This is a genomic window from Streptomyces sp. NPDC096311 (assembly GCF_044763085.1).
Classification (GTDB): Bacteria; Actinomycetota; Actinomycetes; order Streptomycetales; family Streptomycetaceae; genus Streptomyces.
The window spans coordinates 1-54964 of sequence record NZ_JBIWFN010000036.1; the positions used below are offsets into that span (position 1 = coordinate 1).

The 54964-nt window shown below is 70.2% G+C and carries 54 protein-coding genes and 4 pseudogenes (1 of these 58 cut by a window edge); 31 read left to right on the top strand and 27 right to left on the bottom strand.

Features of this window, described 5'->3' with window-relative positions; translation table 11 throughout:
- Window positions 1-242: pseudogene (locus ACIRA5_RS49975) on the top strand (transposase); the annotation flags it as partial.
- Window positions 243-520: 278 nt separating this feature from the next.
- Here ACIRA5_RS49975 and ACIRA5_RS49980 read toward each other — a convergent pair.
- Together ACIRA5_RS49980 and ACIRA5_RS49985 are read right to left on the bottom strand one after the other, a co-directional pair.
- Window positions 521-757, bottom strand: coding sequence for a hypothetical protein (locus ACIRA5_RS49980; RefSeq protein ID WP_403704311.1), 237 nt, complete (start codon window positions 755-757; stop codon window positions 521-523).
- A 44-nt stretch (window positions 758-801) separates the two neighbouring features.
- Entirely contained in the window at window positions 802-1941 is a 1140-nt protein-coding gene (locus ACIRA5_RS49985) for an anion permease (protein ID WP_403704314.1), read from the bottom strand.
- An 845-nt stretch (window positions 1942-2786) separates the two neighbouring features.
- On the opposite strand from ACIRA5_RS49985, the gene ACIRA5_RS49990 reads away from it, so the two are divergent.
- From ACIRA5_RS49990 to ACIRA5_RS50005, 4 genes are all read left to right on the top strand, one after another.
- Complete coding sequence (locus tag ACIRA5_RS49990; RefSeq protein WP_403704317.1) at window positions 2787-2987, top strand: hypothetical protein; 201 nt, start codon at window positions 2787-2789, stop codon at window positions 2985-2987.
- A gap of 31 nt (window positions 2988-3018) precedes the next feature.
- The gene (locus ACIRA5_RS49995) at window positions 3019-4104 is read left to right on the top strand and encodes an S-(hydroxymethyl)mycothiol dehydrogenase (RefSeq protein WP_403704320.1); all 1086 of its coding nucleotides are present in this window, start codon (window positions 3019-3021) and stop codon (window positions 4102-4104) included.
- The gene (locus ACIRA5_RS50000; RefSeq protein WP_352045196.1) at window positions 4104-4733 is read left to right on the top strand and encodes an MBL fold metallo-hydrolase; all 630 of its coding nucleotides are present in this window, start codon (window positions 4104-4106) and stop codon (window positions 4731-4733) included. The genes ACIRA5_RS49995 and ACIRA5_RS50000 overlap by 1 nt, the downstream gene beginning before the upstream one ends.
- A gap of 122 nt (window positions 4734-4855) precedes the next feature.
- Entirely contained in the window at window positions 4856-5770 is a 915-nt protein-coding gene (locus ACIRA5_RS50005; RefSeq protein ID WP_403704323.1) for an SDR family oxidoreductase, read from the top strand.
- Between the two features lie 2 nt (window positions 5771-5772).
- Here ACIRA5_RS50005 and ACIRA5_RS50010 read toward each other — a convergent pair whose 3' ends face one another.
- Window positions 5773-6309: a hypothetical protein gene (locus ACIRA5_RS50010; RefSeq protein ID WP_403704326.1), complete on the bottom strand. Its 537-nt coding sequence runs from the start codon at window positions 6307-6309 to the stop codon at window positions 5773-5775.
- A gap of 18 nt (window positions 6310-6327) precedes the next feature.
- On the opposite strand from ACIRA5_RS50010, the gene ACIRA5_RS50015 reads away from it, so the two are divergent.
- Window positions 6328-7104, top strand: a complete 777-nt coding sequence (locus ACIRA5_RS50015) for an SDR family NAD(P)-dependent oxidoreductase (protein ID WP_403704329.1) — start codon at window positions 6328-6330, stop codon at window positions 7102-7104.
- Here the strand turns inward: ACIRA5_RS50015 and ACIRA5_RS50020 are convergent.
- A complete protein-coding gene (locus ACIRA5_RS50020) occupies window positions 7070-8488 on the bottom strand; it encodes a pyridoxal phosphate-dependent decarboxylase family protein (RefSeq protein WP_403704332.1) in 1419 nt (472 codons plus the stop codon). The two genes, ACIRA5_RS50015 and ACIRA5_RS50020, sit on opposite strands and share 35 nt — an antisense overlap.
- 181 nt (window positions 8489-8669) lie before the next feature.
- On the opposite strand from ACIRA5_RS50020, the gene ACIRA5_RS50025 reads away from it, so the two are divergent.
- Window positions 8670-9365, top strand: coding sequence for a L,D-transpeptidase family protein (locus tag ACIRA5_RS50025; RefSeq protein WP_403704335.1), 696 nt, complete (start codon window positions 8670-8672; stop codon window positions 9363-9365).
- A gap of 25 nt (window positions 9366-9390) precedes the next feature.
- Here ACIRA5_RS50025 and ACIRA5_RS50030 read toward each other — a convergent pair whose 3' ends face one another.
- Complete coding sequence (locus tag ACIRA5_RS50030; RefSeq protein ID WP_403704338.1) at window positions 9391-10593, bottom strand: Gfo/Idh/MocA family protein; 1203 nt, start codon at window positions 10591-10593, stop codon at window positions 9391-9393.
- Between the two features lie 184 nt (window positions 10594-10777).
- Here ACIRA5_RS50030 and ACIRA5_RS50035 point away from each other — a divergent pair, with 184 nt between their 5' ends.
- Window positions 10778-11950, top strand: coding sequence for an ROK family protein (locus ACIRA5_RS50035; RefSeq protein WP_403704341.1), 1173 nt, complete (start codon window positions 10778-10780; stop codon window positions 11948-11950).
- A gap of 103 nt (window positions 11951-12053) precedes the next feature.
- Complete coding sequence (locus tag ACIRA5_RS50040; protein WP_060896602.1) at window positions 12054-12242, top strand: hypothetical protein; 189 nt, start codon at window positions 12054-12056, stop codon at window positions 12240-12242.
- Between the two features lie 88 nt (window positions 12243-12330).
- Here ACIRA5_RS50040 and ACIRA5_RS50045 read toward each other — a convergent pair whose 3' ends face one another.
- Together ACIRA5_RS50045 and ACIRA5_RS50050 are read right to left on the bottom strand one after the other, a co-directional pair.
- Window positions 12331-13713, bottom strand: a complete 1383-nt coding sequence (locus tag ACIRA5_RS50045) for an alpha-lytic protease prodomain-containing protein (RefSeq protein WP_403704344.1) — start codon at window positions 13711-13713, stop codon at window positions 12331-12333.
- 115 nt (window positions 13714-13828) lie between these two features.
- Window positions 13829-14659, bottom strand: a complete 831-nt coding sequence (locus ACIRA5_RS50050; RefSeq protein WP_403704347.1) for an SAM-dependent methyltransferase — start codon at window positions 14657-14659, stop codon at window positions 13829-13831.
- Between the two features lie 137 nt (window positions 14660-14796).
- Between ACIRA5_RS50050 and ACIRA5_RS50055 the strand changes: the two genes are divergently transcribed.
- On the top strand, window positions 14797-15558 hold the full coding sequence (locus ACIRA5_RS50055; protein ID WP_403704350.1) for a type 1 glutamine amidotransferase domain-containing protein: 762 nt from the start codon (window positions 14797-14799) through the stop codon (window positions 15556-15558).
- Window positions 15559-15573: 15 nt separating this feature from the next.
- Here ACIRA5_RS50055 and ACIRA5_RS50060 read toward each other — a convergent pair whose 3' ends face one another.
- The gene (locus ACIRA5_RS50060; protein ID WP_403704353.1) at window positions 15574-16920 is read right to left on the bottom strand and encodes an NAD(P)/FAD-dependent oxidoreductase; all 1347 of its coding nucleotides are present in this window, start codon (window positions 16918-16920) and stop codon (window positions 15574-15576) included.
- A gap of 245 nt (window positions 16921-17165) precedes the next feature.
- On the opposite strand from ACIRA5_RS50060, the gene ACIRA5_RS50065 reads away from it, so the two are divergent.
- Window positions 17166-17804, top strand: coding sequence for an HAD family acid phosphatase (locus ACIRA5_RS50065; RefSeq protein ID WP_403704356.1), 639 nt, complete (start codon window positions 17166-17168; stop codon window positions 17802-17804).
- A 44-nt stretch (window positions 17805-17848) separates the two neighbouring features.
- Window positions 17849-18235, top strand: coding sequence for a PPOX class F420-dependent oxidoreductase (locus tag ACIRA5_RS50070; protein WP_403704359.1), 387 nt, complete (start codon window positions 17849-17851; stop codon window positions 18233-18235).
- A 194-nt stretch (window positions 18236-18429) separates the two neighbouring features.
- On the opposite strand, the gene ACIRA5_RS50075 is transcribed toward ACIRA5_RS50070, so the two are convergent.
- Window positions 18430-18708: a hypothetical protein gene (locus tag ACIRA5_RS50075; protein WP_403704362.1), complete on the bottom strand. Its 279-nt coding sequence runs from the start codon at window positions 18706-18708 to the stop codon at window positions 18430-18432.
- Between the two features lie 725 nt (window positions 18709-19433).
- Here ACIRA5_RS50075 and ACIRA5_RS50080 point away from each other — a divergent pair.
- From ACIRA5_RS50080 to ACIRA5_RS50090, 3 genes are all read left to right on the top strand, one after another.
- Window positions 19434-19958: a hypothetical protein gene (locus ACIRA5_RS50080; protein WP_403704365.1), complete on the top strand. Its 525-nt coding sequence runs from the start codon at window positions 19434-19436 to the stop codon at window positions 19956-19958.
- A 356-nt stretch (window positions 19959-20314) separates the two neighbouring features.
- On the top strand, window positions 20315-21295 hold the full coding sequence (locus ACIRA5_RS50085; protein WP_403704368.1) for a polysaccharide lyase family 1 protein: 981 nt from the start codon (window positions 20315-20317) through the stop codon (window positions 21293-21295).
- Window positions 21296-21331: 36 nt separating this feature from the next.
- Complete coding sequence (locus tag ACIRA5_RS50090) at window positions 21332-22138, top strand: pectate lyase (RefSeq protein WP_403704371.1); 807 nt, start codon at window positions 21332-21334, stop codon at window positions 22136-22138.
- Window positions 22139-22200: 62 nt separating this feature from the next.
- Here the strand turns inward: ACIRA5_RS50090 and ACIRA5_RS50095 are convergent, their stop codons facing one another.
- Entirely contained in the window at window positions 22201-22629 is a 429-nt protein-coding gene (locus ACIRA5_RS50095; protein ID WP_403704476.1) for a Zn-ribbon domain-containing OB-fold protein, read from the bottom strand.
- A gap of 132 nt (window positions 22630-22761) precedes the next feature.
- Entirely contained in the window at window positions 22762-23436 is a 675-nt protein-coding gene (locus ACIRA5_RS50100) for a TetR family transcriptional regulator (protein WP_403704478.1), read from the bottom strand.
- Between the two features lie 462 nt (window positions 23437-23898).
- Here ACIRA5_RS50100 and ACIRA5_RS50105 point away from each other — a divergent pair, with 462 nt between their 5' ends.
- A complete protein-coding gene (locus ACIRA5_RS50105; RefSeq protein WP_403704374.1) occupies window positions 23899-24840 on the top strand; it encodes an LAETG motif-containing sortase-dependent surface protein in 942 nt (313 codons plus the stop codon).
- A 244-nt stretch (window positions 24841-25084) separates the two neighbouring features.
- Window positions 25085-26341, top strand: a complete 1257-nt coding sequence (locus ACIRA5_RS50110; RefSeq protein ID WP_403704377.1) for a glucarate dehydratase family protein — start codon at window positions 25085-25087, stop codon at window positions 26339-26341.
- Window positions 26342-26371: 30 nt separating this feature from the next.
- Here ACIRA5_RS50110 and ACIRA5_RS50115 read toward each other — a convergent pair.
- Window positions 26372-26527: pseudogene (locus ACIRA5_RS50115) on the bottom strand (dehydrogenase); the annotation flags it as partial.
- Between ACIRA5_RS50115 and ACIRA5_RS50120 the strand changes: the two are divergent.
- A pseudogene (locus tag ACIRA5_RS50120) lies at window positions 26526-26927 on the top strand (LysR substrate-binding domain-containing protein); the annotation flags it as partial. The pseudogenes ACIRA5_RS50115 and ACIRA5_RS50120 sit on opposite strands and share 2 nt — an antisense overlap.
- 61 nt (window positions 26928-26988) lie before the next feature.
- Here the strand turns inward: ACIRA5_RS50120 and ACIRA5_RS50125 are convergent.
- Together ACIRA5_RS50125 and ACIRA5_RS50130 are read right to left on the bottom strand one after the other, a co-directional pair.
- Complete coding sequence (locus tag ACIRA5_RS50125; RefSeq protein ID WP_403704380.1) at window positions 26989-27558, bottom strand: GNAT family N-acetyltransferase; 570 nt, start codon at window positions 27556-27558, stop codon at window positions 26989-26991.
- 231 nt (window positions 27559-27789) lie between these two features.
- Window positions 27790-28782, bottom strand: a complete 993-nt coding sequence (locus ACIRA5_RS50130) for a phospholipase D-like domain-containing protein (protein WP_403704383.1) — start codon at window positions 28780-28782, stop codon at window positions 27790-27792.
- 410 nt (window positions 28783-29192) lie between these two features.
- Here ACIRA5_RS50130 and ACIRA5_RS50135 point away from each other — a divergent pair, with 410 nt between their 5' ends.
- The 4 genes and pseudogenes from ACIRA5_RS50135 (at window position 29193) to ACIRA5_RS50150 (ending at window position 35249) form a co-directional block, all read left to right on the top strand.
- The gene (locus ACIRA5_RS50135; RefSeq protein WP_403704386.1) at window positions 29193-29972 is read left to right on the top strand and encodes a hypothetical protein; all 780 of its coding nucleotides are present in this window, start codon (window positions 29193-29195) and stop codon (window positions 29970-29972) included.
- Window positions 29969-32194, top strand: a complete 2226-nt coding sequence (locus ACIRA5_RS50140) for a bifunctional serine/threonine-protein kinase/ABC transporter substrate-binding protein (RefSeq protein ID WP_403704389.1) — start codon at window positions 29969-29971, stop codon at window positions 32192-32194. Before ACIRA5_RS50135 ends, ACIRA5_RS50140 begins: the two co-directional genes overlap by 4 nt.
- A gap of 35 nt (window positions 32195-32229) precedes the next feature.
- Window positions 32230-33483 (top strand): annotated as a pseudogene (locus ACIRA5_RS50145) (bifunctional serine/threonine-protein kinase/ABC transporter substrate-binding protein); the annotation flags it as partial.
- A 920-nt stretch (window positions 33484-34403) separates the two neighbouring features.
- Window positions 34404-35249 carry an MIP/aquaporin family protein gene (locus ACIRA5_RS50150; RefSeq protein ID WP_403704392.1) on the top strand — a complete coding sequence of 282 codons (846 nt, stop codon included), beginning with the start codon at window positions 34404-34406 and terminating at the stop codon, window positions 35247-35249.
- 317 nt (window positions 35250-35566) lie between these two features.
- Here the strand turns inward: ACIRA5_RS50150 and ACIRA5_RS50155 are convergent, their stop codons facing one another.
- A complete protein-coding gene (locus tag ACIRA5_RS50155) occupies window positions 35567-37807 on the bottom strand; it encodes an MMPL family transporter (RefSeq protein ID WP_403704395.1) in 2241 nt (746 codons plus the stop codon).
- A gap of 204 nt (window positions 37808-38011) precedes the next feature.
- Here ACIRA5_RS50155 and ACIRA5_RS50160 point away from each other — a divergent pair, with 204 nt between their 5' ends.
- Window positions 38012-38671, top strand: coding sequence for a TetR/AcrR family transcriptional regulator (locus ACIRA5_RS50160; RefSeq protein ID WP_403704398.1), 660 nt, complete (start codon window positions 38012-38014; stop codon window positions 38669-38671).
- Between the two features lie 563 nt (window positions 38672-39234).
- Here the strand turns inward: ACIRA5_RS50160 and ACIRA5_RS50165 are convergent.
- The 7 genes from ACIRA5_RS50165 to ACIRA5_RS50195 all read right to left on the bottom strand — a co-directional run bounded on the left by ACIRA5_RS50165 (window position 39235) and on the right by ACIRA5_RS50195 (window position 43232).
- Window positions 39235-40047 carry an acyl carrier protein gene (locus tag ACIRA5_RS50165; RefSeq protein ID WP_403704401.1) on the bottom strand — a complete coding sequence of 271 codons (813 nt, stop codon included), beginning with the start codon at window positions 40045-40047 and terminating at the stop codon, window positions 39235-39237.
- 387 nt (window positions 40048-40434) lie between these two features.
- Complete coding sequence (locus ACIRA5_RS50170) at window positions 40435-40926, bottom strand: diacylglycerol/lipid kinase family protein (RefSeq protein ID WP_403704404.1); 492 nt, start codon at window positions 40924-40926, stop codon at window positions 40435-40437.
- Window positions 40927-41331: 405 nt separating this feature from the next.
- Complete coding sequence (locus ACIRA5_RS50175) at window positions 41332-41721, bottom strand: luciferase family protein (protein ID WP_403704407.1); 390 nt, start codon at window positions 41719-41721, stop codon at window positions 41332-41334.
- A gap of 166 nt (window positions 41722-41887) precedes the next feature.
- Entirely contained in the window at window positions 41888-41995 is a 108-nt protein-coding gene (locus tag ACIRA5_RS50180) for a hypothetical protein (protein WP_403704481.1), read from the bottom strand.
- 9 nt (window positions 41996-42004) lie between these two features.
- A complete protein-coding gene (locus ACIRA5_RS50185) occupies window positions 42005-42340 on the bottom strand; it encodes a hypothetical protein (protein ID WP_403704410.1) in 336 nt (111 codons plus the stop codon).
- Entirely contained in the window at window positions 42337-42534 is a 198-nt protein-coding gene (locus ACIRA5_RS50190; RefSeq protein WP_403704413.1) for a hypothetical protein, read from the bottom strand. Before ACIRA5_RS50190 ends, ACIRA5_RS50185 begins: the two co-directional genes overlap by 4 nt.
- Window positions 42535-42551: 17 nt before the next feature.
- Window positions 42552-43232 (bottom strand): DUF6445 family protein, encoded by a 681-nt coding sequence (locus ACIRA5_RS50195; protein ID WP_371642791.1) that lies wholly within the window; start codon window positions 43230-43232, stop codon window positions 42552-42554.
- A gap of 208 nt (window positions 43233-43440) precedes the next feature.
- Here ACIRA5_RS50195 and rpmF point away from each other — a divergent pair, with 208 nt between their 5' ends.
- The 3 genes from rpmF (at window position 43441) to ACIRA5_RS50210 (ending at window position 45036) form a co-directional block, all read left to right on the top strand.
- Window positions 43441-43611 carry a 50S ribosomal protein L32 gene (gene rpmF / locus ACIRA5_RS50200; RefSeq protein WP_403704417.1) on the top strand — a complete coding sequence of 57 codons (171 nt, stop codon included), beginning with the start codon at window positions 43441-43443 and terminating at the stop codon, window positions 43609-43611.
- 1 nt (window position 43612) lies between these two features.
- Window positions 43613-44575, top strand: a complete 963-nt coding sequence (locus ACIRA5_RS50205; protein WP_403704420.1) for an ATP-binding protein — start codon at window positions 43613-43615, stop codon at window positions 44573-44575.
- Window positions 44576-44643: 68 nt separating this feature from the next.
- Window positions 44644-45036 carry an SCO5389 family protein gene (locus tag ACIRA5_RS50210; protein WP_403704423.1) on the top strand — a complete coding sequence of 131 codons (393 nt, stop codon included), beginning with the start codon at window positions 44644-44646 and terminating at the stop codon, window positions 45034-45036.
- A gap of 24 nt (window positions 45037-45060) precedes the next feature.
- Here ACIRA5_RS50210 and ACIRA5_RS50215 read toward each other — a convergent pair whose 3' ends face one another.
- Complete coding sequence (locus ACIRA5_RS50215; protein WP_403704484.1) at window positions 45061-47478, bottom strand: SpoIIE family protein phosphatase; 2418 nt, start codon at window positions 47476-47478, stop codon at window positions 45061-45063.
- A 220-nt stretch (window positions 47479-47698) separates the two neighbouring features.
- Here ACIRA5_RS50215 and ACIRA5_RS50220 point away from each other — a divergent pair, with 220 nt between their 5' ends.
- Window positions 47699-48457, top strand: coding sequence for a peptidoglycan-binding protein (locus ACIRA5_RS50220; protein WP_403704425.1), 759 nt, complete (start codon window positions 47699-47701; stop codon window positions 48455-48457).
- A 90-nt stretch (window positions 48458-48547) separates the two neighbouring features.
- Here the strand turns inward: ACIRA5_RS50220 and ACIRA5_RS50225 are convergent, their stop codons facing one another.
- Complete coding sequence (locus ACIRA5_RS50225) at window positions 48548-49402, bottom strand: alpha/beta fold hydrolase (protein WP_403704428.1); 855 nt, start codon at window positions 49400-49402, stop codon at window positions 48548-48550.
- On the bottom strand, window positions 49399-50352 hold the full coding sequence (locus ACIRA5_RS50230) for an alpha/beta hydrolase (protein WP_403704430.1): 954 nt from the start codon (window positions 50350-50352) through the stop codon (window positions 49399-49401). Before ACIRA5_RS50230 ends, ACIRA5_RS50225 begins: the two co-directional genes overlap by 4 nt.
- 267 nt (window positions 50353-50619) lie before the next feature.
- Between ACIRA5_RS50230 and ACIRA5_RS50235 the strand changes: the two genes are divergently transcribed.
- Both ACIRA5_RS50235 and ACIRA5_RS50240 read left to right on the top strand, forming a co-directional pair.
- Entirely contained in the window at window positions 50620-51342 is a 723-nt protein-coding gene (locus tag ACIRA5_RS50235; protein WP_403704433.1) for a hypothetical protein, read from the top strand.
- A 284-nt stretch (window positions 51343-51626) separates the two neighbouring features.
- Window positions 51627-52133 carry a hypothetical protein gene (locus ACIRA5_RS50240; RefSeq protein WP_403704436.1) on the top strand — a complete coding sequence of 169 codons (507 nt, stop codon included), beginning with the start codon at window positions 51627-51629 and terminating at the stop codon, window positions 52131-52133.
- 213 nt (window positions 52134-52346) lie between these two features.
- Here the strand turns inward: ACIRA5_RS50240 and ACIRA5_RS50245 are convergent, their stop codons facing one another.
- Both ACIRA5_RS50245 and ACIRA5_RS50250 read right to left on the bottom strand, forming a co-directional pair.
- On the bottom strand, window positions 52347-53012 hold the full coding sequence (locus ACIRA5_RS50245; protein WP_403704439.1) for a nitroreductase: 666 nt from the start codon (window positions 53010-53012) through the stop codon (window positions 52347-52349).
- Window positions 53013-53332: 320 nt separating this feature from the next.
- Window positions 53333-54013, bottom strand: a complete 681-nt coding sequence (locus ACIRA5_RS50250) for a GntR family transcriptional regulator (RefSeq protein ID WP_403704442.1) — start codon at window positions 54011-54013, stop codon at window positions 53333-53335.
- Window positions 54014-54108: 95 nt separating this feature from the next.
- Here ACIRA5_RS50250 and ACIRA5_RS50255 point away from each other — a divergent pair, with 95 nt between their 5' ends.
- Both ACIRA5_RS50255 and ACIRA5_RS50260 read left to right on the top strand, forming a co-directional pair.
- On the top strand, window positions 54109-54645 hold the full coding sequence (locus ACIRA5_RS50255; RefSeq protein ID WP_403704445.1) for a YbhB/YbcL family Raf kinase inhibitor-like protein: 537 nt from the start codon (window positions 54109-54111) through the stop codon (window positions 54643-54645).
- Between the two features lie 43 nt (window positions 54646-54688).
- Window positions 54689-54964: the beginning of a hypothetical protein gene (locus tag ACIRA5_RS50260; protein ID WP_403704447.1), read on the top strand. It continues 603 nt past the right edge of the window; the window shows 276 of its 879 coding nt (coding positions 1-276); the start codon lies at window positions 54689-54691; the stop codon falls past the right edge of the window.

Genomic DNA, 54964 nt, shown 5'->3' on the forward strand with positions numbered 1-54964 from the left:
CCGCGCTCTGCGGTGCGGCCCCCGTCCCGGCCTCGAGCGGGAAGAGCAACCGGCACCGGCTCTCCCGCGGCGGCGACCGGGCGGCCAACGCGGCTTTATACCGCATCGCCCTCACCCGGATGGCCCGTGACCAGCGCACACGCGAGTACGTCGCCCGGCAGACCGACGCCGGCCGCACCAAGACAGAGATCATCCGACTCCTCAAGCGTGCCATCGCCCGTGAGATCTTCCGGCTGCTGACCGCCCCCGTCCGGGTCCCCGACGTCGCGGACCTGCGGCAGGCCCGGCAATCGAAGAACATCACGCTCACCGCCGTGGCGAACCACTTCGGCGTCTGGCCTGCCGTCATCTCCAACATCGAGCGCGGACTTCGCCGTGACGACGCCTTCGCCGACACCTACCGTGAGTGGCTCTTGAGCGCTTGACCGACCATAGGAGCATCAACGCCCCGGCTGTCTCCGGCAGTTCGGGTCAGCAGGCCAGGCCTCGGGCCTGGAAGGGGCCTCGGGTACGGCGGATGTCAGCCGCCGATGATCAGGGTGAGCCCGTAGACGGCGACCGCAAGGCACGCGACGAAGCACAGCACCGCTGCCACGGTGGCCGTCCGGGTGGCACCGCGGGAGCGTTCCCCGCCGTGGCCTCCGCCGTCGCCACGGGGCTGGGCGGCGACACCGAGGGAGAACAGCACGACGGTGAGCAGCGTGATCCCGAGGCTCACACCGAACACGCCGCCGAGGGCGGCCCAGTCGATGTCCATCGTGGTGCCTCCTTTCGCTGCCGGACGGGATGGTCGGCCGGCTCTCACGCCGCAGGCTGTTGCACGCGCTCGGCCGGCCGGGCGGGCAGTTCGTTGACGTTGTCCGGAGTCACGGGCCGGTGGCGCGACAGGGCCCAGAACCCGGCAGCCGCCGCGGCCGCGACGGCGGCCACCAGGGCCACGCCCGCGGTGCCGTGGCCGGCGGTCCAGGCCGCCGCGCCGCCTACGGCCGCCGCCGCGGGCAGCGTGAGCAGCCAGGACAGTGCGATGCGCCCGGCCACACCCCACCGCACCTGGGCCAGCCTGCGGCCCAGGCCCGCGCCCAGGATGCTGCCGGTGCACACCTGTGTGGTCGACAGGGGGAATCCCATGTGGGACGAGGCGAGAATCACGGCCGTCGCGCTGGTCTCGGCCGCGAAGCCCTGCGGCGCATCGATGTCGGTGAGCCCCTTGCCCATGGTGCGGATGATGCGCCACCCGCCCGTGTACGTGCCGAGCGCGATCGCCGTTCCGGAGATGAGTACCACCCACCAGGGCGGCGCGGAGTCGTGGGCGAGCATCCCGGTCGAGATGAGGGCCAGGGTGATGACCCCCATGGTCTTCTGCGCGTCGTTGGTGCCGTGGGCCAGCGCCACCAGCGACGCCGAACCGACCTGCCCCCGGCGGAATCCTCGCCGCGCCTGGTCGGGGGCCGTCTGCCGGGTGATGACGTACGCGAAGTAGGTCGCCAGCAGGGCCACGACCAAGGCGACGAGCGGCGAGACGACGGCGGGGATCAGGATCTTCTCGACGATCGCTCCGAACTGCACCGCGGATGCGCCGGCGCCCACCCACACCGCGCCGATCAGCCCGCCGAACAGCGCGTGCGACGAACTCGACGGCAGCCCGGCAAGCCAGGTCAGCAGGTTCCACAGGAGAGCGCCGACCAGCCCGGCGAAGATCATCACCAGGGAGACCTTGGCGTCGTCCACGATGCCGCCGGAGATGGTCCTGGCAACCTCCGTGGACAGGAACGCGCCCGCCAGATTCAGCGCTCCCGCGACGGTGACGGCCACGCGTGGTCTCAGGGCCCCGGTGGCGATCGACGTCGCCATCGAGTTGGCCGTGTCGTGGAACCCGTTGGTGAAGTCGAAGGCCAGGGCCGTCAGGACGACCACGACGAGGAGGAACGAGACGGTACCCACGGGGGGACCTCCGAAGACAGGACGGCCCCCACGTCCGCCGTGCCGCCCCCCGCCCGGACGTCTTCCACGCTAGGCGGCTCCTCCCAGGCCCGCGACCGGGGGCCCGGCCGGGGGCCCGGCTCACGTCGGCCCCGGCGCCGCTCACGCGGTCGCCGAAGGCCGGTCGCCGGGCGAAGCGCCGCCACCCTCCCGATCAGCGCGAGTTCGGCCGCCGCGCCGTGCGTCCGTCGCCGCCCAGCCGGATCCCCAGGGCACGGCCTCGACGAGGTGGGGCCGCCGGTCCTGGACGTCGTGGCCCACGGCGACCGGGCGTACCTCCCCATGTCCCACCCGTCCGAGCCGCGCGCGGCGACCGGCGGCTGCGCGGTCGTCCGTGAGGCCGGCCGACGTGGTGCTCGCCGTCGGCGCGACCCTCGACCCGGTGCCGCGCCTCCCCGGGGGGTGCCACCACGGGGCAGGATCTCGCGGACGTCGTGCTCGTCGAGCCCTCCCCGCGCGGCACATCCGCCCAGCACGTCGCCGAGCCGCTCGTCCATGTCCGGGACCGCCCGTCCTGATCCCGTGAACCGCCCTCGTCCTCGCCCTGCCCGGCTCAGGAGCACAGGGTGAGCCCCCGCCTCGCGGAGGCCCGCTGTCCGGTGGCCGTCGTCGGCCGGGGGCCAGGCGGGACTGTCGGTCGGTTTCTGCCTGCGCGAGCGCGGTATCGCACACGTCGTCGTCGAGGCGCACCGCGTCGGGCACGCGTGGCGCGAGCGCCGCTGGGACTCGTTCTGCCCGGTCACCCCCAACTGGCAGTACGAACTGCCCGGTCACCCCTGCGCGCCGCGCGTCCCGATGGCCGGCCGGTGATCGCGGGCGGCGAGACCCTCTTCGACTACCGCGACTACCGCGACTACCGGGCGAGGCGGAAGGCCCGCGCCGCCGGACTCGGCGTCCAGCCGGTCGTCCGTGATCTGCCCGTCCTGCGTGAGGTCTTCGGGTCCGCCGCCCGTCACCTGGCGTTCTACCGGTCGGTTACCGGCGGGTCACACCGTAGGGTCGGTTGACGAACGTCGATCTACGAAAGGGTTCACCACCATGGCGCAGGAAGTACGTGGCGTGATCGCCCCGGGCAAGAACGAACCGGTGCGGGTCGAGACCATCGTCGTGCCGGATCCGGGGCCGGGAGAGGCCGTGGTGAAGATCCAGGCGTGCGGGGTCTGCCACACCGACCTGCACTACAAGCAAGGCGGCATCAACGACGACTTCCCCTTCCTGCTCGGCCACGAGGCGGCCGGGATCGTGGAGTCGGTCGGCGACGACGTCACGGACGTGGCTCCCGGCGACTTCGTCGTCCTCAACTGGCGTGCGGTGTGCGGGCAGTGCCGGGCCTGTCTGCGCGGGCGGCCCTGGTACTGCTTCAACACGCACAACGCCAAGCAGAAGATGACGCTCAAGGACGGCACCGAACTGTCCCCGGCCCTGGGTATCGGCGCCTTCGCGGACAAGACCCTGGTCGCCGCCGGACAGTGCACCAAGGTCGACCCCGCGGTCTCCCCGGCGGTCGCCGGTCTGCTCGGCTGCGGGGTGATGGCGGGCATCGGCGCCGCCATCAACACCGGCAACGTCGGCCGCGGGGACTCCGTCGCCGTCATCGGCTGCGGTGGCGTCGGCAACGCCGCGATCGCCGGAGCCCGGCTGGCCGGCGCCGCGAAGATCATCGCCGTCGACATCGACGACCGGAAACTCGCCACCGCCTCGAAGCTCGGCGCGACCCACACCGTCAACTCCACCTCGGCCGACCCCGTCGAGGCGATCCAGGGACTCACCGGCGGCTTCGGGGCCGACGTCGTCATCGACGCGGTCGGCCGCCCGGAGACGTATCGGCAGGCCTTCTACGCCCGCGACCTCGCCGGCACGGTCGTCCTCGTCGGCGTACCCACCCCCGAGATGAAGCTCGAACTGCCGCTCCTCGACGTCTTCGGACGCGGTGGCGCCCTCAAGTCGTCCTGGTACGGCGACTGCCTGCCCTCGCGCGACTTCCCGATGCTCATCGACCTGCACCTCCAGGGGCGGCTGGACCTGGACGCGTTCGTGAGCGAGACGATCGCCCTCGACGGGATCGAGGCCGCCTTCGAGCGGATGCACCACGGTGACGTGCTGCGTTCGGTGGTGATGCTGTGATGAGCGCCAGGATCGAGCACCTTGTCACCTCGGGCACGTTCTCGCTCGACGGCGGCACCTGGGACGTCGAGAACAACGTGTGGATCGTCGGCGACGACCACGAGGCGATCGTCATCGACGCCGCACACGACGCCGACGCCATCGCCGCGGCGGTGGGCGACCGGCGGCTGCTGGCCATCGTGTGCACCCACGCCCACAACGACCACATCGACGCCGCGCCCGCCCTCGCCGAGCGCACCGGCGCCACGATCTGGCTCCACCCCGACGATCTGCAGCTGTGGAAGCAGACCCACCCCGACCGGCTCCCCGACGCCTGGCTGCAGGACGGGCAGGTGATCGAGGCGGCCGGCGCGGACCTGACCGTCCTGCACACGCCCGGCCACGCCCCGGGCGCGGTCTGCCTCCACGACCCGGGCCTGGGCACCGTCTTCACCGGTGACACGCTCTTCCAGGGCGGGCCCGGAGCCACCGGGCGCTCCTTCTCCCACTTTCCGACGATCGTCGAGTCGATCCGCGAGCGCCTGCTCACCCTCCCGGCCGACACGGTCGTCCGCACCGGGCACGGGGACTCGACCACGATCGGTGCCGAGGCCCCGCATCTGGAGGAGTGGATCAAGCGCGGTCACTGACCGGGCGGCCCCGTCGCGACACACCAGCGAATCACGACAGGAGATGTCCGGCTTCCGAGGGACTCTCGTGGGGACACACGGGCGAAGGCAGCCCGTGAACGCCACGAGCACGGAGGTCGGACATGCCAGGGCCGTTGGACGGCAGGGTCGCGCTGGTCGCGGGAGCGACCCGAGGAGCCGGCCGGGGAATCGCGGTGGAGCTCGGCGCGGCCGGCGCCACCGTCTACGTCACCGGACGCAGCACGCGCGAACGGCGCTCCGAGTACGACCGCCCCGAGACGATCGAGGACACGGCGGACCTCGTCACCGCGGCCGGAGGCGTCGGCATCGCGGTGCCCACCGACCATCTGGTCCCCGCCGAGGTCGCGGCCCTGGTCGCCCGCATCGCGGACGACCAGGGCCGCCTCGACGTCCTCGTCAACGACGTCTGGGGCGGCGAGAAACACTTCGAGTGGGACACCCCGCTCTGGGAGACCGACCTCGACCAGGGCCTCGGGCTGCTGCGCCGGGCCGTCGAGACGCACGCGATCACCAGCCACCACGCACTGCCCCTGCTGCTGCGCACCCCCGGTGGCCTTGTCGTCGAGATGACGGACGGCACCGCCGAGTACAACCGGGACACCTACCGGGTCTCCTTCTTCTACGACCTCGCCAAGGCGTCCGTCCTGCGCATGGCGTTCTCCCTCGGCCACGAACTCGGCCCGCGCGGTGCCACCGCCCTCGCGCTCACCCCCGGCTGGCTGCGCTCGGAGATGATGCTCGACAACTTCGACGTCCGTGAGGAGAACTGGCGGGAGGCCCTCGAGAGCGTCCCGCACTTCGCCATCTCCGAGACGCCCTTCTACGTCGGCCGCGCCGTGGCCGCGCTGGCCGCCGACCCGGACGTCGCGCGCTGGAACGGCCGCTCGCTCTCCAGCGGGCAGCTCGCCCAGGAGTACGGCTTCACCGACCGCGACGGCAGCAGGCCCGACGCCTGGCGTTATCTCGTCGAGGTCCAGGACGCGGGCAGGCCGGCGGATGCGACGGGGTACCGGTGAGTTCAGGCGGGGCGCACCGGCACCAGCGGCCAGCGCGCGGAGTGGCCCGGAGGCAGCGCCAGATCGTTCCGCACGGCCGCGTAGTAGCCCTCGCGCCCGGCACGCTGGCGCTCCAACAGGGTCTGCCATGCCTGCGGGTCACGCGTCCCGTCGCGCAGGAACTGCTCCATCTCCATCACCCTGACCACCCACGTCCGGGCCCGCTCCACCACCTCCGGACTGCCCAGGAGGATCAGTGTCTCCCCGGACGGATCCCGTGCGAGGGTGGCCTCGGCCAGCAGCGGCTCGGCCTCCTCCGGGGACAAGGGGTGCGGGTGCGGGTCGTTGCCCAGGTAGGACGCCACCCGGTAGGTCAGAGTGACGCTCTTCTTGAGCGACCGTGCGTAGTCGGCGTACACCGCGAGCCGCCGTTCCTCCCAGCGGGCCGTCTGCTCCCGGCGGAAGCGGGCCCGATCGCCTCGCACGATCGCCAGATACGAGCCGAGGGCACCGATGACCACGCCGATCAGTGCCGGAAGTTGTTGTATGAACGCGGACATGGGCGCACGGTATCCGTCATGAGGCGCTTTGAAGGATACGGAGTTCTGATCACGGGCGCGGCCCGCGGCATCGGCGCGGCCACCGCCCGCCGACTGGCCGAGGAGGGCGCCCGGGTGCTCGTCACGGACGTCGACCCGGCCGAGGCGGAGAAGACGGCCGCCTCGATCCGTGAACTGGGGGCGCGGGCCGAGGAGTTGGCCTGTGACGTGGGGGACCGGGCGGCGGTGGAGGCGGCCGTCGCGTACGCCGTGGACTCCTTCGGCTCGCTCGACGTCCTGGTCAACAACGCGTACGGGTGCTCTCCCGACGCCCCGCTCTTCGAGGACGAGCCGGACGAGGTGTGGGCCCGTGACCTCGACCTCACCCTGACCGGCGCGTACCGCTGCAGCCGCGCGGCCCTCCCGCACCTGGTGGCCTCGGGCCGGGGCGCCATCGTCAACATCGGTTCGGTGAACGGCATCCAGGACTTCGGCAACCATGCCTACAGCGCGGCCAAGGCGGGCCTCATGTCCCTCACCCGCACCCTCGCGGGGCACGCGGCGTCCCGTGGTGTGCGTGTCAACCTGGTCGCGCCGGGCACGGTCCGTACCCCGGCGTGGGAGGGCCGCGACGGCGATCTCGCCCAGGCGTCGGGGATCTATCCGCTCGGACGGGTCGGTGAGCCGGACGACATCGCGGCCGCCGTCGCCTTCCTCGCCTCCCGGGACGCGGCATGGATCACCGGGACCACGCTGTGCGTGGACGGCGGCCTCACCGCGGTCAACACGGGTTTCCGGAGCGCGGTGAGGCCGTGAGGGCGGCCGACCGCAGGACGGAGAACACCCTCTCGGTGTCGGCCTTCGTCGTACGCCAGTTGCTGAAGGCGGCCCGCAGTCCCTGAGTCCCCGCGTACACGGTCGGTGTCACATAGGCCTCGCCCGAGGCCGCGACCGCCGCCGCCAGCGCGTGCACCCGCTCCCGCGTGGGCTCGTCCGCGAGGGTGAAGCAGACGACGTTGAGCCGGACGGGCGCCAGGAGCCGCAACTCCGGTACGTCCGTGATGCGTTCGCCCAGCAGCCGGGCGAGCGCGATGTTCCGCTCGACGATCTCGCGATGCCCCTCGCGTCCGTACGCCATCAGCGAGAACCACGCCGGAAGCGCCCGCAGCCGACGCGAGTTCTCCGGTGTGAGGTGCAGGAAGTCGGGGTCGCCGGTCGGCAGGCCCAAGTACGGGGACTCGTTGTGGAAGACCCGGACCTGGAGATCCCGGCGGCGCGTGAACTGCACGGCCGCGTCGTAGGGGACGTTGAGCCACTTGTGCAGGTCGACACAGACGGAGTCGGCCGCGTCGAGCCCGTCGACGAGATGCGCGTACGACGGCGACAGCGCGGCGAAGCCGCCGAACGCCGCGTCCACGTGCAGCCAGAAGTCGAAGCGCTCCTTGAGCGCGGCGATGGCCCGCAGATCGTCGAAGTCGACGGTGTTCACGGTTCCGGCGTTCGCCACGACGACCGCCGGGCGCCCGTCGAGCGCCTCGAGGGCGGCGGCCAGCCGCTCGACGTCGACGGCCTCACGGTTCCCAGGCAGCACCGGCACCGTGCGCAGCCGGTCCCGGCCGATGCCGAGCACAGACAGCGCCTTGGTGACGCTGGAGTGCGGGGATCCGGACAGCACGTCGACCGGTCCGAGTGCGGCGGCGCCCTCCCGTGACACGGACACGCCCAGCCGCTCGCCGAGCCACTCCCGCGCGATCGCCAGACCGACCGTGTTCGAGACGGTCGCGCCGGTCACGAACGCCCCGCCGTGTGCCTCGCCCAGTCCGAACAGCTCGCGCAGCCAGCCCACCGTCTCTTGCTCCAGCGCGCTCGCCGACGATCCGCCGCCGCCGGACACGTTCTGGTCGTACGCGCCGGTCAGCCAGTCCCCGGTGAGCGAGGCGGGCGTCGCGCCGCCGGTGACGAAGCCGAGGTAGCGGGGCCCCGCGGAACCGGAGAATCCGGGCGCCCAGCGCTCGGCGAACCGGCTCAGCGCCCCCTGTGCGCCGTGCCCCTCGGCGGGCAGGGGCTCGGGGTCGGGCACCTTTCCGGGGTGGGCGACGGGACGCCCGTCAAGTCCGTCCACCTCCCCGGCGGCGAAGTCACGGGCGGACTGCAGGAGCTCGGGAAGCCGGGAGAGATCGTTCGCGAGTGTGCGGTGCATGGCGGCAGCGTAGATCGGGGGGCACACCCGGAGCCTGGTCCAATCCGGGGTCACTGGACTGCTCCCGATGTCACCGTTTCGTCGCAGACCGGACAGCCGTACAACGCCTGCGCCCCCACGCGGGTCTAGCAGGCGGAGAACGAGGGAAACACCGGTGAACACGCAGACAGAAGGGTCTGACATGGGGGACATACGCAGACGGGGAGCCGTCGCTCTGGGCATCGCCGGACTGGTCGCGCCGCTGACGCTCGCGCTGGGCACGGCGCCCGCGCAGGCCGCGAGCTGCACGACACGGACCGGCCCGTACCAGAAGCAGGTGGAGAAGTTCCTCGGCCGACCGGTCGACGGCCGGCAGTCCACCGCCGACTGCAAGGCGATCCAGGCCTTCCAGACCAAGCACGGCATCACCCCGAACGCGGGCTACGCCGGGTCCGTCACCTGGGGCGTGATGGACCTGATGAACAAGCAGAAGGCCGTCGGCAACAAGCCCAACAAGGACGGCAAGTGTCCCGTCAACAAGGGCCGCATCGCCTGCGTCAACCTGACGCTCCAGCTCAGCTGGATCCAGGACGGCAGCAGGCTCGTCTACGGTCCGGTGCCGGTCCGCACGGGACGCGACGGGTACGAGACCCGCACCGGTCTGAAGAAGATCTACTGGCGGGACATCGACCACGTCTCGACCATCTACAACGTGCCCATGCCCTACAGCCAGTTCTTCGACGGCGGCCAGGCCTTCCACTCGGTCGGCCTGAGCATGTGGAACCCGCCCGGCTCGCACGGCTGCGTCAACATGACCACGACCACCGCCAAGAAGTACTGGTCGCTGCTGAAGAACGGCGACGACGTCTTCGTGTACGGCCGCAAGCCGGGCACCTGACGGCACCCGGCCCCGCCCGGGGACCTCACGCCCCGGGCGCGTCCCCGAAGTCCGGGATCGCCAGCCTGACCCCGTCCTGCCGGGCGGACTCGTGCGCGACGATGCCCGGCAGGGTGTAGCGGGCCGCGACCCACGCGTTCACCGACGGCAGCGTCCGGGTGTTGACCGCGGTCACGAAGTCGTCCACCAGGAAGTGGTGGCTGCCCTCGTGCCCGTTGTGCAGGTGGTCGAACTCCCGGGGGAGCCGCGCCCGGTCGTGCACGGGCGCCGACCCGGACGTGAACGCGGCCCGCAGCGCCGGCGCGATGTGCTGGAGCGAGGGATCGTCCGGCGCCAGCGTCGGCTTGGGCTCGAGCAGCTCCGTGATGTCCCGCACCCCCTTCTTGTCCTGCCAGAAGCTCACCGTGGCGAGCTGTTCCATGCTGGCGTCGGTCCCGAAGAACCGGAAGCGGGACTCCCGGATGTGCGAGGGATAGCCGACCCGCCGGAACTCGTTCGTACGGAACGAGCCGCCGCCCGCCACCTCGAACAGCGCCGTCGCGTTGGAGAAGTCGTTGCCGAACTGGCTGACCTCCTTGTCGAACACCCCGTCCCCGCGCTCGTCGCGCACTCCGATGGCCGACACGCTCACCGCGTGCGTCCGCCAGGCGCCGAGCACCCCGCCCACCGAGTGCGTCGGGTACAGGAGCGGGGGATAGCTGGCGGTCGCCTTCCAGTTCTCGCCGCCGCTGTACTGGTACGCCTCGTAGAACCCGAGATCCATGTCGTGGACGTAGTCGCCCTCGGCGTAGAACAGCCGCCCGAAGGCGCCCTCGGCGATCTGGTTGCGGGCGTGGACCGTCGCCGGGTTGTACTGGCTGGTCTCGCCCATCATGTACGTCAGTCCGGTCGCCCGTACCTCGTCGATGATCGCCGCGATCTCGTCCCGGGTGATGGCCATCGGCACCGCGGAGTAGACGTGCTTGCCCGCCCGGAGTCCCTGGAGCACCAGCGGCCCGTGGGTCCAGCGCTGGGTGAAGATCGCGACGGCGTCCACCGCCTTCGACTCCAGCATCGCCTCGTACGAGGGGAAGGTGCCCGACAGCCCTTCGGCGGCCGCCAGTTCCTCCGCCCGTTCGGGGAGCAGATCGGTGACGTGGACATCGGCGACGCCGGGGTGGGCGAGGAACAGCTTCGCGAACTGGCCGGAGAACTGGCCGGCGCCGACGATGCCGAGAGAGAACGTCATCTGAGCAACATCCTTCACTGGTGGAGACTTCACGGGTCGGGCTCGTCCTGGACTCATTTACTTTTGATGCGGAACAATCAAGGCGTCAAGAGTCCAGTACGTATCTTTTCCGGAGAACTCTCGCGCCATAGAGTGATGTCATTAATTCCGACGCGAAATAAAACCTTGTGGGAGTCCACCCCTCATGACCACACGTGCCGCCGCCGGCTGGCTGCCGCTGAGTCCGGGTGAGCGTGCGGTGGCGATCGAGGTGCTCGTGCACGGGCCGCTGTCGCGCAGCGAGATCGCGCGCCGCCTGAACCTGTCGGCGGGCAGCCTCACCCGGCTGACCAAACCGCTGATCGCGTCCGGCCTGCTGATCGAGGCCGCCGAGTCGGGGGAGGGGGAGAGCGCCGAGGTACGGCAGGGACGTCCCTCACAGCCCCTGGACATCGTCGCCGAGTCCCGCTCCTTCATCGGATTCAAGATCACCGAGGACATGGTCTACGGCGTCGTCACCACCCTGCGCAGCGACATCGTGGCGCGTCACGACCGCCCGCTCACCACCCACACCCCGGCCGAAGCCGCCGACCTGCTGGCGGAGATGACCGAGGAACTCACCCGGTCCTTTCCCGCGCCGGCCGGCATCGGCATCGGGGTCGGCGGCCGTGTCGAGAATCGATCGGTCGTCGCCGAGTCGGCCTTCCTCGGCTGGACGGACGTCCCGCTGGCCGAACTCGTCGCATCGCGCACCGGGTTGCCGGTGGTCGTCGAGAACGACGTCGCCGCTCTCGTGGAGGCCGAGACCTGGTTCGGCGCCGGCCGCGGACTCGACCGCTTCGTGGTCCTCACCATCGGCGCCGGGATCGGCTACGGCCTCGTCCTCGGCGGCAGCCGGGTCGCCTCCGTCGAGGACGGGCGGGGCGTGGGCCGCCGCTGGATCGTGAACCCGTACGGCCCCCTCACCCCCGAAGGGGAACGCGGCAGCGCCATCTCCCTGCTGACCATCCCCAGCATCCGCTACCAGGTCAGTGCCGCCACCGGTGAGGACCTGACCTATGAGGAGATCCTCGCCCGTGCCGCGGCGGGTGACCCGCCGCCGGCCCGCGTCCTCGACGAGGCGGCCCGCGCGCTCGGCACCCTCGTCGCACAGATCGCCAACTTCGCCATGCCGCAGAAGATCCTGCTCGCCGGAGAGGGCGTCGGACTCGTCGACGTGGCGGGCCCGGTTGTCGAGGAGACGATCCTCACACACCGGCACCCGCAGGCCGATCCGGTCAATCTGGAGACGAAGGTCTCCGACTTCCACGACTGGTCGCGCGGGGCCGCGGTGCTGGCCATTCAGGCGCTGGTGCTGGGGACGGGGGAGAGACGGTGAGCAGGTGCGCAGCGTGATCCCACGTCGGACGAGTGATCAGGTTCACGGTCCGTATTGTCGTGAGGCGCACCTTTACTCACAGCGCCTTCACGCCAAGGCCCGTATGCTTCACACCATGTCCACCACTCCTGAAACCGACTCCGTGCGGTCCGCCGCCGATGTCAACGAGGAGATCCGGGCCCTGTGGTTCCGGGCCGGTGGGACGCTGAGCATGGAGGAGCGGCGGGAGTACCAGCGGCTCGTCCTGGAGTGGGCGGAAGCCGCCCCCCAGTCGCCCACTCAGGCGGCCTGAGCCCGCTCGGCCGCCCCGCGGTCCCGTGACGAACGGGGCGTGACTCCTGACTGCGAGTCTCCGCCCCGTCCCCTCGTTCGGCCCGGCCTCAGCCCCAACTCTGCGAGTACTGCCGCCGGTAGCGGTTGCGATCCTGTTCCGTACGGATGTACCGCGTGGCGACCAGCGCGATGATGCTGCCGGCGATGACCAGCAGCCCCGGACCGACGTTCTGCGGGTCCGTGAGGCGGGTGAGGAGCGGCTCTGAGGCGCCCGACCCGACCGCCTGGACCGAGCCGGGCGCGGCGGATCCCGGCACGACGGCCGCGCCCTGCGAGGAAGCGGGGGCGGGGGAGGACTGGGCGGTGGCTCCCGCCGCGCCCTGGGCGGCCGCACCCGGTCCGGTCAGTTTCACCCCGAGCGCCGTGAGCGCTTTGGTGATCGGCTGGAAGAACGTCGTACCGCCCGCGGTGCAGTCCCCGTTGCCCCCCGAGGTCACGCCGAGCGCGATGCCCTCCGAGAACAACGGACCGCCACTGTCGCCCGGTTCGGCGCACACGTTGGTCTCGATCAGACCGGTCACGGTGCCCTCGGGGTAGTTGACCGTCGCGTTGAGCGCCTTCACCTCACCGTCGTGGAGTCCACTGGTGCTGCCGCTGCGGAAGACCCGCTGGCCGACCGTCGCATCGGCGGTGCCGATGATCTGGACGCCCTTGCCGCCCCCGATCGACACCACGTTGTTCCCGGTGTCGTTCTGGCCGTTGTTGTACTGGATGAGGGAGAAGTCGCTGCCGGGGAACGCCGTGGTGACCGTCTGCCCCAACTGCTTGGCGCCCTGGTTGTCCCCGAACCAGACGGACCCGGCCGGCCCGCAGTGCCCGGCCGTCAGGATGAACTCGTTGCGCCCGTTGGTCACGTTGTAGCCCGCCGAACACCGCCCGCCGGTCGAGAACATCGGCAGGGCGGCGTTGAGCCGCGTGGTGAAGGTGCCCTCGGTGCGCTCCATGCGGACCGAACTGCCCATGCTCGCGGCGAGCTTCTTCATCCGGGACCAGTCGGAGGCGGACACGGTGCGGTCGGCCTGCACCACCACCTCGTTGTGGACGTAGTCCATGGCCCAGGCGGTGCCCGCGACTCGTGGCGCCGCCTTCAGCGCCTTCGTCACGGACTTGAGGTCTTCCATGCTGTGACTCACGACCTTGGGCCGGGCACCCGCCTTCTTCACCTCGGCCGCCGCGGCCGAGTCGGTCACCGCGACCACGGGGTGTCCGTCGGCGGCGATCCAACTGCCCGCCGTACGCGAGGTGCCGAGGGTCGACACCAGACCCGCGCCCTTGCCCGCGGCGGTCAGGGTGGCGCTCTGGGGGGCACGTGACGCGGCGGACGGCTCGCTCGCCATGGCGTGCGTCACCATCAACCCTCCGCAGAGGACCCCGCCGACGGCCGCGAGTCGCGTCCCCCGTCGGACGATCCGTCGTCGTGCGTGCCTCATGCATGGGCTCCCGAAGCCGTACGGTGCGGCGTCGACGCCGCCGGGGCTCCGGTCGTGAGCCCTCCTTCCATACGTGCGCCCGTGCCCTCGCGTTCACCCCCGGCCGTTCTCCGGTTCAGGGTTTGCGGCCCACCCCGCCGAACATGGCCACTTCCACCGGTTCGTCCCCGTCCGTCGGCTGCGGACGCCAGCGCGAACAGGCGACGACACCGGGCTCCAGGAGATCGAGACCATCGAAGAACCGGGCGACCGCCTCGGGAGTGCGCTGGGTGATCCAGGGCGTGCCGTGCTGGTTCCAGTAGGAGACGGCGGCGTCCACGTCAGGCATCACCGGGCTGGTGATCGTGTGCGAGAGGACCAGATGGCTCCCCGAGGGCAGCCGCTCCAGCAGCCGGCGCACGATGTCGTACGCCTCCGCGTCGTCGCCGATGAAGATGACGACCCCGAGCAGCATCAGCCCGACCGGCTCGCTCAGGTCCAGTGTCCTCGCGGCGCGTTCGAGGATGGCGTCCACATTGCGGAGGTCCTCGTCGAGATGGTCGGTGCGGCCCTCGGGGGTACTGGTGAGCAGGGCGCGGGCGTGCGTCAGGACCAGCGGGTCGTTGTCGACGTAGACGATCCGGGCGTCCGGCGCGAGCCGCTGCGCCACCTCGTGCGTGTTGTCCGCGGTCGGCAGGCCGGTGCCTATGTCGAGGAACTGGCGTATTCCGCACGCGGTGACCAGATGGCGAACGGCGCGTCCCAGGAACAGCCGGTCCGCCCGCGCGTAGTCGCCGATGCCCGGGTGCAGTTGGCGGATCCGCTCCCCGGCCGCCCGGTCGACCTCGTAGTAGTCGCCGCCGCCGAGCCAGTAGTTCCAGATCCGGGCCGTGTGCGGGCGGGTCGTGATGATCCGGCTGAGCACCCCCTCGGCGGGGAGCTCCGAGGCGGCCGGGTACTCGGGCACGGAATCAGCTCCTGGGCATTTCCTGTGATGACGTGTCAATAGGCAATGTAGACGTCAACAAGCCATCGGAAAAGGGAAGTTGTCGCTCTCCCACCGGCCGCGCCATCGGCAACCCCGAGGCCTGCCATGATGGGCGCATGCGCGTGCTGATGCCGGTCCCCGACCGCGACTTCGATGTCACCGAAGTGGCCGTTCCCTGGCGGATCCTCACCGATGCGGGGCACGAGGTGGTGCTCGCCACCGAGCACGCGGGCACCCGGCCGGCGGCGGACCCACGGCTGCTGAGCGGGGTGCTCTTCGGACAACTGGGCGCCGCCGAGGAACCCCGGCGGTTCTATGAGCAGCTCACGAAGTCACCGGAGTTCACCTCCACCGTCTCGTGGGCCGAGGTCGACATCGAGCGGTACGACGGCCTGTTGCTGCCCGGCGGACACGCACCCGGCATGCGGCAGTACCTCGGCTCGACGGCGCTTCACCAGCAGATCGCCCGCTTCTGGGCCCTCGGGCGGCCCGTCGGCGCGATCTGCCACGGCGTCCTGGTGCTCGCCCGCGCCCGCGACCTCACCACCGGCCGGGGCGTCCTGGCCGACCGGCGCACGACCTGCCTGCCCAGATACATGGAACGCACGGCCTACTTCACCACCGCCTGGCGCCTCGGCCGCTACTACCGCACCTATCCCGCGTACGTCGAGGACGAGGTCAGGGCGGCCCTCGCCGACCCGGGAACGCAGTTCGTACGCGGCCCGCGCACCCTGACCCGGCGCGGCACCGCCACCGACGACACGGACGCCTTCGTCGTCGAGGACGGCCGCTACCTCTCGGCCCGCTGGCCGGGCGACGCCTACCTCTTCGCCCGCCGCTACCTCGCCCTCCTGAACAGGCCCGCGTCCGCAGCGTGATCCGCCGGAGCGGCCCTAACGGCTCAGGCGGGCGGCGACCTCCTCCGGCGTCAGGTACTTGTCGGTGTGCTCGAATTCCCGCAGGGTCCCCTTCCGGTCGGCGAGGAAGCCGGTGCGCACGAAGTCGTCGCCCGCGACCGCGTTGAGGAACCAGTTGGCGGCCGTACGGAACCGGGCCGAACCCGTGGGCAGCGCGTACAGGTGGTATCCACGGGCCACGACCTGCGCGGACACGCCCTTGAGGCCGATACCGAGCGGCTTGGACACCGCGTCGTGGCCGCCGAGGTCGACGACCAGGCCGAGGTCCTTGTGCTTGTACGGTGTCATGGGCCGCCCCTGCAGCAGCGCCGCCAGGTTCTTCGCCGCGTGCCGGCCCTGCCGGGCGGCGTGCTGGGCGGTCGGCGGACAGTAGGAACCGTCGGCCCTGGCCAGGTCGGGCACGGCGGCCGCGTCACCCAGCGCGAACACCCCGTCCAGGCCCGGCACCTTGAAGTCCGTCTCGGCGAGGACCCGGCCGCGTACGGTCTCCGCGCCCAGCGAGTCGACCAGTGGGCTCGCCGCGACACCGGCCGTCCACACCAGTGTCCGTGACGGCAGTACCCGGCCGTCCGTGAGGGTGATCTTGCCTTCCGTGACCGAGGCGACGGTCGTCTTGAGCGAGATCTCCACACCGCGCTGGCTCAGCAGACGCAGCGCACTCGCCCCGAGCTTGTCACCGAGCTCCGGGAGGAGCTTGGGGGCGACGTCCACCAGGTGCCACTTGATGAGCCCCGGATCCAGGCGAGGGTGGTAGCGCTTCGACGCGGCGGTGGTCAGGCGCTGCAGACAGGCCGCGGTCTCGGCGCCCGCGTATCCGCCGCCGACCACGACGAACTGCAGTCGCGCCGCCCGCTCGTCCTCGTCCGACGTGGCCGCGGCCAGGTCGAGTTGGGCGATCACATGGTCACGCAGATACACCGCCTGGGCGAGCGTCTTCATCCCGCGCGCCTCGTCGAGGAGACCGGGGATGTCGAAGGTGCGGGTCACGCTGCCCGGCGTGAGCAGCAAGTAGTCGTACGACAGATCGACGAACTCCCCCGTGATCTTGCGTACGACGCACCTCTTGGACGCGGGGTCCACGCCGATCACCCCGCCCGGCAGGAACGTCGTACGGCGCAGGATCCGGCGCAGCGAGGGGGCCACGGACTGCGGGGTGACGACACCGGCGGCGACGTGCGGCAGCAGCGGCAGATAGAGCTGGTAGTCGGTGGGGCTGACGAGGGTGATCCGGGCGTCACCCGGCTGAAGGGCGTGCTCGAGTCCGCGTGCGCACTCGACGCCGGCGAACCCGCCGCCGACGATCACGATGTTCGGTGCGTCCATCCCAGCTACCTCTCTCCGTGTGCCGACATCGTGGCCCGCCACCCGCGAGCCCAGGCTCACACGGGATGACCCCAAGTGCCACCCCGCGCCGGAGCGGAGGACGGCGGCCACAAGTCCTTCTACCGATCAGTAACTTCGTCTTCCCTTCTTGTACATCCTCAGGCACGATCATCTGTCCAGCGGCGACGGTCGAGGCACCTCGTCGCTCCGACGTGAAAACGTGAAAACGTGAAAAGGGGACGAGCATGACAGGACGCGGTGTGGGGCGCCGGATCGGCGCGGTCTCGGCGGTCGTGGCGCTGGGCATCGGGGGGACGGTCACCGCTGCGGGGACCGCCGCCGCGGCTCCGGCCCAGACGACGGTGAGCGCGACGGCGACGACGGCCGCGGTCGACTACGCCACCTGGCAGAGCGACGTCAAGGCGGTCATCGACCAGGCACGGCCCTACGTCGAGCAGCGCACCGCGAACGCCGCCGGGCAGAAGCTGGCCCTCGTCTTCGACATCGACAACACCACGCTGGAGACGGACTTCCACCCGTGGTACGAACTGCCGACCCCGGCGGTCAAGCCCTCGCTCGACCTCGCCCGCTACGCGCGCTCGCGCGGTGTCGACATCTTCTTCATCAGCGCACGTCCGGGCATCATCTCCTCCTTGACGCAGTGGAACCTGACGACCGTCGGCTACCCGGTCTCCGGTCTCTACACGCGCGACCTGCCCGATCTGTTCGACGAGGTCAGCGCTTACAAGACCAGCAAGCGCGCGGAGATCGAGTCGCGGGGCTACACGATCATCGCCAACGTCGGCAACAACGACTCCGACCTCGTCGGCGGCCACGCCGAGCGCACGTTCAAGCTGCCGGACTACAACGGGCAGCTGTCCTGAACGGACGGCGTGGACTCCCGGCCGCGACTGCTTAGACTCCCCGCATGGACGAGACGAAACTGGACGCGCTCGCTTCAAGCAAGTTCCTGCTGATCACGAGCTACCGCAAGAACGGTACGGGGGTGGCGACGCCGGTGTGGGTGGTCCGGGACGGTGCGGCGCTCGGCGCCTGGACCAGCGCGGACTCCTGGAAGGTGAAGCGGATCCGCAACCGGGCCGACGTCCTGGTGGGTCCGTGCGACGTGCGGGGCAATCCGACCGGGGAGCAAGTCCCGGCCACGGCGGAGATCCTCGATCAGGCCGGCTCCGCGCGCTACCGGCAGCTGATCGCCGGCAAGTACGGCATCCTCGGCCGTCTCACCCTCTTCGGCAGCCGTCTGCGGCGGGGCACGGACGGCACGGTCGGGATTCGCATCTCCCTGACCACGTGAGGCGTGACCGCGTGAGGAGGGGGTGAGGGCCCGGCCACCGCCGGGCCCTCACCCCCTCCTTTCTGTGTCCCTGTCCGTGTCACCCGTGGAACGGCCCCGGAGGACAACTCGCCTGCACGGGCCGGAAGTTCACGGAGAACTTCGGCCCCTCGTCCGGCGAAACTCGTACGGTGGCCGGATAGCGGCTCCGCTCCTCAGGGGGTTTCGTAGCCGGTCCAGGCATGGAGCTTGTCGGGGTTGAGGACCATCCACACGTCGGTGACCAGACCGTCGTGGATGTCCGGGGCGACGACGGCGATCGTGGTACCGGCGATGCGGACGCTGACACCGGGGGCGCCGTTGACGTCCTCCTCGACGAGTTCGACTCCGGGTTCGTTGCGCATGAGGTCGAGGAAGCGGCGGGCGACCTTGTCCCGGCCGATGACCGGGCGCAGGGCGGCGCGGACCCTGCCGCCTCCGTCGCTGCGAGACATCGTGTGCGGTCCTGTCGTGCGGGGAGGGCGGGGAGCAGCAGGAGGGCCGCGAGCAGGATGAGTGCGGCGAGGAGGACCACGTCGAGGATCTGGTCGCGTGTGTTGTACACGTCGAGGTGCTGGACGTGGTAGCTGAAGTGCAGCACGGTGAAGAGCAACCACACGGCACCTGCCGTCTGGACCAGTCGGGTGTTGTGTACGTCGCGCAGGGCGATGACGGCCGGCACGGCCAGGGCCAGGAACATGGCTCCGGCGTCCTTGGCGAGGTGTTCGTCGTACGGGCCCAGCTGGGGCAGCCGGCTCAGACCGAGGCCGGGGAAGTTCGCGTACCAGCTCGTCGGGGAGCAGTGGGCCCAGATGCCCGTGTACAGCCCGGTCACGGCCAGGAGGCCGAGACTGGAGTACCTGATTGTCGAGTGCGTACCTCTATGACGAGACAGCCCCCTCGAATGTGAGGCGCGTTGCCCCGACCGTGTGAGGCCGGCCGTCACGCGCCTCCTTGGTGGGGACGTGTCCGCAGTGACGGGGCCCGCCGTTCGGCCGTACCGCGTTGAACAACCAAGCCGAGACCATGACTTCATCCGATGCTGTCAGGTCATCGACAAACCTTCAATCAAGGGCCTCCCGGTCCGGTCAAAGGGTCTACCCGCATAGACGCTTCTGGTGCTGTCATGCGCACGACCGCCCGGAACTCCTGCCGGGCACCACGTCGGGAGACCCCCACGATGTCCCGCATATCCCGCCCCCTCGTCACCTCTCTGTCCGCCCTCGCCCTCGCTGCCGCCGGCATCACCGTCGCCACCGGCAGCGCGCACGCCGCGACGTGCAGCCAGGCGTACCTTCCCCTGCCGGACCCCAGTTGCCAGCCCGGCGCCCTCAACCCGGACGTCACCCAGTCCACCATCGACTCCACGATCTGTGTCTCCGGCTGGACCGCGACCGTACGGCCCTCCAGCTCGTACACCACCGCGCTGAAGAAGAAGCAGATCGTCGAGTACGGCTACACCGACACCAGCACCTCGGACTACGAGGAAGACCACTTCGTGCCCCTGGAGCTCGGCGGTGCGCCGAAGAGCGAACTCAACCTCTGGCCCGAGCCGCAGTACGGCACGAAGACCGCGGCCAATAAGGACACCGTCGAGAACAAGCTCAAGAAGGCCGTCTGCGCGGGTACGGTCTCGCTCTCCGACGCCCAGGACGCCATCATCAACGACTGGACCACCGCCCTGTCCGACCTCGGCCTCAGCTGACGCGCCACCGGTCGCGACGGGGCCGAACCACCTCGCCGGGCCCGATCCCTCCGTGGATCGGGCCCGGCTTCCTTGTGTCCGCCGACCGGTCGGGGCGCGGGAGTTGACCGGATGTGTTCTGCGCGAGGCGTTGACTAGAAAGCGCTTGCCCCTTACGTTTCCCGTTCAGCAGCCTGACCCGCGCCTGGCATCTCATATGCGAGACATCAGATCTCCGAGCCGCATCACCTGGGAATGTGCGCCCTCCCTGGAGCTGACGATTCTCGGAGAAGGTGTCATGGGCACCTCACAATGTTCGCCATGGTGTACATCGTTCGCGTACATGACCTACGGCACTCCCGAAGGGACGCACCCGCATGCGTACTCGCCCCCCACGGACACGCACTCGCAGACTGGCCCTGGCCGCGGCCACCGCCGCCGCACTGGCCGTCACCACCGCTCTCGTCCTTCCGTCGTCCGCCTCGGCCGCCGACACCTCGCCGGTCGGCTTCGGCGCCGGGACCACCGGCGGCGGGGGAGTCACCGCCGTCACGGTCTCGACCCTCGACGCATTCAAGGCGGCCGTCACCGGCGACACCGCCAAGGTGGTGCGCGTGACCGGTCTGATCACGCTCAGCGGCCAGGTCGACATCGGCTCCAACACCACCGTTCTCGGCGCGGGTCCGGCGTCCGGCTTCACCGGCGGCGGACTGCGGCTGAAGAAGGTGACCAACGTGGTCGTCCGCAACCTGAACATCAGCAAACCGCTCAAGCCGGCCGACGGCATCACCGTGCAGGCGTCCACGAAGGTGTGGATCGACCACAACACCTTCTCGTCCGACCGTGACCACGGAAAGGACTACTACGACGGTCTGCTCGACATCAATCACGGCTCCGACTACGTCACCGTGTCCTGGAACACCTTCAAGGACCACTACAAGGGCTCGCTCGTCGGCCACAGCGACAACAACGCGAGCGAGGACACCGGGCATCTGCGGGTGACGTACCACCACAACTGGTTCGACAACGTCAACTCCCGCATCCCCAGCCTGCGCTTCGGCACCGGCCACTTCTACGACAACTACGTCGTCGGGGCCGACACCGCCGTGCACTCCCGTATGGGCGCCCAGATGCTCGTCGAGAACAACGTCTTCCGCACCACGACGGTGGCCGTCACGACCAACCGTGACAGCGACGTCGACGGATACGCCAACCTGCGCGGCAACGACCTCGGGGGAGCCGCCGCCGAGATCTCGCAGGTGGGCACCTTCACCACGCCGCCCTACAGCTACACCGCCGAGCCCGCCTCGAGTGTCGTCGCCTCGGTGACGTCCGGCGCGGGCGCCGGAAAGCTCTGACCGCCCCCACGTTCGTTCAGAAGGAGGAATCGGGACATGACCTCATCAGCACGCCCACGCGCCCGACGGCGCGCCCTCACCGGCTCCCTGGCCGCAGTCGGGCTATCGGCTGTCATGATCATGGCAGAAGGGGGCCTGTCTCCGGCGAGTGCCGCCACCTGGCCCACCGCGAACGGCAGTCAGGCCGTCTCCGCCACCATCTCGGTCTCCGGTACCAAGGACTACGGGATGAAGCGGCTCTACGGCACCGGTGACCTGGGCTCCGGCAGCCAGGACGAGGACCAGGGCCCGATCCTGGAGCTGGCCGCCGGCACCGTTCTGAAGAACGTCATCATCGGCGCCCCCGCCGCGGACGGCATCCACTGCCTGGGCGGCTGCACGCTGCAGAACGTCTGGTGGGAGGACGTCGGTGAGGACGCGGCGACGTTCCTGGGCTCCTCGTCGTCCAATGTCTACACCGTGTCGGGCGGCGGCGCGAAGGCAGCCAGCGACAAGGTGTTCCAGTTCAACGGCGCCGGAACGCTGAACGTCTCGAACTTCGCGGTGCAGACCTTCGGCACGTTCGTCCGCTCGTGCGGCAACTGCAAGACGCAGTACAAGCGGGCGATCAACCTCAACGGGATCGAGGCCACCTACAAGGGAAGCAAGCTCGTCGGCATCAACACCAACTACGGCGACAGCGCGACCCTCAAGGCCATCAGGATCGTCGGGGACTCCAGCAAGAAGATCATCCCCTGCCAGAAGTACATCGGCAACAACACGGGGGCCGAACCGACCACGAACGGGACCGGCCCCGACGGCACCTACTGCAAGTACGCGACGTCCGACATCACGTACGGCTGAGGGTTCTGTTTTGGTGGCTGGACGAACCGGCTGCGCGTGCCGGTTCGTCCAGCCAACCCATGTCAACTCCAGCCGCGATAGGGACCGTCGATGAGCTGGAACACGGGCTGGCTGCGCACCGGGTCCTGAGCGGTGGAGAGCTGGACCCGGTCGCCGCTGTGGACGTCGGCGGGCGCGCCCATCACCCGGCCGCGCACGGTGAACCCCTCCGCCATCTCGATGAGGGAGACGTTACGAGCCGCCGGGGTGTTGCGGTGGACGATGGTGGAGTGGCGCACGACGCCGGCTCCCGCGCTCGTCTCCGTTCGCAGGTCGCTGCCCGCGCAGACCGGGCAGAGAAGGCGGTGGAACATCGCCGTCCCGCACCAGCGGCACCGCTGGAAGAGGAGAGCGTCCGAGGACGACGTCCCGTTCGGCGCGGAGTCGCTGCCGAGTATGTCCGTCGCGGGTCCGACGCCCGGATGAAGGGCGATTCCTGAGGGGTACACGATGTCATCTCCCTGCACTGGGCCGGAGTCTGAGGTGCCCGGAATGCCGCGCACGAGCCACAGGGTATGGCACTGAGTGCCACTCGTAAAGGCACTCGGTACCCTCATCTGAGGAAGTGGGTGTGATGCGGCGTCTCACTCCCGGCCGAGCGCGGACTCGATCTCCCGTACGACACGCCACATCGGTGCCCCGCGTCGGGAGATCACGACGACCACGTCCTCCTGGTCCTCGCCCGGCGCGGCACCGTCTCCGGGGGAGCCGCCGAACGAGGTCTGTACGTATCCCAGCGCGTGGTCCACCGCGGTGTCGGGGTCGCTCTGTCCGTCCGAACGAAGCCAGGAGCGCAGGGCGTTGTTGTGCGCGGCGACCACCGCCGCGGCGATGACGTCGGCCTGCAGGGTGCCGTCGGGCCGGCCGGTGAAGCGGCCGCGCAGATACTCCGCGAGCGCGCGCTCGTAACGCCAGACGACCGACAGTTCGTACGCGCGCAGGCCGGGGACCTTCTTGGTGAGGCGGTAGCGCTGCACGGAGAAGGTCGGGTTCTCGGCGTACATGCGCAGCACCAGCCGGGCGGCGTCGCACACCCTGCGTACCGGCTCCTCCTCGCCGGTGCCGGCACCCAGGAACGCCGTCATGTCGGTCAGGCAGCGCTCGTGGTCCGGGAAGACCACGTCCTCCTTGGACGGGAAGTAGCGGAAGAAGGACCGTCGGCCGACACCGGCGAGCGTGACGATGTCGTCGACCGTGGTCTGCTCGTACCCGCGCTCCAGGAACAGCTGGAATGCCGCCGCGACCAGCGCGTCCCGCATGGGCGGCTTCGCCGTCGTCGTGTCTGCGGTGTCGCCGCCACGGGGTTCCTCGCTCATGGACGGAACCTAGCATCGCGCGGGAAGTGTGGCACTCAGTGCACATGGTCGAGGGAACTGAGTGCTCCCGGTGAAGGTACAGGTCGATCGCGTGCCCCGTCGGTGAAGGCGTCGGTGTCGGAGCTCGGCGCTCGGTCCGACGCGGGCGACCGCGGACCGGCCGCCGTCGAGTCGCCGCGGAACAACTGATTCCCTATGTGTCGGAAATGTGGCAGCGCGTGAACTCCTTGTGTTTTCACGGAGGTTGACAGCCCCTGCACAGTGATCGACTATGTGGTCGAGCTGTGGCCCATGTGACCAGTGGGCCCAGTGTTCTTCGACCACTCATCCCCGGTGCGGCCCCCGGCTGCTGTGTGCTGCCCTGCCGCCGACGACCGGGTCTTGGATCATCGAGATGGGATCTGCATGTCCATAGCGAGACGTGTCACCCTTCGCTGCCTGCTGGGGACGGGCGCGGCGGCCCTCGCCCTCTCCGCGGCCACCACCAGCGCCTGGGCCACGGGTACCCCCGGCGGAGACGGCTGGGACAGCGGCAACAGCGCCTACAAGCCCGGCCAGGGCGCCGGTACGGTGACCGCGGCGGATCGCTGCGAGTTCTCCCTGGACGGGACGAAGTTCTACGACTGGGTCCGCGTCGACGACCAGAACCTGAAGCCCACCGAAGACGGCAAGGTGCACATCAAGGTGCGCGCGGCGGGTGACGCCGGGTCCTGCACCGCTTCCCTCGCGGCGTACCGCACCCACGGGGCCACCTTCAAGACCTCCGGTGAGCAGGTCTTCCACGATTTCGACAGCGTCAAGGTCAAGCCGGGCGAGACCGACTCCCTCGACATCGCGGTGCCCGACGCCGGCTGCTACGCGCAGATCGACCTCTACCGCGGCGCCGTGAAGTTCGACGGCAAGTTCGACGCCAACGACGGCTTCGAGCACGGCGACCTGCCCAAGGGGCCGGACCGCGCGGTCATCAAGGACAAGCTGATCATGGCGTGGAACGGCGGCAAGAAGGACTGCACGGCGCAGCCGCCGAGCACGCCCGAGACCACGCCCCCGGCCTCGGCTCCGCCGGCCTCCACGCCGCCCGCGGAGACCCCCGGCAGCCCGACCCCGACGACGCCCGACGAGCCGTCGACCCCGGAGACGACGCCGGGCACCCCGGCGGCCTCCGACTCGACCACGCCGCCGGCTCCCTCGCCGAACGGTGGCCAGTCGACGCCGCCCGGCGACCTCGCGGAGACGGGCGGTGGCAACACGCTGCCGATCGCGGGCGGCGCCGCGGCTCTGCTCGTGGCCGGTGGAGCGATCACCGTCGTCACCCGGCGTCGACGCTCGACGCGCACCAGTTCGTGACGGCTGTCGTTGGGCGTCTGATGTTTGACGTCTGACAGGTGTTTTTGAAATCTGACAGATGACAGCTGCAATCTGAAATCTGTCAGCTGTCATCTGAAGTCATCGGATCGCGACGACTCTTCGACGGGCCCCGGCACTCACCGAGTACGTGAGCGCCGGGGCCCGTTGCGTGATTCAGATTGATGAAGCGAGCTCACGGACATGAACTTAGTGCGATCGACCCCGACCTGGAGGCAGTCCGCACATGAACTCGACCGACAGTCGCATCCGTCAGCTCATCGTCACACCGATCGCCTTCAGCGATCCGCCGCTCCTCAACTCCAGCGGAGTGCACGAGCCCCTCGCGCTGCGCTGTGTCCTGCAACTCGTCCTGGAGGAAGGCACCGTGGGCCTGGGCGAGACCCCCGGCGGCGACGACCGACTCGAACGTCTGCTGGCCGCCGGGAAGGTGATCGTCGGCATGGACGTCTTCGACACCACGGCCATCGCCGCCGCCATCGACGCCACCCTGCTGCCCACCGTGCCAGGCTCCCACGAGTGTGGCTGGATCACCTCCGCCGTGGAGGTGGCCTGCCTCGACGCGCAGGGCAGGCTCACCGGACGCCCCGTCAGCGATCTGCTGGGCGGCAGGGTCCGCGACTCCGTGCCCTTCGCCGCGTACCTCTTCTACAAATGGGCCGAACATCCGGCACTCGACGGCCGCCCGGCGATCGGCGACGGCTGGGGCGAGGCCCTCGACCCGGCGGGCATCGTCGAGCAGGCCCGGGTGATGCGACAGCGGTACGGATTCGACTCGTTCAAGCTGAAGGGCGGAGTCTTCCCGCCGGACGAGGAGATCGCCGCGATGAAGGCCCTCGCCGAGGCCTTCCCCGGCAGCCCGCTCCGCCTGGACCCCAACACGGCCTGGACCGTTGAGACCTCGCGGTACGTGGCACGCGAACTGGAGGGCGTGGTCGAGTACTTGGAGGACCCCACCCCCACCATCGCCGGTATGGCCGAGGTCGCCGAGACCTCACCCCTGCCGCTGGCCACCAACATGTGTGTGATCGCCTGGGAACACCTGCGCCCGGCCGTGGAACAGAACGCGATCCAGGTCCTCCTCACCGACCACCACTACTGGGGCGGGCTGCGCCGCACCCGTGAACTGGCGGCCGTCTGCGAGGCGTTCGGCATCGGACTCTCGATGCACTCCAACTCCCACCTCGGCATCAGCCTCGCCGCGATGACCCACGTGGCCGCGACCCTCCCGAACCTCGACCACTCCTGCGACACCCACTACCCGTGGAATGTCGCGGACGACGTGATCGTCCCCGGCCCGCTGGAGCTGCGGGACGGCTCGGTCGAGGTCCCCACCGGTCCCGGCCTCGGCGTCGAGCTGGACCACGACTCCCTGGAGCGCCTCCACCGCCGCTACCTCGACTCGGGCCTGCGCGGCCGCGACGACACCGGCTATATGCGGCGATTCCATCCCGAGTACGAGCTCCGACTTCCACGCTGGTGATCCGGAGGCCGTGGACAACACATCAGAAGATCACCACGGTACGACTCCCTTGTCGTCGAACAGCCGGCCGGTAGGGCCGTCGTCGGGCAGAGCCGCCAACCGGATGGCGATCACCGCGCCCTGCTCAGGGGTCTGAGTGCCACTGAACCCATTGAGGTCGGTGGCCACGTGGCCGGGGCAGGCGTTGCCCTTCGATTCGACGGCCGGACTCGACACCGAAACCCTCTGCACCGAGGGACAGGTGGCGATCCTGCCCAACTCGCACCCACTTGCCGGCCGCTCCCGGATCCGGACGGCCGAGGTCACCGCACTGCCGGAACTCCCGATGGCGCGCCGGCCCGGTCCCGGCGGCACCTACCCGGAGGGACGAGGGGCAGAGGCGCGGAACCTGATACGGCTCTTCCAGCTGATCGCGCTCGGCCGTACCACCGTGATCGTGCCCGAGTCCGCCGGCACCGACCTGCGCCGGGATCTCGCCGCCGTGCCGGTCCTGGATGCTCCGCCCGTGACCACGGCGATCGCCTGGCCGTCGCAGAGCCGACTGCGCGCGGTCGCCGACCTGATCCGGGTGGCGACACGTCTTTGACCGGCTGTTCTCCCCATGGCGGAGCCGTCAGCAGCAGTGCCAGGGTGGCGGCCCGGCTGGGTCAGCGGTCGCGCTCCCGTACGTGCACGTGACCGGCGAGGGGGTAGGCGGGTGGTGCCGCGGGCAAGAGCGTGATCAGTTCGTACCCGCTCTTCTGCGCGACGCGGCATGACGCCGTGTTGTCCACTTGATGCACGAGTTCAAGGCGCTTCGGTCCGCCATCGGGGAAGGCGGTGAAGGCCCAGTGCGTCAGCGCCCGCAGTGCTCGGGGCGCCACTCCCCGGCCGCGCGCATGTGCCGCGGTCCAGTAGCCGACCTCGGCGGACGAAGTGCCCGAGGCGACGTTCCTGAGGATCACGTGACCCGCCAACTGTCCCTCCATGTCCGCAGCTTGGGCTTGCGTGATGGCAAATCCGAAGCGGTCTCCCGTCTCCCATCCCTGTTGCTGGTCCTGAATCCACCGTGCCGCGCTCGCCTCGTCGTTCACGGCTGAGCTCGTCCAGCGGCGCATGGCGTCGTCCTGATACAGCTCGACCAGATCGGCAGCGTCCGCCGGGCGCCAGGGGCGCAGGATGAGAGCGGGGGCTGACGGAGTGGCGTCTGCCTTCAGCCGTACAGTGATCTTGTCCATCGGTCGAGGGTATGTGGCCGCGGTGGCCTTCGGCGCTGCATCTGGCCGCACAGCGCGAGCAGTTGGACGTACCTGTCCCTGCGCGGCCCGGGGCGAATCCGGGCCGATGCCGCACGCCTCGGCCGGTCTCACGCGTCTGCGCCCCACCTCACCGCCGTGCACGGCGACGAGCCGCCCCTGCTGGTCGCAGTACGCGACGCGTCGCTGTGACCAGCGCTCTTCCGGCGGGTTCTAGGCGGTGGTGCCGCCCGAGTAGTCGCTGGTGAAGGTGGTCTCGATGGTGGTGGCAACGGCTTGGGCCACGCCGGTGCCCGTGAGGATGATGCCCAGTTCCCGGTTGTTGCTCAGCGAGTTGCTGCTGATGTTCATGGAACCCGCCTCCACCTTCTGGGTGGACAGGCCGTAGTCGGCGACCATCGCCTTGGCGTGGATGTAGAAGCCGTTGGGGTCGGAGTAGCCGACGACCGCGCCACCGGCCGCCTTGATCGCGGACACCTCGCTGGAGTAGCTGGAGGGGCTCTCCAGGACCAGCCGTACGGCGACGCCCGACTGCGCCCTGGCCACGATGGCGTTGACCACCGCGCTGTCGCTGAGTTCCAGTTCCTCGACGTCGAGCGTCGTGGTGGCGCCGTTGATCAGGGACAGCAGGCGGTTGCGGGAGTCGGTGGGGGACCAGAGCAGATGGTCGCCGTCGGTCGGGGTGATCGCGGTGCCCGTGTAGTCCGCGTTGAAGACCTTCTCGATCGAGGCGACATCGCGGCTGTCGTCGTCGAACACGCCGTAGTCACGGCCGGTCGGGTAGTACTGGGAGGTGAGGTTGCCGGTGAGGATCAGCGACTTGGAGCCGTCCACCGTGACGGTCTTCTGGTGGGTGTACACGAAGGTGGACGAGGACCAGACCACGCCCGCGCCCGCGCTCGTCAGGGCGTTGTACGCCGACTGGTTGGCGGACTTGTGCGCGCCGTCCAGGATCACCCGTACCGTGACGCCCTTGTTCTTCAGGGCTATGAGGTCGTTGACGGCGGTGGTGTCCTCCAGCTCGTACATGGTCATGTCGAGGGAGGCGGTGGCCGAGTTGATGAAGTCGTAGACGGTCGGCTGGCTGCTGCTCTGCGAGAAGGCGAACGCGGAGTAGCTTGCGGCGTTCGCGGGGACGGCGGTGGCGAGCACGGCGGCGCCGGCCGCCAGCGTGACACCCGCGCGGCCGAGGACCTTCCACAACATACGTGGCTCCTAGTCGAGTTGATGTCCACCCGGGGGTCGGTGGGCACGTGCATGACAGCACGCGCGTAGAACGGTGAGGAAGAGAAGCTTGGTGAACGCGGAGTTACCGGCCGGCCGTGCCCATGGACAAAGGGGACTTCATGCAGGTGGGAAGCGGTTCATGCGATCCTCGCGCGATCGCAAAATCTTCGTACGTTCAGTGCTGGGAGTACGTGGAGTGCTGGGAGTACTCGGGGCCCGAACCGGCCGGCGCCGGCGGCTGACCGAAAAGGACTACGTATTTCCAGCGGACGGTCACAGCCGTAGTCCCGTCGCGGCACAGTCGATACGCTCCCAGCGGGGAACGGGTGTGCGGATGGGGGGCGGCGATGGAGTATCGGAGACGGGTGCGGCTGTGCTGCTGAGGCACCTTGACCACCGGGCTGTTATTGGCGGGCTGTTCGGGAGGGGGCGGTGGCGAGGCCGCCGAGCCCCCCGGTTCCAAGAACGCGACCGCGAGCAGCGGCACACGCTCCAGCCCGGCCCCGAGCCCCAGCGCCACAGGCCTGGGCTTCACCCCCGATCCCGGCCGCGCGCCGAAGACCCGCGCAGAGGCCGAACGCCTGGCCCGCGCCGTCGCGGCGGCCCCCGTCAACTGGGGCCCCGGCTTCGTGAAGCGCGATCCGTACGAGAGTGACCCCGGCTTCTGGCCCGCGCTCGACGCGAACTGCGTCTGGCAGCGCGATCCACTGCCCGCGACGGTACTCGCCACCCTCACCCGCTACAGCGAACTGCCCACGCAGGACGGCAAGGGCCCGATCCGCGTCGCCGCCGTCGTCACCGTGCACCGAACGGCGAAGGATGCCGACTGGGAGATGGCCGAGACCCTCGAAGAGGCGCTGCGCTGTCCCGACCAGCAGCTCCGCCAGGGCGAGCGGATCACCGGACTGCTCTCCCAGGGGTCTGCCTTCGGTCTGCTGGGCAACTCCACCGCCGAGGACACACTCACCGAGGGCGGCCAGTACTACAGCGACGAACTCGGCGGCCCCTATTACTACTACTGGATGCAGAGCCGTCTGGGCCAGGTCACGGTGGCCGTCTCCGGCAGGGGTTCCAAGGGCCGGTCCGGGAATGAGGTCGATGCCGCGCTGCAGCAGGGAGTGGGGCAGATGCTGACTCTCACCGAGAGCGAACTGGAGGGGCCGGGATGAGCGGGCGTCTGCTCCCCACCGACCCCGCCACGATCGGCGGACACCGGCTGCTGGCCCGGCTCGGCGCGGGCGGCATGGGCGTGGTCTACCTCGGCCGTACGGAGGCGGGGACACTGGCCGCCGTCAAGGTCATCCAGGCCGAGTACGCGGACGAGCCGGACTTCCGCGCCCGGTTCCGCCGTGAGGTCGAGGCGGCCCGCCGGGTGACCAGCCCCTGGGCCGTGCCGGTCACCGGCGCCGACCCGGACGCGGCGTCGCCTTGGCTGGCCACCGCCTTCGTGCCCGGCCCCTCGCTGGAGGAGGCGGTCGCCCGCCACGGTCCGCTGCCTGTCCGCAGCGTACGCGTGCTGGCCCGGATGCTCGCCGCCGCACTGCGCGAAGTGCACGCCGCCGGTCTTGTCCACCGCGACGTCAAGCCCGCCAACGTCCTGCTCGCCGTGGACGGCCCGCGCCTCATCGACTTCGGGATCGCCCGCGCGACCGACGAGACCGCGATCACCTCCACCGACCTGGTCGTGGGAACCCCCGGTTTCCTCTCACCCGAGCAGGCCGCGGCCCGCGGCGCGGCACTGGGCCCGGCCAGCGACATCTTCTCGCTGGGCTGCCTGCTGGCGTACGCGGCGAGCGGCCGACCACCGTTCGGCACCGGCACGCCGGACGCCCTGCTCTACCGAACGGTCCACGACGAACCCGACCTGGCCGGCATCGAAGCCGAGGAGAACGCCGCGGACAACGAGGAATCCGGGGAATCCGAGGAATCCGAGAAAGACACAGCGGGCACCGAGTTGCTGACGCTGCTGCACCTGTGCCTGGCGAAGGACCCGGCCGACCGCCCGACGGCCGAGCAGATCTGCACGGTGCTGCTGGTCGAGGACGCCGTCCCCGAAGGCGGCCGGCTCGACTGGCTGCCCGAGGACGTCGTACGGGCCATCGCCGACCGCTCGTCCGAGATGCTGGCGCTCCCCGACATCGAGCCGACCGTCGCCGAAGCACCGCGGGACACGGAGCAGGCGTCGCCCGGCCGGCGGCGGCTGCTCCTGGTCTCCGGTGCGGCGGTGCTCATGGCGGCGGGCGGGGCCGCGGCCTGGGCCGCCCTGCGCGATCAGGACGACCCTGAGGCACCGGCTCCGCGGGCCGGCAGCTGGGCCATCGGAGTGCAGGCGGACCTGAGCGGGGCACAGCGGACGGCGGGAGAGGCGCAGGAGCGGGGCGTGCGCCTGGCGGTCGAGCAGTTCAACTCCCGTAAGGGCAAGCCCTTCGAGCTCACCCTGAAGACCGCCGACGACGGCGGCAGCGCCGGGCGGGCGCAGACCGCGGCCAGGAAACTGATCCAGGACACCGCCGTGCTCGCCGTGCTCGGCCCGACCAACGACGAGACGGCCCATGCGGTCCTGGGCACCTACGACGAGGCCCTGCTGCCGCTGTTGTGCGTCTCGGCCGGGGGACTGATCCTGACCTCGCAGCAATACCGGTCCTTCGTGCACTGCCGCCCCAGCGACGCGGCCGTCGCCATCCCGATCAGCATCTATCTCAGGAAGCAGAAAGGGGTGCTGCGCCCCGGCCTGCTCCAGGACCGCACCGCGCAGACGTACTCCACGGAGTCCGCCTCGATCAACGCCACCATGTTGCGCCGGCTGGGCCGCCCCGCCTACCCCCGGGTGATCCCTGCGAGCGCGGACGGCACGGACGACATCGGACCCGTCATCGACGACATGCTGCGGGCCGGGATCGACTCCTTCGTCTACGCCGGCTACGCACAGGGCGCGGCACTGGTGGCCCGCCGACTGGCGACGGCCGGCTTCGAAGGGCCGCGGCTCACCCCGCAGGCCGTGATCGACCCGGCGTTCCTGGAACAGGCCGGGGACGCGGCCGAGGGATGGCTCCTGACCGCCTCCTTCGTCGACCCGTCCGCCCTACCGGCCGCGGCGGCCTTCACCGCCGCCTTCCGCAAGCGCTACGGTGCCGCGCCCGGCCACTACGCCGCCGAGGCGTACGACACCGTCAACCTCGTTCTCCAGGAGTTGGTGAAGGCCACGAAGGGCGGACGGCCGCCGAAGCGCCAGGAGTTGCTGGCCCTGCTGCGCAGGAGCCGCTACCAGGGCATCACCAAGGAGTTCTCCTTCGAGCCGGAGGACGGCACGTTCGCAGGCTGGGGCATATTCCTGCACCAGGTCGAGGGCGGCCGATTCCGCTTCCTCGGCGCCGCCCCCTCCGAGGTGTAGCAGTGAGCGGGGTGCACTCAGAGGGGCACGCGGGGGTGCACGCGCTCAAACCGGGCGACCCGCCCTTCGTCGGCGGCCACCGGCTGCTGGGCCGGCTCGGCGCGGGCGGCATGGGCGTGGTCTACCTGGCCCGTTCGACGGGCGGCGCTCTGGTCGCGCTGAAGGTCATCCGCGCCGAGTACGCGGCCGACCACGACTTCCGCACCCGGTTCCGCCGCGAGGCCGAGGCGGCGGGCGGGCTCACCGGGCGGTGGGTGGTGCCGGTCACCGCGGCGGAACCGGAGGCCCGCGAGCCCTGGCTGGCGACCGCCTTCGTACCGGGCCCGTCGCTGGCCGAGTCCGTCGCGCTGCACGGGCCGTTGCCCGAGCGTACGGTGCGGGTCCTGGGCGCCCGGCTGGCCGAAGCGCTCAGCGAGGTGCACGCCGCGGGCCTGGTGCACCGGGACGTCAAACCGGGCAACGTCCTGCTCGCCCTGGACGGGCCCCGGCTGATCGATTTCGGCATCGCGCGTTCCACCGGCGCCACCGCGCTCACCGCGAGCGACGTGGTGATCGGCTCGCCCGGGTACCTCTCGCCCGAACAGGCGCAGGCGCGGGCCGGTGACATCGGCCCGCCGAGCGACATCTTCTCGCTCGGCTGCGTCCTCGCCTATGCCGCGACCGGCCGCCGCCCGTTCGGCACCGGCACTCCGGCCGCCGTCATCTTCCGTACGGTCCACGAGGAACCGGACCTGGACGCCGTACCGTGGGCCCTGGTCCCGCTGCTCACCGGCTGCCTCGCCAAGGACCCGCGGGCCAGGCCCACCGCGCGGGAGGTGGGGGACGTCCTGGCCGGTGAGGACGGACGGACCGGCGACTGGCTGCCGTCCGCGCTGCCCCGGCTGATCGCGGAACGCTCGGCCGCCGTCCTGGCACTGCCCGACCCCGGGCCGAACACACTCGTGCAGCCGCCGGAGCGGCCCGCCCTCTCACGGCGCCGCCTGCTGACGCTGGGCTCCGCGGCCGGAGTGATCGTGACCGGCGGGGGACTGGCGGCCTGGGCCGCGTCCAGGTCCGCGGCCGGCGGCGGCACGACGGGCCAGGGACCACTGTTCCGGTACGTCATCGGGCTGCATGGGGATCTGTCGGGAGCGGAGAAGCCGATCGGCCGGGCGCAGGAGCGGGGTGCGCGGCTGGCCGTGGAGGACTTCAACTCCCGCTCCCGTGCGGGACGGACCTTCGATCTGGCGCTGAAGGTCCTCGACGACGCCGGGGAGGCGAAGCGGGCCCGGGAGGTGGCCGGAAGGTTCGCTGTTCTTCGTCGCCCAGGGTCTGCGCGAGTTGGGCAATGTCGAGGTCGAGCGGGGTGCCATGGTGCGCAGGCTCCGCGCGTCCACCTACAAGGGGCTTGCCAAGACCATCGCGTTCGACGCGGCGACCGACGCGTTCCACTCGGTCAACGGCCTCTTCCTCTACCGTCTGCACAACGGCACCCCCCGCTTCCTCGGTCGCTACGACCAGCTCAAGAAGACCTGATCCGGGGCCTCTTGCCAACGGCAGCATGAGGGCACCGGCGTTGCGCAGCCCGTGACGCCCTTCACAGCCCCTCGACGGCGAGCCGGTCGCCGGGCCTGGCCTGGCCTGGACGAGGCCACCGCCTGTGTTGTCGCGGGCGGTGCAGTGGACGACGGAGACCCGGGCCGTGCTCTCGATCTGGAAGCCGTTCTCGGCGCTCCCGGCGACCTCACACGCGGTGAAGGACCCCGGCCGCTGTCGGAGACCAGCACGCCAGGGCCGGTGCTGCCGTTCACCCGCACGCGGGTGGCGGTGGGTTCACCGTCTGCGTCCATCGTGGAGCATCACGGCGTCCGCCTTGAGGACGACCGTGCTGCACCGGCAGGGGGCGGTGCCTTACTGCTCGGCCTACGGCGCCTCTGGCACCACCCGCTCCCGCCCCCCGACGGCAGGACTCAGCACCGCGCCGGATGGTGGACCATCCGGCGTGGTCACGGAGTGTCGCAGTCCGCGGAAGGCATTCCACTGGCGATATCGATTTGTCCTGATATTATCGCTACGTAGAGTTATGACTCATCGCATGGCTGTGAGCGTTTCAGGTTCGAGTGCACGACATTTCACTGTTTGTGCGGTTATTTCTTGATCGCCCTATGCTGATGCCCTGCGGACCCGGGCAGTCGACGGCCGGTCCTGAGCCGGCGGGAAGCGGGCTTCCATGAGTGAGCGGTTTGGCAGGTCCGGGTTGGTAGGCGAGATGTCGGCCGAATTCGCGGGCACCATGATTCTCATCCTCTTCGGTTGCGGCGTGGTGGCCCAGGTGGTCGCCGGCGGAGCGCTCACGACTCCACCGGGTGGCCTCGGAAACCACGACAGCATCTCCTGGGCGTGGGGCCTCGGCGTCACCCTGGGTGTCTACGTCGCGGCACGGCTGAGCGGTGCGCATCTCAACCCCGCGGTGACCCTCGCCCTGGCCGCGTTCAAGGGTTTTCCGTGGAGCAAGGTGGTGCCCTACGCGCTGGCGCAGACGGCCGGCGCCTTCGTGGCGGCCCTCCTCGTGCGATGGAACTACACCGAGGCACTGGCGAAGGCCGACCCCGGACACACCCTCAAGACGCAGTTCGTGTTCTCCACGCTCCCCGCCAACGGCAACACGAACCTGCCGGTCTACGAGTGGGGCGCGTTTCGCGACCAGGTCATGGGCACCGCCATCCTGGTGCTGTTGATCCTGGCCATCACGGACCTTCTCAACACACCCCCCGGTGCCAACATGGGCCCGTTCATCATCGGCCTGGTCGTCGTGGCCATCGGCATGGCCTGGGGCACCAATGCCGGCTACGCGATCAATCCGGCGCGTGACTTCGGTCCCCGTCTGGCCAGTTTCCTCACGGGGTACGGCGGAGCATGGCGAGATCAGTACGGGAACTTCTACTTCTGGGTGCCGATCCTCGGTCCCCTGGTCGGTGGTCTGGTCGGCGCGGCCCTGTACAAGTTCTTCGTCGGCCAGTTCCTGCCGACAGCGGAGCCGGAGCCCCCGGGCCGCATCCCCGCTCCCAAGGACTGACACCTACGAAAAGGTGCAACGCCATCGTCCGGCAGGACACCCGCACCGACTCCATCGCCGCGGCCCCTGGAACGCCAGGGCCAGGGAGACGTCATCCGCCACAAGGCAGGCTTGCCGCCGGCGGCTCGGCGACCAACAGGCGGCCGAGATCCCGTACAAGCTGACGCACCATCAATACTGAGCCGACCTGCAATGGGATGCTTCGAGAAAAGGCCGGCACGCATGCCGCGCCGACCCGGGCTCATGTTCGCGGCGCTGACGAAGCGTCGGGGGCAGTGAGCCCGGGCCGTCACCCAGTGCGGCGCGGTGCTGGGTGGTCAGGCTCCCGTCGCGTCCTTCACGTACGGCGACCTTGCTGTTGCGGGTTCCGTCGCGGCCGTGGGTTCGAGGCCGCCTTCGCTGAGGCCGAACCGGTCATGCAGCTTGCGGAGGAAACCGGGTGCGTACCAGGCCCAGTGGCCGAGCAGGCGCATGGCGGCGGGGACGAGTACGCCGCGTACGGCGAGGGCGTCGATGAGGACGGCCAGTCCGCTGCCCAGGCCGAACATCTGCATGAAGCTGATCTTGGCGGTGCCGAAAGCGAAGAAGCTCACCGCGAGGAGGAATGCCGCCGCGCTGACGATGCGTCCGGTGTGGCCGAGGCCGTCGGCCACGGCGGTCTCGTTGTCCTTGCCCAGATCGTGGAGTTCTTTGATCCGGCTGGTGACGAACACCTCGTAGTCCATCGAAAGGCCGAAGGCGATGCAGAACATCAGCACCGTCATCGACATTTCCATCGGCTGCGCCGTGAAGCCGAGCAGGGAGGAGAGGTTGCCGTCCTGGAAGATCCAGGTCATGACGCCGAGGGTCGCCGCCAGGCTGATCACGTTGAGGACCAGTGCGCGCAGCGGCTGCACGACGCTGCCGGTGAACAGGAAGAGCAGGACGAAGGTGGTGAGGGCGACCAGGGCCACGGCGATCGGGAGCCGGCCGCCGATGGAGTCCTTGGAGTCGACCAGTACGGCGTCGGTTCCGCCCACGAGGGGGTGTGTCCCGGCGGGCGGGATGAGTGCCCTCACCTGTTTCACCAGGTTCTGGGCCGCGTCCGACTTCGGTGTCAGGGAGCTCACCACACTGATGCGCTGCGCGTCGGGCAGACCGAGCGCGGTGTTGCCGGGAGCGGTCGTCGTGGACTGTCCCGCGGCGTAGGTTCCCGTGCTGGTCTCGACGCGTATGACACCCTTGAGCCCGGACAGTTCGACCGCGTACGACTCCAGCGGGGCCTTGTTCACGGGCTGGTCGATGACGATGTTGACGGCCGAGTCCTCGCTGCCGTCGAAGTTCGCCCGCAGTGCCGTGGAGACCTGGCGGCTGGCGGCGTCCTTGGGCAGGACGCGTTCGTCCGGTGTGCCGAAGGTGATGCCCAGCAACGGGCTCGCCGCCGCCAGCAGTACGGCGAGTACGGGAAGCGCGGTGAGCGCGGGCCGCCGCATGACGGTGCGGGCCAGCCGTCCCCACATCGGTGCCCGGGCGGCGGAGTGCCCCGGCTTCGCCCACGGCAGCCGCCCGCTGTTGACCCGGTGACCCAGGACGGCCAGCAGGGCCGGCATCACGAACAGGGTGCCGAGGGCGGCGACGGCGACGACACCGACTCCGGCGAAGCCGAACGAACGCAGGAAGTACTGCGGGAACACCAGGAGCGCCGCGAGCGCCGCCGCCACGGTCGCGGCGGAGAACGCGACGGTGCGGCCGGCCGTGTGCACGGTGCGCCGTACGGCGTCGTCCACGCTCGCTCCTGCCGCGAGTTGCTCCCGGAAGCGGCTGGTCATCAGCAGGGCGTAGTCGATGCCCAGTCCGAGGCCCAGGGCGGTGGTGAGGTTGGTCGCGGTGTCGGCGACGTCGGTGACGCTGCCGAGGAGGGAGAGCTGGGCGAACGAACCGATGACGGCGATGACGGCGATGGCCAACGGCAGCAGGGCCGCGACCACGCTGCCGAAGACGAACAGGAGCAGCACGAGGGTGAGCGGTATGGCGATGGTCTCGGCCAGGACCAGATCGTCGACCACCTGTTTCGACAGGTCGTTGCCCACCGCTGCGCCGCCTCCGGCCTGGACTGTGAGTGCGGCCTTGTGGGTTCCGGTGTAGGCGTCGAGGATTTTCCGGGCGTTTTCCCGCTGCTGCGTCTCGTCGCCTGTCACATGGGCGAGCACCATGGCTTCGCGGCCGTCCCGGGAGCGGAGGTCGGGGCTGCCCGTGTCCCAGTACGAGACGACGTTGGTGAGCTCCTTCTCTTTCCTGAGGTCGGCGACCAGGGTGTGTCCGCTCTGCGTGGCGGCGGGGGTGTCGATGCGACCGGCGGGGGCTTGGACGAGCAGGACGAGGTTCGTCTCTCCGCCGAACTTCTCGTCGATGACCTTCGTGGCCCGGGTGGACTGGGAGGCGGGGTCGTCGAAGCCGCCTCCGCGCAGCTTTTCGAATGCGCCGGCTCCCCACACGCCCATGAGGGCCACGGCCACGATGGCGATGACGAGGACCAGCCGGGACCGGCGAATCGCAAGTTCGGCCAAGCGTTCAAACACGTGCGTTCTCCTTTGCGTTCTTACGGGGGAAGTGGCCTGAAACAGCCGGATGTACAGCGGCGCCGGCGCAGTGCCCCGCCAGGCCTGAGTGCTGCGCGGTGAGTTACTTGCTATCTGGTTCGTTAGAAGTTGTAACTCACTCACGGAGGGAGTGTCAATAACCTTCGTGATAGCCTCTAACTAGATGGTGAGGGAGGGCAGGTCATGGACGGAGCAGAGGCGACGACGCCACGCGAGCGCTACCGCGCCCAGGTGCGTGCGGAGATCAAGGAGCATGCGTGGGAACAGATCGCCACGGCGGGGGCGTCCGCGCTCTCCCTCAACGCGATCGCCAAGCGAATGGGCATGAGCGGGCCCGCGCTCTACCGGTACTTCGCCAGCCGTGACGAGCTGATCACCGAGCTGGTCAGGGACGCGTACCGCAGCCTCGCCGACACCTTCCGCGCGGCCCGCGCCGCGGGTGCCGATCCGACCGGCCTCGCGCACGCGCTGCGCGGCTGGGCCCTGGCCGACCCTCAGCGGTACTTCCTCGTCTACGGCACCCCCGTCCCCGGCTACCACGCGCCCGACGACATCACCGCGATCGCCTCCGAGATCATGGCGTCCCTGCTCGACGCGTGCGTCGAACTGTCCACGGACGGCCCGGCGACCCCGTTCGATGCCCACCTCGCCGAACACCGGGACTGGGCGGTTGGCCACCCCGCCCCGCCCGCCACGCTCCACCGGGCCCTGACCTTCTGGACCCGCCTGCACGGGGCCCTGTCCCTGGAACTCGCCGGCCACTTCACCGGGATGGGGTTCGACCCCGCGCGGTTCTACGACGCCGAGCTGGCCGACCTGCTGCGCATGCCCACGGAGTCCTGAAAGGCGTCTTGTTCCGCCGCCCACTCAGCTCTCGCCGGTGCCACGCGTCGGCAGCGGCCGCCGCGCAAGCACGCCAGAAGGAGCGGCGGGCTCGGTGAGGGACGGGTGCGGCGGGCTCGTGCAGCTTCTCCACAACCAGGCGGACGACGGTGCCTTCGATGATGGGCAGCTGGCCGTCGTCGTCGAGCCGTGCCGCCCGGCGGGTGAGCGGCGGGTGCGGCCGGTCTCATGTCTGCGCGGTCGCTGTCCCGCAGAGCCGGGTGTCCGTGGTCGTCAGGGCTCGTTCGGCGTCCCAGGTGCTGGGGTCCCCGAAGGTGAACTCGCCCCCGTGCTTGGGTGGCCGGCGCCCTCGGGGTCGTAGACCACCCTCGGCAGCGGAACGCATCCCTCGGGATGCCCTGATGCACCGGACTCACGCCCACGGCCTTCGTGCTGTCCCTGTGCCTCTGTAACCGAGCACAGGATCAGACGAAGGCCGCCACTGCTTCAGACAGTTCCCTTCTCGGTGATCAAGTTCGAGGGATCAACCGACTGAACCCAAGAACTTCGCCTCCTGTGGAGGGCTAGGTGCGGGGGAGCGAGGTGTTGGTGATCGGGAGCGGCTGGTCCACGCCCGCCACGTAGAGGTCCTTCGGGGCCGTACGCAGCACGAACGTGTCGTCGTCGCGTGAGACGCGCACGGTCAGCACGAAGAAGCCGTGGTCCTCGGCGGTCGTCTTCACCTGGTACTCGTTCTCCCAGTAGGTCTGCAGGAAGACCTCGGTACCCCCGGGCTCGACCCCCTTGGGGAGGGTGACCTTGCCAAGGATGGTGAGGGTGTCGCCCGCCTTCACCTTCTTCTTGTTGACCTGGTAACTGACGGTGCTGGACTTGGCGTTGGCAGCCACGGTGGTGTCCGCGAAGTAGCCGTCCTGCGGGGTGTTGAGGTCGCCGTCCTCGTCGTAGAGAGCGGTGATCTGCACCCCGTGCTGGACGTTGAGCAGGCTGCTGCCGGTCACGTGGTCGATGTCGACGTCGGGGACGGTGAACTTCCCGCCGGCGTCGGTGACCGGCGTGCCCAGGTCACGCGGTTCGTAGTAGTGGGGGTCGATCGGGTCGCCCCACGGGTTCCAGGTGGTGAATTGGACGACCTCCTGGATGGTGACGGGGATGTTGGGCGCCGGGGTGCCGTCGGCCTTCGTGACGGTGCCGATGACGTCGACGTGGCGGTTGTCGTAGTCGGTGCTCGTCGGGTTGGTGGTCACGGTCAGCACGTAGGCGTCGCCGGGGGAAGCGTCCGAGGGCTTGGCTGAGGCGGCGGGCGCGGACAGCGCGCCTGCGGTGAGCAGGAGCGCGGCGGTGGCGGCAAGCCGCGTCGGTAGGGACTTCCTGGACACAGGACAACTCCAACTTCGGTCGGAACTAAAGGAGTTACGCCGGGCGGCACCGGTTCCGCCGCGGCGCAGGTGTGCGACGCAGCAGGTTCGACCGGCGAGGTGGGGCGGGAGTTGTGCCCTGTCCGGCCGCTGTTACGCGGCTGTGGCAGGAGGTGGATTTGTCCGGGTTGCGCGTTCACCTGGACGTCGGCCGCAGGCTGCCCCGCATTGCCCTCGGCGGGTGGGCGAAGGGGAGGCGGGGAGCTAGTTCCGGGGCCTGTTCAGCCCAGATCGCTGTCCCCTGAACGGCCTGTGTGTCCTTCTGACGGCGGCCGAGGAACACCAGTTGCCTCGACGAGGCGGCCCCGGTGTACGACCACACCCTCGACACCTTCCTCGATACGCCGCTCACGGACCCGGAGAGCGCGGAACGCGACCACTCTCCACGGGTGTTGCGCACCACTCTGTGTCCGACCGGCTGGCGCCGCGTTCGATCTGGCACATAGCGATGGTGCCGTTGACCAGTGAGAAGACCAGGCCGAACCACAGGAAGGTCAGCGCGCCGGGCCTGACCTCGGCGGTGAGACGTCGGCCGTGGGACACCGGGTCCCCGTCGAGTTCACGCGACTGCGCTGCGGCGAAGGTGAGTTCGGCCCGCCGGAAGGTGAGGAACTCCACCGGTACGCCCTTCGTGCTGGTGTTCTCGGGGACGAGCGTGTCCACGGTCGTGCGCCGCGAGTTCCACCTGCGGCCGCGCATCGGGACGCCCAGGGCACGCAGCCAGCCACCGGGGCCGCGCGGGTCGAGGATCAGCAGATCGAGCGGTCCGTCGTCGGGACGGGCCGCCGGGAGGAGCTTGAGACCGCCTTGTACGGTGCCGACGTTGGCGACGAGCACCATCCGGGCCCGCCGGGGCGTCCGCGGCCACCCTGACGGTTCCGTCGCCGCCGCAGCTTCTGGCGGGTCGCTTCGCCGGTCACCGTGGGGTTGAAGATCACGGCAGTGCTGCCGGGCTCGCGGGTGAACAGGGCACGGCCGACGATCAGCAGGGACAGGGCGCCGTTGGCCATCCCGCCGATCATGTCCGTGGGGTGATACATGCCGCGACGCCACATCGGCAGCCGGGGTATGAGCAGCAGCCACACAGCTCAGCAGGGTGATGGCGATCACCGTGAGGGTGTTGCCCGCCTCCGAGCCGAGGTACGACAGGGTGGTGAGCGGGCCTGTACGGCTCCGCGCGAGTCCCTCGTTGACGTTGTCCTCGACCGTCAGCGGCCACACGTTCCGGGCGGGGCCCGTGACGTCTCAGCCGACGCTGTCGCGCGGAAGCACCATGCTGCGGAGGTCGTTGCAGCCCGCCGACGGAGAGCCGCCCGGAACCGGCCATGTCTGGTGGGACTGAAGAGCGAGGCTCACCAGGGTGAGGAGCAGGCCGATGTCGGCGTCCACCTCGAGGCGTATGGTCACCCACCGTGATTCGGGCACCATCCGGACCGCGGTGGCGCCCCTGAGGTGATCCTGGAAGCGGTGAATGGCACGCGCTGTGAGGTGCAGGTCGACATCGTGATCCGAATGGAAGTGCACGATCTCGCCCTGCGCCGAACTCAGCGCCCGCCCTGTGCCGCAGCTCGGCCGGGCCTCCGCGAGGTCCGGCCAGCCCGCCAGTTGCGTCATGGCACGCGAGGCCAACGTCATGCGCCCATCATGACGAGCTCACCGTCCGGCCACCAGAACTTGAGCAAGCTGTAACGGAGCCGTAGCCCACGCATGTCCGGAAAGGGCGGGTGGAAGTCAGGGGCGTTTCTCCTCGAGCGGGCAGCGTTCCCCGAGGTCGAGGGCGAGGTCGTACGGGACGGGTGGGTCAGGCGGGGTCGCGTACCTCGAACTGGAGGGCGAGGACGAGCCTGATGCCGGGATCGGCGAGATTGATACCGATGGTCTGTTCGATCTGCGTCAGTCGGTAGCGCAGGGTGCCGCATCACCCGGTCCCGACGTCAAGCAGGTCCCGCAGCCAGTCCGGGCCGTCGCCGCCGAGTTCTCGTGGGGACGGCCGACGGTCAGGACGAGGTACCAGAGGTGGGACAAGTGCCCTGCGTGCACGGTCAGGTCCCGGGACCGCTGTATCGGCCGGCGCGGCGACCCAGTGGGTGCCGCGCAGGAGTTCGATGGAGTCGCCGGAGCCGGTGACGGTGGGAGCGCCGTGCGGCAGAACGGCGAGCTGTTCCCTCTCGACCCGGTGGGTGCGGTAGTCCTCGGTCCTGTGCCGCATCAGATGCACCGCGAGCCGGTGGGCGATCCGCGCGAACGCCGTCACCTGCCGCCGCTCGCCCCCGATACCACCGCCCACATCGATCCGAGGCCGAAGCTCCCGGCGCGCAGCCCGACGGCGAGCCGGTCGGCGGCGCCCTCCGTCACCCCGCGCACCAGCTCGTGCACCACCGCCCCGCACAGCCGAGCGGCCCCGGACTCCAAGGTCCGGGGCCGCTCGGCATCGGTGTGCGGACTCACGCCATCCGCACGTGGACTCACGCCATCCAGAAGAAGACCGCGGTCATCCGCTTGTCCTCCATCGTGCTGCCCCAGTAGCCGGTGGCGCTGTGCATCAGGTTGGCGTGGTAGAGGAGCAGCCGGTTGTAGCGGTGCGGGACCTCGAGGTCCTCGACGAAGGAGTCCGGCGCCACGAACCGCGTACCCAGCGCGTCGACCAGGTTGTTGTGCGGAGCCGCCACCACGTTCCCGCCGAGCCGGCCGCCGGGCAGGCTCTGCCGGTAGAAGCTCGTTCCGCAGCTCTTGGGTACGACCGGGTTGAGATAGAGCACGGCGGCGTACCGGCACAGCGCGCGGGAGTCGGTGTGCGGGCGCGGTTGGCCCTCGTCCTTGCCGACCACCTGGACGCAGTTGTGGTTGAGCGTGCCCCCGGAGGGTGTGCTCTGCACCCACAGCTCCTTCGCGCCGGTGGCCTTCTTCACCAGCCGTTCCACACGGGCCAGTTCGTCCGGTTCGAGCCCCGGCATCGTCCGCAGGCCCGGCCAGCTCTCCGAGGTGTACGGGTAGCCCTTGGCCCACTCGTCCTTGGCGAGACAGCGCGCCCGGACGGCGTCCACGTCGGGCAGCACATCGTCGAAGACCCAGTAGTCCCGGTCACGGGTCGGTTTCCGATAAGGGAGGACGGGGAGGGCCGGAGTCCGTGGGGGGTGTGAGGACATGCGGCCGACCATAGTGGCGGCGTCGGTCACCACTCGCCTGGGAATTGGTCAACAATCTGTCAACTTCGCTTGGCGTCAAGGCTGTCCGCGCGCCCTCTGTGTCGCGCGCCAGCCCCGTGTGCTTCCCGCACGTGCCCCGCGCGCCAGCTTGGAAATGAGATCCATTTTCAGATAGCGTCGGTCGTGTCCACCTACCTTGGAGATCGACATGGCCGTGCCCAAACGCAAGATGTCCCGCAGCAACACCCGTCACCGCCGCGCCCAGTGGAAGGCCGCCACGGCGCGGCTCGTCCCGGTCACCGTCGGCGGCGCCTCCCACCTCGTACCCCAGCGACTGGCCAAGGCGTACGAGCGCGGCCTGCTCCTCCCGGAGCGCTGAGATGCGCGCGGCCTTCGTCGGAAAGGGCGGCAGCGGCAAGACCACGCTGTCGGCCCTCTTCTCCCGCGAGCTGGCGCACTCCGGCGCGCCCGTCGTCGCCATCGACGGCGATATCAACCAGCACCTGGCCCACGCCCTCGGCCTCGGCGACGACGAGACCTTCGCCGCCTCGCCTCTCAGCGCGCGACTCGGCGAGATCAAGGCCCACCTGCGCGGCAGCAACCCGCTCATCACCTCGCCCGAGGCCATGATCAAGACCACCCCGCCGGGCCGCGGCTCACGCCTGTTGCGCCTCCTCGGCGACGACCCGGTGCACACCGCGCACCTCCAGCGGGTCGGCGGCGTACCGCTGATGGTCACCGGTGAGTTCGACGAGAGCGATCTCGGCGTCGCCTGCTACCACTCCAAACTCGGAGCGGTGGAGCTGTACCTCAACCATCTCGTCGACGGGCCCGGCGAGTACGTCGTCGTCGACATGACCGCCGGTGCCGACGCCTTCGCCTCCGGACTGTTCACCCGCTTCGACATGACCTTCCTGGTCGCCGAACCCACCCGCAAGGGTGTCTCCGTCTACCGCCAGTACCGCGACCACGCCGAGGAGTTCGGCATCCCGATCGCGGTGATCGGCAACAAGGTCACCGCCGAGGACGACCTGCTCTTCCTCAAGGAACAGGTCGGCGACGACCTCCTGACGTACGTCCGGCACTCCTCCTGGGTGCGCGCCCAGGAGCAGGGCCGACCCCACGGCGACCTCGAACCGCACAACATCCATGCGCTGCGCCACATGCGGACGGCCCTGGACGCCCGTACCAAGGACTGGACGGCCTTCCAGGAACACGCCGTCGCCTTCCACCTCCGCAACGCCGCCGCCTGGGCCGACCGGGCCACCGGCACCGACCTCTCCGCACAGGTCGACCCCGACTTCCGGCACGGCCCCACCGCCCTCGAACCGTCCGCCGACTGATCCCCCGCGCACGGCCGGAGTACGACCGGCGCACCACCGAACCACCTAGCGACAGGACTGCCACTCTCATGTCACTCGACGTCTCCCCGAAGCTGCTCGCCGAAGCCGAACGCGGTCCGGTCCGCGAGGCGGACTTCGTGGACACCGTCCGTACGTCCCTGCCGTACGCGTACGACCTCATCGCCGACCTGGCTCATCAACTCCGCGACGGTACGGCTGAGTTCGCCGACAACCACACTCCGCCGCCCTCCGAGAGGGAACGCGGCCAGCTACTGAGGGCGCTCGCCAGCGACGCGATCCGCGGCAGCCTGGAGCGGCACTTCGGCGTCACCCTCGCCTTCATGAACTGCCACCGCGTCGCGGTCTTCCGCCCCGAGGGCCGGGGCGGCGCGACCCACTCCCGGTTCACCTCACAGCGTTCGCAGATCCTCAACCAGTCACCCGAGTTCCGCGACTGCTGAACCCCGCGGCCACACGTCCGTCCGTCACGTCGTGGGCTGGGTGGTCAGCGACTGCTCGGCCCAGATGACCTTCCCCTCGGGGGTGTAGCGGGTGCCCCAGCGTCGGGTGAACTGGGAGATCAGGAACAGCCCGCGGCCACCCTCGTCGGTGGTCTTCGGATGCCGCAGATGCGGGGCGGTCGCGGTGCCGTCGGAGACCTCGCAGATCAGCGCCCGCTCGGTGATCAGACGCAGCCGGATCGGCCCCGAGGCGTACCGGATCGCATTGGTGACGAGCTCGCTCACGACCAGCTCGGTCGTGAAGACCAGCTCGTCCAGGCCCCACGCACTCAGCTGCTGCGTCGCCACCTTCCTGGCCTCGGCGACCATGGCCGGATATGTGGACAGGTCCCAGGTCGCGACCTGCTCGGCGCCGAGCCGGCGGGTGCGCGCCATCAGCAGCGCCACGTCGTCGTACGGCCGCGACGGCACGAGATCGTCCACGATCGTGCGGCACATGCCGTCCAACGGCTGACGGTGCGAGGCCAATGCGCCCCGCAGCCGCTCCCGGCCCGCGTCCGGATCCCGTCCCGTGCGGGGCGTGGCGATCAGCCCGTCGGTGTGCAGGGCGAGCACACTGCCTTCCTCGAGGGTGAACTCCACCGATTCGAAGGGCAGTCCGGCGACACCCAGCGCGGGACCACGGGGAAGGTCCGCGAACGTGACGGTGCCGTCGGGAGCGATGACCGCGGGTGCGGGATGCCCCGCGCCCGCCATCGCGCACCGCCCGCTCACCGGGTCGTACACGACGTACAGACAGCTGGCTCCGACGGCCTGCATCCCGCTGGTGAGGGTGTCCGCGCCGCTGCCCTCCTCCCGGGCGGCCCGGCTGACCAGGTCGTCCAGGTGCGCGAGCACCTCCTCGGGCGACAGGTCCAGATCGGCGAGGGTCTGTACGGCGGCCCGCAGCCGCCCCATGGCGGCGGCGCCGTCGATGCCGTGACCGGTCACCTCGCCCACGACCAGTGCCACCCGCGCCCCGGACAGCGGAATGACGTCGAACCAGTCCCCGGCGAGGCCCGTCAGCTCGTCCGCGGGCCGGTAACAGGCCGAGACCTCCACCGCGTTCTGCTCGGGGAAGCGGTGCGGGAGCAGATTGCGCTGGAGGACGAGCGCCGCGTCGCGCTCACGGGTGTAGCGACGGGCGTTGTCCAGGCACAGCGCCGCCCTGCCGACGAACTCCTCCGCCAGGCTCAGATCGTCCTCGTCGAAGGGGTCCTCGCGGTCGCGCCGGAAGAATGTGGTGATCCCCAGTGTGACGCCACGGGCCCGGACGGGCACGATCATCGCGCTGTGCAGCCCGAGGTCGAGGAAAGAGGCGGCCGGGCCCTCGCGGGCGCTCGTGCTCCACTTCCTGGCCTGCGGGTCGAGCCGAGGCTCACGCCAGGACCGGCCCTCGGCCAGAGCGCGGACCGGGGGAGAGGTCGTCTGGTAGGTCGCGGCCTCACCCACCTCGACCGCGGTTTCCGGGATACCGGCCCGGACCGACTGCTGTCCGGCACGCCGCAGTGACACCACGTCCGTGTCGCTCAGCCGGCCGGGCATCGGCTCGGCTCCCCTGAGTACGGATTCCAGCAGGTCCACGGTGACGAAGTCGGCCAGCCCCGGTACGGCGACATCGGCCAGCTCCTGTGCGGTGTGCAGGACGTCCAGACTGCGACCGATGTGCTCGCCGGCCCGGTCGAGCAGCGCCAGCCGCCGTCGCGCACGGTAGCGATCGGTGACGTCGACGACGGTGTAGTAGACCCCGATCGGGTGGCCGTGGTCGTCTTCGAGCCGGATGAACGACAGGGAGTGCGCGGACTCACGATGCGGCGCGGACTGTACGCGGCCCACGTGTTCGTACCCGACGACCGGCCGGCCGCTCTCCAGCACCCGGCGCATCTGGGCCTCGAGCGTCTCGGCGTCCAGGCCCGGCTGGATGTCGGCGAGCCTGCGCCCCAGCCGCCGGTGCGGCGACCCCCCGCCGAACTGCTCCAGCGCGGCATTCGACCACACATAGCGCAGGTCCGTGTCCACGATGGCGATGCCCACCGGCGAGCGGGCGTTCATCCGCTCCAGCACCGACCGGCTCATGTCCCAGCCGGGGCCACCGGCCAGATCGGCGAGCAGCACCACCCAGCGCGTCGGTCCGCCGCTCTCGCGTATCGGGACGGCCCGGACCATCACCCGGACCGCGTGCCCGTCCCGGTGCAGCGCGGACAGCAGTCCCGCCCAGCCGCCGCCGTCGCTGCACCGCGCCGCAAGATCCGGGATCCGGGCCGCGTCCTCCGGAAGCAGCAGGTCGGCGGCGCGGCGACCCAGGACCTCGGAGGGCGCGTACCCCAGCAGGCGCTCGGCGTCCGCGGTCCAGCTGGTCACCGTCATCCGGGCGTCGAGCAGCAGCGGCGCGGCGTCCGCCATGTCGAAGCGCCGGCGGGCGGCCGGCACGTCTCGTTCCTCGCTCGCAGCCACGGCGACCCTCTCCGCTCCCCGAAGGTGGTCCTACCCGTTATTTGCCCATTCTTCACGTTGTACGACCACGTGGGCTCGGGGGTCTGGGGGGCCGTTGAACCCCGGGGCCGTCAGCCACGTATCACTCCACGGGGATGGCGTGAAACCGCGCGCACGGAAGGAGAGCAGTGTGCCGACACCGCCCGAACCAGGGCAGCCCGGGGGGCGACGGGCGATCGAACCCACCTATGTTCAGCGGCGCCGCCGGACGGAGGCACTCGCGCAACTTCTGAAGGAGGTGCGGGAGGAACAGCACGGGCCCGACTCGGACGAGAACTACGAGGTCATCGCCGTACCGGCCACGACGGTGGCCGTGACGCCGCCGGTGGTCGAGGACGCGACCGAGGAACTGCCACCCGTCCTCGTGGGCGAGGACTACACCCGGGGCGGGAGACCGGTGGGGGCTCGCGGGCCCTCCTCCGCTCCCGGAGTCCACCGCGAGCGCGGGCGCGCGGGCGGGCGGACGGCCGGGTGGGGCACGGGGCACCGCCGCGCGGCGGTCGTCATCGGGGTCACGGGTGCGGCCCTCGTCGGCTTCGCCCTCGCGCTCCTGCTGCCCGGCGGTGAGCAGGAGGCCGGAGCGCAGGCCGGGCGAGCCCCGACCGGCGCGCCCACGACGGCCGCCGTTCAGGCCCCGTCCGCGAGCGCCGACCCGGACGGTGCGGGCACCCTGCGCGAGGGGGACAGCGGCCCCGCGGTCAAGGACCTGCAGCAGCGGCTGCTCCGGATCCCGAACGTCTACGACCACGGCTCCACGAACGGCACCTACGACGCCACGCTCACGGCCGCGGTCGCGCGCTTCCAGGTCTGGTACGGGATCCGGGGAGACGAGACGGGTGTCTACGGCAACGACACCCGCGCCGACCTCGAATCCCGTACGACGCTGTGACCCCGTACGGCTCTGCGGCTCTGCGGTTCTGTGGCTCTATGGCTCTACGGCTGTATGGCGGGCGAACGGATGCCGAGCGCGCCAGGGCCGTCAGGTGGCCGCGGACGACCGGGTGAACTCCCTTATGGCCCGGGCGAGTTCCGTCGGCCGGTCCAACGGGACGAGCGTGTAGCTGTCGTCGATCTCGACCAGCCGTCCCCGCGGGAGCAGCGCGGCGAGGCGCCGGCCGTGCTCGGGCGGCATCACGCGGTCGCCGCGCGCCCAGACGACAAGGGCGGGGCGGTCGAAGCGCGGCAGTCGTTCGGCCGTGGCGAGCAGCAGACCGGTGTCCGCCGCCGCCGCGCGGAGTGTGCGCACGGCGTCGCGGCGGATCTCCGGCCGTTCGAGGACCGGCCTGATCCACCGAGCGGTGGCGGCGTCCCCCCGGAGCGTCAGCCACCCGAAGGCGATCGGCATGCGGCGCAGCGGCCGTAGCCGCATCTGTTGCATGAACATCCCGAACAGCCGAGGCGGGAGCCTGCCACTGAGGACGAGCGTCCGGCCCGTCAGCCCGGGCGGGAAGTTGTCGAAGGCGTCGCACGACACGAGCACCACCCCCGCCACCCGTGCCGCACCGTCGCCCATCATGAGCTGGACGAGTGCACCGCCGGTGTCATTGCCGACCAGGACGACGTCCCGCAGATCGAGGCGGTCGACGAACTCCGCGACCAGCCGGGCCACCCCGGGCAGCGACAGGTCGGCGTCGGCCCGCATTCCGTGCCGGTGCGCCCCGAGCGGCAGGGTCGGCGCCACGCACCGGTGGTCGGCGGCGAGCTCGGTGATCGTCTCGTCCCACAGCGAGGCGTCCATCATCAGCCCGTGCAGCAGCACCAGCACCGGACCGTCGCCACCCGTGTCCCGGTACGCGACCGTCCCCGCCGTCAGCTCGATCTCCCCCGTCGTCATCGGCGCTCCGCGGAGCCGACGGAGGCCACGGGGGAACCGAGCACATGTCGGCGCAGGAACGACAGTTCGGCGTCCACGGCCCGTTCGTGCGCGTCCAGGAACGGCGCGTAGTGCCCACCGGGCAGCCGGACCGTCTCCACGTGGGGCGCCCGCCGCGTCGCGTGCACGGCCGCCGTGGGCGAAGCGGACTGGTCCTGCTCGCATACGACGACGAGCAGCGGACACCGTACGCGGGCGGCGTCACGGCCGGGACGGTAGAACCCGATGCCGAGCGCCGAGCGGGCCGCGACCTCCTGCCGCCAGTCCGGATACCGGTCGCCGGGATTGAGCGCGCGCGGGACGTCGGCCGTGTCCGGCGTGGTGAGGACGGCGACGGTGCCGGGCTCGCCGCTGAGCGGCACCAGCAGCGGCGGACGGCCGAGGAGGCCGTCGGCCGCGTCGAGGACGCCCCTGCCGAGCAGGCGCAGCAGGGCGAGTGGCTTCTGGTGGCGCGCCGCGAGGCGTGCGGCGGCCAGGCCCCCGACGTTCGGCGTCTGGGCGATCACCGCGGCGAGGTGCGGGGTGCGCGCCGCGACCCGGAGGAGGTGACCGGCGGATGCGGAGAACCCCCAGACCGCCAGCCTGCTCCGGTCGACTCCCGGCAGGGTCGCTGCGAACGCGACAGCGGCTCGCCAGTCCGCCAACTGCCCGCTGACCGAGGCGACTTGACGCGGCCGACCACCGCTCTCACCGAATCCGCGATAGTCGAAGGCCAGCACGCCGAACCCGGCGTCGTGGAACCGCCGCGCGAACAGGTCGGTGCCCGGTTCCTTCGTCACGGCGAACCCGCCCGCCATGATCACGCAGGAGCCGTCGCTCCCCGGATAGTGCCAGGCGGCGCACTCGCTGCCGCCACTGCTGAAACGGACCTTCTGCCGCTCCCCGGACACCGGATCGGTCACGTCGTTCACAAGAGCCTCCTGTCATAAGTCCTGTCATAACGGCCTCCCGCGCGCGTCTGCCGCGTCCTTGCCGAGCCTCCGCATCCAAGAGGGGTCATGAGGACCCCGGTGTGACATCGCCGCGACACCTCGTCGCACTCCCCGCCGGGGACGCACCTGTACGGGCCCGCAGGAGTACCGCGGTGGAGAACCGAACGCGCACAGAGGTGAGCGGCCTGGCTTGGAGGCGAGCGAGACCCGGCGCCACGGTAGGGGGAGCCATGCGAACATCAGCGGGTGACCGACGATGAGGAGCTGTTCGCCGCCGACCTGATCGGTAAGCGGCTGCTGCGGGTGGCCACGGCTTGGCACCACTACGCCGATGGCGAGCCGTCGCTGGTGCATCTGTGGCTCCATCTCGAAGGCCTCGGCCCGGTCCACTTCCACACACCCAGCACTGGCCTGTCGCTGACGATCGACCAGCCGCACGAGCCGTACTCGATGGAGCAGTACGGCCGTATCGTGGTCGTCGAGGATCCACCTGGCCTGTCGGTGACCCGGTTCATCGGCGAGCGGGTCCGCTCGGTCCGAGAGATCAACTATCGGGACGCGCGCGTCGACTTCGGGGCCGGACTCACGCTCCAGTTCCCCGGCGGGAGCATCCGCCTACTCGCCGTCGACGACGAGCTCGTCCTCGCCCACGACCAGCACCTGGGGCCGGTCGAGAGCCACTTGCAGGAGGACGTGGTCCTCGCCCGGGTGGTGCAGACCTGCGGCGGCTTCCCGTCGCAGTGGGACGCGTGGACGACCGGCGGCCAGTACCTGTATCTGCGGTACCGGCACGGGGAGGGGACCGTCGAGCAGCATCCGAGTGAGGACACCGACACGTGGGACGGTGAGGAGTCCAGGCTTTGGACGATGTGGGACGACGGGACCGACGGTGGCCACATCGAACTCACCGATTTCCTCGCCCTGGCCGGCCTACGGCTGGCCTCCACCGCCGAGATCTCTGACCGATGACGACGCGGTCCTGAGTAGCGATGCCGCACCCCAGTGCTCGTCCGGAGCGAGGGCAGAAGAAATTGAGCAGGTCCGGCCACGTCGGCAGTTCGTCCGCCGGTCAGGGGGCGAGTGCGTCCGCGAGCGCGACGGGGGATCCGCACCGCGGTGGGCGACATCCACGGGAACACCGCAGGCCGCCATCGCGCCTGCGGATGGCCTGACACCTCACGAAGACCCGGGACCCGGGAGTCCGGGGCGATACAGGGATGCGATGCTCTGCCACTCAGTCGCATACTCACGGCATGGTCTCCTCGTCTGCCGCGCATCGGTTCCGGGATCCGCGGAGCACGAAGTACGACTTCATCGGCTCGATGCTCGTGCGCTGCCCCAACTGCGCGAAGGTCGCTCACGTCGTGCCGTCACCCGGGGGTGCCGGAGACGCGAGAGCGACACTGTTCACGCCCAGGCGTCTTGTCTGCCGAAACTGCGGGCTGTCACGGGTGTCGACCGCCAGTCGCGTCTCGTTCAGCCGGGGTACGGCTCAGCCCGCGACGGACCCGTACTTCGGCATGCCACTGTGGCTCCAGCGCGAGACCCGTCATGGGTGGTTGTGGGCATACGACCTGGACCATCTGGACCTGCTCCAGCGCTTTGTCCAAGCGCCGTTGCGTGAACGAGCACCCTGGTACGACACCAGACAGAAGATGACACTGGTGGCGCGTCTGCCGCTATGGATCAAGCGGGCGAGGAACCGGGACGAAATCCTGCGCGCTGTCACCCGGATCCGTGCCTCACTGACGTCCGACTGATCGGTACCTGCCGACCTGGAACGGCGAGCGCCGACTGGTAGTGGTCTGGGAGCTGTCGGGCACCGGTGAAGCACGTCAGCAACGCGCGCTGCGGCTGATCGGCGTCGGATTCGCGGCGCTCGCGGTCCACCTGCGGGTGCGGTCCACCTGGGTGCCGGCCGCCGGCCCCCCCGCGCCATTCGCCGCCGGCATCGGGTGGACCGCGGTCACCCGTCATGCTCCGATGAAGCTCACCGTTTCTGTCATGTCCGCCCGCCCGGTGCGCAGCGGTGGCACGCCCTCCTTCTCGAACCCCACCGCGACACCGCAGAACAGCACGAGCCCGTCATCGGCTCCCACCACCTTGCTGACCGTCTCGCGGAACATCGTCCACATCACCTGGGGGCAGCTGTGCAATCCTTCCGCCCTCAGCAACAGCATGACCGTCTGCAAGTACATCCCCGCGTCCCCCCACTGCCCGGGCCCCATCGTTCGGTCGAGGTAGCAGAACAGTACGACCGGCGCCCCGAACGCGTCCGAGTTCACAGCGGCGATCTTCGTGGGCCTCTCGGGGTCGTCGCGCTTGATTCCCAGCGCTTTGTACCGCTGGGCAGCCGCGGCGGAGAAACGGTCCAGGTACGGTGAGGTCAGTTCGGCCGGGTACATCGGATACTCCCGCTCATCACCTGGGTCTCCCGCCAGTGCCCTGGCCGTCGCGCGTCTCTTCAGTTCGGCCAAGGGCTCACCGGTCACGACATACAGGTGCCAAGGCTGGAGATTCCCACTCGACGGGGCCCGCGTCGCTGCGGCCAGCACTCGTTCGAGCACCCCTTTGGGTATCGGCTCACCGCTGAACGCCCGCACGGCCCTGCGACTGTCCACGGCTTCATACACATCCACGTCTTCTCGTCCTCTCACTCACTCCAGGGCGGGCAGCGAAGACTCGAGGATGATCGTCGCATCGGGCGAGCGGACCGGGCGGAGCTTTGGTGTTGCCGGACCTGGCCGACATACCTCCGCCGACCGACCACGAAGTGCCGGCCCCGCTGCGCGATCGACCCAACTGCTGCCCCGGGCCTGCCGGCCGGCAAGGTCGCCTTCGTCATCGGCGCCGGACGCGGCATCGAAGCCGCCGCGGCTCGGCGGGCGGCGGCGGCTCCGCGAGTACGTGGTGTGCGAACTGGCGGACGCGACCGGCGTGCGCGATCCTCAGCCGCGCATCACGTGTGCGGCTCGGTGTCCAGGACCATGGCTGACGTAGAGCTGATCATGCGGCGCAGGACGGCGTCGGCCCGCTCGCTGTCGCGGGCCATGACCGCGTCGAGCAGGTCGCGGTGTTCTTTGTGGACGGCTTGGTCGGTCCAGCGGTTCGTCTCTGCCGGTGTGGGCCGGCTCCACCGCCGGTACAGTTCGGCCTCTTCCCTCAGGGAGGCGGCCAGTTCGCGTAGCCGGGGGTTGGCGCAGCCGGCCAGGAGCGCGGTGTGGAAGTCGGCGTGGGCGATCAGCCAGTCCTCGCTCGGCTGGTCACCGTCGCCGCGTGGGGTCTGCTCGAAAGTGTGGTGGGCGGCCAGCACCTGAGCCTGCCACGCGAGGCCGCCCTCGCTGATGGCGCGGCTCAGGGTGAGGGACTCGATCTCGGTGCGGGTGTCGGTCAGGTCGGCCAGCCCGCGAGCGGTGACGTCGGTGACCTGGAAGCCGTGGTGCGCCTCGGAGCTGACCAGGTTCTTGGCGACCAGCTTGAGCAGGGCTTCGCGTACGGCGCCGGTGCTCACCCCGTACTGCTCGCTGAGCTCGGGGAACTTCAACCGCTGGCCAGGCCGGAGCCGGCCGCCCAGGATGTCGGCCCGGATGCGGTCTTGCACCACCTCGCTGCGGGTCTGCTGCCCAGCTCCTCTCGCCACGGGACGGATCCTACAACATTTGACAGCTAGCAGTATTTTTAAAAGTGTGATTGATTATTGAAAACATGCAAGCGCCTGGCTCGATGGGAGACCCGATGAGCAGTCCGTACGCCACCATGCCCGCCGTTCCCGAGTTCGCCGTCACGAGCGCGGACGTCACCGACGGAGGCCTGCTGCCGGTGGCGCAGTTCGCCGCCATGAGTGGCGCGGTCGGAGCCGAGGACCGCTCCCCCCAGCTGTCGTGGGGCGGCTTCCCGGCCGTTACCCGCAGCTTCGTCGTCACGATGTACGACCCGGACGCCCCGACCCCGTCCGGTTTCTGGCACTGGGCGGTGGCCGACATCGCCGCCGACATGACGTCCCTCGACGCCGGCGCCGGCACGCCCGGCAACGGCGGTCTGCCGGACGGCGCTTTCCACGTCTCGAACGATGTTCGCGCGACCGCCTACGTCGGCGCCGCGCCACCGCCGGGAACGGGCAAGCACCGTTACTACATCGCCGTCAACGCGCTCGACATACCGTCTGTGACGACCCTCGGCATCACCCCGGAGTCGACCCCGGCCGCCCTCAGCTTCTTCATCCTCCAGCACACGCTCGCCCGAGCCGTCCTCGTGCCGTGGGCCGGCGAGTGAGGCCCGGGTGCGGCCGGCAGCTCCTTCCGGGCGGCTCGTCCTGATGACTTCATTCGAGACGACTGCATCCGAGGCGAGCGCGGGACGCCGCTGCCACAACGTCGTCAATCCCGTGCACACATCCGTGTACTTCGCGCCGGAGCAGCAGAGCGAACTCGCGGCGCTCGGGCTGGAGCGCGGCGCCATGGCCTATTTCGCGGGCCGCGCGGCCCCGCTCGGAGAGGTCGGCGCGGGCACCGTCACAGCGACGTTCTACAACTTCAACCACGAGCACGTGGCCCGGTACATCCCCGCCGCGTGGTCCGTCACCACGCCGGAG

Excerpts from the sequence above, each read along its gene's own strand:
- ACIRA5_RS49980 (WP_403704311.1), bottom strand. The coding sequence starts at position 757 with ATGGACATCGACTGGGCCGCCCTCGGCGGCGTGTTCGGTGTGAGCCTC.
- ACIRA5_RS49995 (WP_403704320.1), top strand. The coding sequence starts at position 3,019 with ATGGCGCAGGAAGTACGTGGCGTGATCGCCCCGGGCAAGAACGAACCG.
- ACIRA5_RS50000 (WP_352045196.1), top strand. The coding sequence starts at position 4,104 with ATGAGCGCCAGGATCGAGCACCTTGTCACCTCGGGCACGTTCTCGCTC.
- ACIRA5_RS50005 (WP_403704323.1), top strand. The coding sequence starts at position 4,856 with ATGCCAGGGCCGTTGGACGGCAGGGTCGCGCTGGTCGCGGGAGCGACC.
- ACIRA5_RS50010 (WP_403704326.1), bottom strand. The coding sequence starts at position 6,309 with ATGTCCGCGTTCATACAACAACTTCCGGCACTGATCGGCGTGGTCATC.
- ACIRA5_RS50015 (WP_403704329.1), top strand. The coding sequence starts at position 6,328 with ATGAGGCGCTTTGAAGGATACGGAGTTCTGATCACGGGCGCGGCCCGC.
- ACIRA5_RS50020 (WP_403704332.1), bottom strand. The coding sequence starts at position 8,488 with ATGCACCGCACACTCGCGAACGATCTCTCCCGGCTTCCCGAGCTCCTG.
- ACIRA5_RS50025 (WP_403704335.1), top strand. The coding sequence starts at position 8,670 with ATGGGGGACATACGCAGACGGGGAGCCGTCGCTCTGGGCATCGCCGGA.
- ACIRA5_RS50030 (WP_403704338.1), bottom strand. The coding sequence starts at position 10,593 with ATGACGTTCTCTCTCGGCATCGTCGGCGCCGGCCAGTTCTCCGGCCAG.
- ACIRA5_RS50035 (WP_403704341.1), top strand. The coding sequence starts at position 10,778 with ATGACCACACGTGCCGCCGCCGGCTGGCTGCCGCTGAGTCCGGGTGAG.
- ACIRA5_RS50040 (WP_060896602.1), top strand. The coding sequence starts at position 12,054 with ATGCTTCACACCATGTCCACCACTCCTGAAACCGACTCCGTGCGGTCC.
- ACIRA5_RS50045 (WP_403704344.1), bottom strand. The coding sequence starts at position 13,713 with ATGAGGCACGCACGACGACGGATCGTCCGACGGGGGACGCGACTCGCG.
- ACIRA5_RS50055 (WP_403704350.1), top strand. The coding sequence starts at position 14,797 with ATGCGCGTGCTGATGCCGGTCCCCGACCGCGACTTCGATGTCACCGAA.
- ACIRA5_RS50060 (WP_403704353.1), bottom strand. The coding sequence starts at position 16,920 with ATGGACGCACCGAACATCGTGATCGTCGGCGGCGGGTTCGCCGGCGTC.
- ACIRA5_RS50065 (WP_403704356.1), top strand. The coding sequence starts at position 17,166 with ATGACAGGACGCGGTGTGGGGCGCCGGATCGGCGCGGTCTCGGCGGTC.
- ACIRA5_RS50070 (WP_403704359.1), top strand. The coding sequence starts at position 17,849 with ATGGACGAGACGAAACTGGACGCGCTCGCTTCAAGCAAGTTCCTGCTG.
- ACIRA5_RS50075 (WP_403704362.1), bottom strand. The coding sequence starts at position 18,708 with ATGTCTCGCAGCGACGGAGGCGGCAGGGTCCGCGCCGCCCTGCGCCCG.
- ACIRA5_RS50080 (WP_403704365.1), top strand. The coding sequence starts at position 19,434 with ATGTCCCGCATATCCCGCCCCCTCGTCACCTCTCTGTCCGCCCTCGCC.
- ACIRA5_RS50085 (WP_403704368.1), top strand. The coding sequence starts at position 20,315 with ATGCGTACTCGCCCCCCACGGACACGCACTCGCAGACTGGCCCTGGCC.
- ACIRA5_RS50090 (WP_403704371.1), top strand. The coding sequence starts at position 21,332 with ATGACCTCATCAGCACGCCCACGCGCCCGACGGCGCGCCCTCACCGGC.
- ACIRA5_RS50100 (WP_403704478.1), bottom strand. The coding sequence starts at position 23,436 with ATGCGGGACGCGCTGGTCGCGGCGGCATTCCAGCTGTTCCTGGAGCGC.
- ACIRA5_RS50105 (WP_403704374.1), top strand. The coding sequence starts at position 23,899 with ATGTCCATAGCGAGACGTGTCACCCTTCGCTGCCTGCTGGGGACGGGC.
- ACIRA5_RS50110 (WP_403704377.1), top strand. The coding sequence starts at position 25,085 with ATGAACTCGACCGACAGTCGCATCCGTCAGCTCATCGTCACACCGATC.
- ACIRA5_RS50125 (WP_403704380.1), bottom strand. The coding sequence starts at position 27,558 with ATGGACAAGATCACTGTACGGCTGAAGGCAGACGCCACTCCGTCAGCC.
- ACIRA5_RS50130 (WP_403704383.1), bottom strand. The coding sequence starts at position 28,782 with ATGTTGTGGAAGGTCCTCGGCCGCGCGGGTGTCACGCTGGCGGCCGGC.
- ACIRA5_RS50140 (WP_403704389.1), top strand. The coding sequence starts at position 29,969 with ATGAGCGGGCGTCTGCTCCCCACCGACCCCGCCACGATCGGCGGACAC.
- ACIRA5_RS50150 (WP_403704392.1), top strand. The coding sequence starts at position 34,404 with ATGAGTGAGCGGTTTGGCAGGTCCGGGTTGGTAGGCGAGATGTCGGCC.
- ACIRA5_RS50160 (WP_403704398.1), top strand. The coding sequence starts at position 38,012 with ATGGACGGAGCAGAGGCGACGACGCCACGCGAGCGCTACCGCGCCCAG.
- ACIRA5_RS50170 (WP_403704404.1), bottom strand. The coding sequence starts at position 40,926 with ATGGTGCTCGTCGCCAACGTCGGCACCGTACAAGGCGGTCTCAAGCTC.
- ACIRA5_RS50175 (WP_403704407.1), bottom strand. The coding sequence starts at position 41,721 with ATGACGTTGGCCTCGCGTGCCATGACGCAACTGGCGGGCTGGCCGGAC.
- ACIRA5_RS50195 (WP_371642791.1), bottom strand. The coding sequence starts at position 43,232 with ATGTCCTCACACCCCCCACGGACTCCGGCCCTCCCCGTCCTCCCTTAT.
- rpmF (WP_403704417.1), top strand. The coding sequence starts at position 43,441 with ATGGCCGTGCCCAAACGCAAGATGTCCCGCAGCAACACCCGTCACCGC.
- ACIRA5_RS50205 (WP_403704420.1), top strand. The coding sequence starts at position 43,613 with ATGCGCGCGGCCTTCGTCGGAAAGGGCGGCAGCGGCAAGACCACGCTG.
- ACIRA5_RS50210 (WP_403704423.1), top strand. The coding sequence starts at position 44,644 with ATGTCACTCGACGTCTCCCCGAAGCTGCTCGCCGAAGCCGAACGCGGT.
- ACIRA5_RS50215 (WP_403704484.1), bottom strand. The coding sequence starts at position 47,478 with ATGGCGGACGCCGCGCCGCTGCTGCTCGACGCCCGGATGACGGTGACC.
- ACIRA5_RS50225 (WP_403704428.1), bottom strand. The coding sequence starts at position 49,402 with ATGACGACGGGGGAGATCGAGCTGACGGCGGGGACGGTCGCGTACCGG.
- ACIRA5_RS50240 (WP_403704436.1), top strand. The coding sequence starts at position 51,627 with ATGGTCTCCTCGTCTGCCGCGCATCGGTTCCGGGATCCGCGGAGCACG.
- ACIRA5_RS50255 (WP_403704445.1), top strand. The coding sequence starts at position 54,109 with ATGAGCAGTCCGTACGCCACCATGCCCGCCGTTCCCGAGTTCGCCGTC.